The organism is Paenibacillus sp. J22R232, from assembly GCF_056269165.1.
The window spans coordinates 346029-402714 of sequence record NZ_JBWDNK010000004.1; the positions used below are offsets into that span (position 1 = coordinate 346029).

68 protein-coding genes (2 of these 68 only partly in view) are annotated in these 56686 nt (G+C 48.3%); 56 read left to right on the forward strand and 12 right to left on the reverse strand.

The window, feature by feature from the left end:
- Positions 1–30 carry the final stretch of a sensor histidine kinase gene (locus AC0YN3_RS15315; RefSeq protein WP_475775891.1) on the forward strand. It extends 1893 nt beyond the left edge of the window, so only the last 30 of its 1923 coding nucleotides appear in the window; the start codon falls outside the window, past its left edge; it ends in the stop codon at positions 28–30.
- Complete coding sequence (locus AC0YN3_RS15320) at positions 11–1627, forward strand: helix-turn-helix domain-containing protein (RefSeq protein WP_475775892.1); 1617 nt, start codon at positions 11–13, stop codon at positions 1625–1627. Before AC0YN3_RS15315 ends, AC0YN3_RS15320 begins: the two co-directional genes overlap by 20 nt.
- A gap of 7 nt (positions 1628–1634) precedes the next feature.
- Here AC0YN3_RS15320 and AC0YN3_RS15325 read toward each other — a convergent pair whose 3' ends face one another.
- Entirely contained in the window at positions 1635–2171 is a 537-nt protein-coding gene (locus AC0YN3_RS15325) for a hypothetical protein (RefSeq protein ID WP_475775893.1), read from the reverse strand.
- A 186-nt stretch (positions 2172–2357) separates the two neighbouring features.
- Between AC0YN3_RS15325 and AC0YN3_RS15330 the strand changes: the two genes are divergently transcribed.
- The 3 genes from AC0YN3_RS15330 (at position 2358) to AC0YN3_RS15340 (ending at position 4927) form a co-directional block, all read left to right on the forward strand.
- A complete protein-coding gene (locus AC0YN3_RS15330; RefSeq protein ID WP_475775894.1) occupies positions 2358–2840 on the forward strand; it encodes a CcdC family protein in 483 nt (160 codons plus the stop codon).
- A gap of 21 nt (positions 2841–2861) precedes the next feature.
- Positions 2862–4208 carry a DUF2252 domain-containing protein gene (locus tag AC0YN3_RS15335; protein WP_475775895.1) on the forward strand — a complete coding sequence of 449 codons (1347 nt, stop codon included), beginning with the start codon at positions 2862–2864 and terminating at the stop codon, positions 4206–4208.
- A 173-nt stretch (positions 4209–4381) separates the two neighbouring features.
- Entirely contained in the window at positions 4382–4927 is a 546-nt protein-coding gene (locus tag AC0YN3_RS15340) for a glutathione peroxidase (protein ID WP_475775896.1), read from the forward strand.
- Between the two features lie 1093 nt (positions 4928–6020).
- On the opposite strand, the gene AC0YN3_RS15345 is transcribed toward AC0YN3_RS15340, so the two are convergent.
- Both AC0YN3_RS15345 and AC0YN3_RS15350 read right to left on the reverse strand, forming a co-directional pair.
- A complete protein-coding gene (locus AC0YN3_RS15345; protein WP_475775897.1) occupies positions 6021–6602 on the reverse strand; it encodes a hypothetical protein in 582 nt (193 codons plus the stop codon).
- Position 6603: 1 nt separating this feature from the next.
- Positions 6604–7140: a hypothetical protein gene (locus AC0YN3_RS15350; protein WP_475775898.1), complete on the reverse strand. Its 537-nt coding sequence runs from the start codon at positions 7138–7140 to the stop codon at positions 6604–6606.
- Between the two features lie 374 nt (positions 7141–7514).
- On the opposite strand from AC0YN3_RS15350, the gene AC0YN3_RS15355 reads away from it, so the two are divergent.
- The 5 genes from AC0YN3_RS15355 to AC0YN3_RS15375 are packed head-to-tail and all read left to right on the forward strand — an operon-like array spanning position 7515 to position 15060.
- On the forward strand, positions 7515–7841 hold the full coding sequence (locus AC0YN3_RS15355; RefSeq protein ID WP_475775899.1) for a DUF6385 domain-containing protein: 327 nt from the start codon (positions 7515–7517) through the stop codon (positions 7839–7841).
- A 52-nt stretch (positions 7842–7893) separates the two neighbouring features.
- On the forward strand, positions 7894–9387 hold the full coding sequence (locus tag AC0YN3_RS15360; protein ID WP_475775900.1) for a DUF6385 domain-containing protein: 1494 nt from the start codon (positions 7894–7896) through the stop codon (positions 9385–9387).
- 45 nt (positions 9388–9432) lie between these two features.
- Entirely contained in the window at positions 9433–11583 is a 2151-nt protein-coding gene (locus AC0YN3_RS15365) for a glycosyltransferase (RefSeq protein WP_475775901.1), read from the forward strand.
- Positions 11540–13087, forward strand: coding sequence for a tetratricopeptide repeat-containing glycosyltransferase family 2 protein (locus AC0YN3_RS15370; protein ID WP_475775902.1), 1548 nt, complete (start codon positions 11540–11542; stop codon positions 13085–13087). The genes AC0YN3_RS15365 and AC0YN3_RS15370 overlap by 44 nt, the downstream gene beginning before the upstream one ends.
- Entirely contained in the window at positions 13084–15060 is a 1977-nt protein-coding gene (locus AC0YN3_RS15375) for a glycosyltransferase (RefSeq protein ID WP_475775903.1), read from the forward strand. The genes AC0YN3_RS15370 and AC0YN3_RS15375 overlap by 4 nt, the downstream gene beginning before the upstream one ends.
- A 76-nt stretch (positions 15061–15136) precedes the next feature.
- Here AC0YN3_RS15375 and AC0YN3_RS15380 read toward each other — a convergent pair whose 3' ends face one another.
- The 3 genes from AC0YN3_RS15380 to AC0YN3_RS15390 are packed head-to-tail and all read right to left on the reverse strand — an operon-like array spanning position 15137 to position 18538.
- The gene (locus AC0YN3_RS15380) at positions 15137–16564 is read right to left on the reverse strand and encodes a glycosyltransferase family 4 protein (protein WP_475775904.1); all 1428 of its coding nucleotides are present in this window, start codon (positions 16562–16564) and stop codon (positions 15137–15139) included.
- On the reverse strand, positions 16561–17343 hold the full coding sequence (locus AC0YN3_RS15385; protein ID WP_475775905.1) for a glycosyltransferase: 783 nt from the start codon (positions 17341–17343) through the stop codon (positions 16561–16563). Before AC0YN3_RS15385 ends, AC0YN3_RS15380 begins: the two co-directional genes overlap by 4 nt.
- Entirely contained in the window at positions 17324–18538 is a 1215-nt protein-coding gene (locus AC0YN3_RS15390; protein ID WP_475775906.1) for a hypothetical protein, read from the reverse strand. The genes AC0YN3_RS15385 and AC0YN3_RS15390 overlap by 20 nt, the downstream gene beginning before the upstream one ends.
- A gap of 215 nt (positions 18539–18753) precedes the next feature.
- Between AC0YN3_RS15390 and AC0YN3_RS15395 the strand changes: the two genes are divergently transcribed.
- The 11 genes from AC0YN3_RS15395 (at position 18754) to AC0YN3_RS15445 (ending at position 27189) form a co-directional block, all read left to right on the forward strand.
- Positions 18754–20427 (forward strand): glutamine--tRNA ligase/YqeY domain fusion protein, encoded by a 1674-nt coding sequence (locus tag AC0YN3_RS15395; RefSeq protein ID WP_475775907.1) that lies wholly within the window; start codon positions 18754–18756, stop codon positions 20425–20427.
- A gap of 275 nt (positions 20428–20702) precedes the next feature.
- Entirely contained in the window at positions 20703–21302 is a 600-nt protein-coding gene (mobA, locus tag AC0YN3_RS15400) for a molybdenum cofactor guanylyltransferase (RefSeq protein ID WP_475775908.1), read from the forward strand.
- A gap of 81 nt (positions 21303–21383) precedes the next feature.
- The gene (locus AC0YN3_RS15405) at positions 21384–21890 is read left to right on the forward strand and encodes an N-acetyltransferase family protein (protein ID WP_475775909.1); all 507 of its coding nucleotides are present in this window, start codon (positions 21384–21386) and stop codon (positions 21888–21890) included.
- Positions 21887–22600: a metallophosphoesterase gene (locus tag AC0YN3_RS15410; RefSeq protein ID WP_475775910.1), complete on the forward strand. Its 714-nt coding sequence runs from the start codon at positions 21887–21889 to the stop codon at positions 22598–22600. Before AC0YN3_RS15405 ends, AC0YN3_RS15410 begins: the two co-directional genes overlap by 4 nt.
- Before the next feature lie 2 nt (positions 22601–22602).
- Positions 22603–23052 (forward strand): VanZ family protein, encoded by a 450-nt coding sequence (locus AC0YN3_RS15415; protein ID WP_475775911.1) that lies wholly within the window; start codon positions 22603–22605, stop codon positions 23050–23052.
- Between the two features lie 58 nt (positions 23053–23110).
- Complete coding sequence (gene hisC, locus AC0YN3_RS15420; protein WP_475775912.1) at positions 23111–24172, forward strand: histidinol-phosphate transaminase; 1062 nt, start codon at positions 23111–23113, stop codon at positions 24170–24172.
- A complete protein-coding gene (locus AC0YN3_RS15425) occupies positions 24172–24612 on the forward strand; it encodes a hypothetical protein (protein WP_475775913.1) in 441 nt (146 codons plus the stop codon). Before hisC ends, AC0YN3_RS15425 begins: the two co-directional genes overlap by 1 nt.
- Before the next feature lie 452 nt (positions 24613–25064).
- Positions 25065–25670 (forward strand): TetR/AcrR family transcriptional regulator, encoded by a 606-nt coding sequence (locus tag AC0YN3_RS15430; RefSeq protein WP_475775914.1) that lies wholly within the window; start codon positions 25065–25067, stop codon positions 25668–25670.
- 6 nt (positions 25671–25676) lie between these two features.
- On the forward strand, positions 25677–26057 hold the full coding sequence (locus AC0YN3_RS15435; protein ID WP_475775915.1) for a DMT family transporter: 381 nt from the start codon (positions 25677–25679) through the stop codon (positions 26055–26057).
- 1 nt (position 26058) lies between these two features.
- On the forward strand, positions 26059–26382 hold the full coding sequence (locus AC0YN3_RS15440) for a DMT family transporter (protein WP_475775916.1): 324 nt from the start codon (positions 26059–26061) through the stop codon (positions 26380–26382).
- 126 nt (positions 26383–26508) lie between these two features.
- Positions 26509–27189: a serine/threonine protein kinase gene (locus tag AC0YN3_RS15445; protein ID WP_475775917.1), complete on the forward strand. Its 681-nt coding sequence runs from the start codon at positions 26509–26511 to the stop codon at positions 27187–27189.
- Positions 27190–27257: 68 nt separating this feature from the next.
- Here AC0YN3_RS15445 and AC0YN3_RS15450 read toward each other — a convergent pair whose 3' ends face one another.
- Positions 27258–27467 carry a hypothetical protein gene (locus AC0YN3_RS15450; RefSeq protein WP_475775918.1) on the reverse strand — a complete coding sequence of 70 codons (210 nt, stop codon included), beginning with the start codon at positions 27465–27467 and terminating at the stop codon, positions 27258–27260.
- A 289-nt stretch (positions 27468–27756) separates the two neighbouring features.
- On the opposite strand from AC0YN3_RS15450, the gene AC0YN3_RS15455 reads away from it, so the two are divergent.
- From AC0YN3_RS15455 to AC0YN3_RS15485, 7 genes are all read left to right on the forward strand, one after another.
- On the forward strand, positions 27757–28176 hold the full coding sequence (locus tag AC0YN3_RS15455; protein ID WP_183562755.1) for an RrF2 family transcriptional regulator: 420 nt from the start codon (positions 27757–27759) through the stop codon (positions 28174–28176).
- Positions 28177–28249: 73 nt separating this feature from the next.
- Positions 28250–28561 carry a thioredoxin gene (trxA, locus tag AC0YN3_RS15460; RefSeq protein WP_475775919.1) on the forward strand — a complete coding sequence of 104 codons (312 nt, stop codon included), beginning with the start codon at positions 28250–28252 and terminating at the stop codon, positions 28559–28561.
- A gap of 269 nt (positions 28562–28830) precedes the next feature.
- Positions 28831–29613 carry a glycosyltransferase family 2 protein gene (locus AC0YN3_RS15465; protein ID WP_475775920.1) on the forward strand — a complete coding sequence of 261 codons (783 nt, stop codon included), beginning with the start codon at positions 28831–28833 and terminating at the stop codon, positions 29611–29613.
- Positions 29614–29673: 60 nt separating this feature from the next.
- Entirely contained in the window at positions 29674–30018 is a 345-nt protein-coding gene (locus tag AC0YN3_RS15470) for a DUF2304 domain-containing protein (protein ID WP_183562751.1), read from the forward strand.
- The gene (locus AC0YN3_RS15475) at positions 30018–30362 is read left to right on the forward strand and encodes an EamA family transporter (RefSeq protein WP_475775921.1); all 345 of its coding nucleotides are present in this window, start codon (positions 30018–30020) and stop codon (positions 30360–30362) included. Before AC0YN3_RS15470 ends, AC0YN3_RS15475 begins: the two co-directional genes overlap by 1 nt.
- Positions 30363–30397: 35 nt before the next feature.
- Positions 30398–31657, forward strand: a complete 1260-nt coding sequence (locus AC0YN3_RS15480) for a phospholipid carrier-dependent glycosyltransferase (RefSeq protein WP_475776090.1) — start codon at positions 30398–30400, stop codon at positions 31655–31657.
- Between the two features lie 243 nt (positions 31658–31900).
- Entirely contained in the window at positions 31901–34282 is a 2382-nt protein-coding gene (locus AC0YN3_RS15485) for an S-layer homology domain-containing protein (protein WP_475775922.1), read from the forward strand.
- A 116-nt stretch (positions 34283–34398) separates the two neighbouring features.
- Here AC0YN3_RS15485 and AC0YN3_RS15490 read toward each other — a convergent pair whose 3' ends face one another.
- Complete coding sequence (locus tag AC0YN3_RS15490; RefSeq protein WP_171056268.1) at positions 34399–34542, reverse strand: hypothetical protein; 144 nt, start codon at positions 34540–34542, stop codon at positions 34399–34401.
- Between the two features lie 321 nt (positions 34543–34863).
- Between AC0YN3_RS15490 and AC0YN3_RS15495 the strand changes: the two genes are divergently transcribed.
- From AC0YN3_RS15495 to AC0YN3_RS15505, 3 genes are read left to right on the forward strand one after another with little or no spacing between them, the layout of a single operon-like run.
- Complete coding sequence (locus AC0YN3_RS15495; protein WP_475775923.1) at positions 34864–35595, forward strand: TIGR04255 family protein; 732 nt, start codon at positions 34864–34866, stop codon at positions 35593–35595.
- Positions 35595–36101 (forward strand): hypothetical protein, encoded by a 507-nt coding sequence (locus tag AC0YN3_RS15500; protein ID WP_475775924.1) that lies wholly within the window; start codon positions 35595–35597, stop codon positions 36099–36101. The genes AC0YN3_RS15495 and AC0YN3_RS15500 overlap by 1 nt, the downstream gene beginning before the upstream one ends.
- 2 nt (positions 36102–36103) lie before the next feature.
- The gene (locus tag AC0YN3_RS15505; RefSeq protein ID WP_475775925.1) at positions 36104–36493 is read left to right on the forward strand and encodes a hypothetical protein; all 390 of its coding nucleotides are present in this window, start codon (positions 36104–36106) and stop codon (positions 36491–36493) included.
- Positions 36494–36572: 79 nt separating this feature from the next.
- Here AC0YN3_RS15505 and AC0YN3_RS15510 read toward each other — a convergent pair whose 3' ends face one another.
- The 4 genes from AC0YN3_RS15510 to AC0YN3_RS15525 all read right to left on the reverse strand — a co-directional run bounded on the left by AC0YN3_RS15510 (position 36573) and on the right by AC0YN3_RS15525 (position 39539).
- Positions 36573–38036, reverse strand: a complete 1464-nt coding sequence (locus AC0YN3_RS15510) for a recombinase family protein (RefSeq protein ID WP_475775926.1) — start codon at positions 38034–38036, stop codon at positions 36573–36575.
- 14 nt (positions 38037–38050) lie between these two features.
- Positions 38051–38431 carry a hypothetical protein gene (locus AC0YN3_RS15515; RefSeq protein ID WP_475775927.1) on the reverse strand — a complete coding sequence of 127 codons (381 nt, stop codon included), beginning with the start codon at positions 38429–38431 and terminating at the stop codon, positions 38051–38053.
- Entirely contained in the window at positions 38428–39054 is a 627-nt protein-coding gene (locus AC0YN3_RS15520; protein ID WP_475775928.1) for an ImmA/IrrE family metallo-endopeptidase, read from the reverse strand. The genes AC0YN3_RS15515 and AC0YN3_RS15520 overlap by 4 nt, the downstream gene beginning before the upstream one ends.
- A gap of 77 nt (positions 39055–39131) precedes the next feature.
- A complete protein-coding gene (locus AC0YN3_RS15525) occupies positions 39132–39539 on the reverse strand; it encodes a helix-turn-helix domain-containing protein (protein WP_475775929.1) in 408 nt (135 codons plus the stop codon).
- A 167-nt stretch (positions 39540–39706) separates the two neighbouring features.
- On the opposite strand from AC0YN3_RS15525, the gene AC0YN3_RS15530 reads away from it, so the two are divergent.
- The 25 genes from AC0YN3_RS15530 to AC0YN3_RS15650 all read left to right on the forward strand — a co-directional run.
- Positions 39707–39943: a helix-turn-helix domain-containing protein gene (locus AC0YN3_RS15530; protein WP_475775930.1), complete on the forward strand. Its 237-nt coding sequence runs from the start codon at positions 39707–39709 to the stop codon at positions 39941–39943.
- A 65-nt stretch (positions 39944–40008) separates the two neighbouring features.
- Entirely contained in the window at positions 40009–40194 is a 186-nt protein-coding gene (locus tag AC0YN3_RS15535) for a hypothetical protein (protein WP_475775931.1), read from the forward strand.
- Between the two features lie 162 nt (positions 40195–40356).
- The gene (locus AC0YN3_RS15540; protein ID WP_475775932.1) at positions 40357–40608 is read left to right on the forward strand and encodes a helix-turn-helix domain-containing protein; all 252 of its coding nucleotides are present in this window, start codon (positions 40357–40359) and stop codon (positions 40606–40608) included.
- A gap of 214 nt (positions 40609–40822) precedes the next feature.
- Positions 40823–41182 carry a hypothetical protein gene (locus AC0YN3_RS15545; protein WP_475775933.1) on the forward strand — a complete coding sequence of 120 codons (360 nt, stop codon included), beginning with the start codon at positions 40823–40825 and terminating at the stop codon, positions 41180–41182.
- Positions 41166–41357, forward strand: coding sequence for a hypothetical protein (locus AC0YN3_RS15550; protein ID WP_475775934.1), 192 nt, complete (start codon positions 41166–41168; stop codon positions 41355–41357). Before AC0YN3_RS15545 ends, AC0YN3_RS15550 begins: the two co-directional genes overlap by 17 nt.
- Before the next feature lie 137 nt (positions 41358–41494).
- A complete protein-coding gene (locus AC0YN3_RS15555; protein ID WP_475775935.1) occupies positions 41495–41815 on the forward strand; it encodes a hypothetical protein in 321 nt (106 codons plus the stop codon).
- 15 nt (positions 41816–41830) lie between these two features.
- Positions 41831–42784 carry a DnaD domain-containing protein gene (locus tag AC0YN3_RS15560; protein ID WP_475775936.1) on the forward strand — a complete coding sequence of 318 codons (954 nt, stop codon included), beginning with the start codon at positions 41831–41833 and terminating at the stop codon, positions 42782–42784.
- A gap of 4 nt (positions 42785–42788) precedes the next feature.
- Positions 42789–43055, forward strand: coding sequence for a hypothetical protein (locus AC0YN3_RS15565; RefSeq protein ID WP_475775937.1), 267 nt, complete (start codon positions 42789–42791; stop codon positions 43053–43055).
- A gap of 22 nt (positions 43056–43077) precedes the next feature.
- Positions 43078–44169: a DNA polymerase III subunit beta gene (gene dnaN / locus AC0YN3_RS15570; RefSeq protein WP_475775938.1), complete on the forward strand. Its 1092-nt coding sequence runs from the start codon at positions 43078–43080 to the stop codon at positions 44167–44169.
- Positions 44170–44278: 109 nt separating this feature from the next.
- Positions 44279–45490 (forward strand): DNA cytosine methyltransferase, encoded by a 1212-nt coding sequence (locus AC0YN3_RS15575; RefSeq protein WP_475775939.1) that lies wholly within the window; start codon positions 44279–44281, stop codon positions 45488–45490.
- Between the two features lie 32 nt (positions 45491–45522).
- On the forward strand, positions 45523–45900 hold the full coding sequence (locus AC0YN3_RS15580; RefSeq protein ID WP_475775940.1) for a hypothetical protein: 378 nt from the start codon (positions 45523–45525) through the stop codon (positions 45898–45900).
- 41 nt (positions 45901–45941) lie between these two features.
- Positions 45942–46355, forward strand: coding sequence for a YopX family protein (locus AC0YN3_RS15585; protein ID WP_475775941.1), 414 nt, complete (start codon positions 45942–45944; stop codon positions 46353–46355).
- 28 nt (positions 46356–46383) lie between these two features.
- Complete coding sequence (locus AC0YN3_RS15590) at positions 46384–47007, forward strand: hypothetical protein (RefSeq protein ID WP_475775942.1); 624 nt, start codon at positions 46384–46386, stop codon at positions 47005–47007.
- A 26-nt stretch (positions 47008–47033) separates the two neighbouring features.
- Entirely contained in the window at positions 47034–47252 is a 219-nt protein-coding gene (locus tag AC0YN3_RS15595) for a hypothetical protein (RefSeq protein WP_475775943.1), read from the forward strand.
- Between the two features lie 88 nt (positions 47253–47340).
- Positions 47341–47736: a hypothetical protein gene (locus AC0YN3_RS15600; protein ID WP_475775944.1), complete on the forward strand. Its 396-nt coding sequence runs from the start codon at positions 47341–47343 to the stop codon at positions 47734–47736.
- A gap of 831 nt (positions 47737–48567) precedes the next feature.
- Positions 48568–48747, forward strand: coding sequence for a hypothetical protein (locus AC0YN3_RS15605; protein ID WP_475775945.1), 180 nt, complete (start codon positions 48568–48570; stop codon positions 48745–48747).
- A gap of 63 nt (positions 48748–48810) precedes the next feature.
- Positions 48811–49368 carry a tyrosine-type recombinase/integrase gene (locus AC0YN3_RS15610; protein ID WP_475775946.1) on the forward strand — a complete coding sequence of 186 codons (558 nt, stop codon included), beginning with the start codon at positions 48811–48813 and terminating at the stop codon, positions 49366–49368.
- Between the two features lie 291 nt (positions 49369–49659).
- Entirely contained in the window at positions 49660–50463 is an 804-nt protein-coding gene (gene terS, locus AC0YN3_RS15615) for a phage terminase small subunit (protein WP_475775947.1), read from the forward strand.
- Positions 50426–51850 carry a DEAD/DEAH box helicase family protein gene (locus AC0YN3_RS15620; RefSeq protein WP_475775948.1) on the forward strand — a complete coding sequence of 475 codons (1425 nt, stop codon included), beginning with the start codon at positions 50426–50428 and terminating at the stop codon, positions 51848–51850. The genes terS and AC0YN3_RS15620 overlap by 38 nt, the downstream gene beginning before the upstream one ends.
- A gap of 15 nt (positions 51851–51865) precedes the next feature.
- A complete protein-coding gene (locus AC0YN3_RS15625; RefSeq protein ID WP_475775949.1) occupies positions 51866–53203 on the forward strand; it encodes a phage portal protein in 1338 nt (445 codons plus the stop codon).
- Between the two features lie 46 nt (positions 53204–53249).
- Positions 53250–54293: a 3-oxoacyl-ACP reductase gene (locus AC0YN3_RS15630; protein WP_475775950.1), complete on the forward strand. Its 1044-nt coding sequence runs from the start codon at positions 53250–53252 to the stop codon at positions 54291–54293.
- Position 54294: 1 nt separating this feature from the next.
- Positions 54295–55296, forward strand: coding sequence for a hypothetical protein (locus AC0YN3_RS15635; protein WP_475775951.1), 1002 nt, complete (start codon positions 54295–54297; stop codon positions 55294–55296).
- Between the two features lie 66 nt (positions 55297–55362).
- On the forward strand, positions 55363–55776 hold the full coding sequence (locus AC0YN3_RS15640) for a hypothetical protein (protein ID WP_475775952.1): 414 nt from the start codon (positions 55363–55365) through the stop codon (positions 55774–55776).
- Positions 55773–56339 carry a hypothetical protein gene (locus tag AC0YN3_RS15645; RefSeq protein WP_475775953.1) on the forward strand — a complete coding sequence of 189 codons (567 nt, stop codon included), beginning with the start codon at positions 55773–55775 and terminating at the stop codon, positions 56337–56339. Before AC0YN3_RS15640 ends, AC0YN3_RS15645 begins: the two co-directional genes overlap by 4 nt.
- Before the next feature lie 10 nt (positions 56340–56349).
- On the forward strand, positions 56350–56686 hold the 5' portion of the coding sequence (locus AC0YN3_RS15650; RefSeq protein WP_475775954.1) for a hypothetical protein. The gene runs 227 nt beyond the window's last position; 337 of the gene's 564 nt are visible here — the first part of the coding sequence; its start codon is at positions 56350–56352; the stop codon falls past the right edge of the window.

Below are 56686 nucleotides of genomic sequence, written 5' to 3' on the forward strand. Positions count from 1 at the left end.
GGAATTATAGATGAAAGCATTGATCGTTGACGATGAAGCGCGGGTTCGTAAAGCGGTTAGGCTGCTCGTCGATTGGGAATTGCACGGTATCGACGAGATTGAGGAGGCTGGCGGCGGTTTCGAAGCTATTGAGCTGATGCGCAAGGGAAGACCTGCAATAGTAATAATGGACATGATGATGCCGGAAGGCAGCGGCGTTGATCTCATGGCGGCGGTTAACGAATTTGCCGGCACGGTCAAGTTCATCGTGGTAAGCGGACGCGGCGATTTTGATTTTGTCAGGGAAGCTGTGCGCCACGGGGGAATCGATTATTTGTTGAAGCCAATCGAGCCGGAGGCCATTAATGCGGCTGTTGCAAAGGCTGCACAGCAGTGGCTGCTTGAGGAGCAGGAGCGCAATGACCGGCAGAAGCAGAGCATGCGTCTTAATGAGTTTAAGCCGGTGTACGGAGAGAAGCTGCTGACGGGGCTTATCAATGAGCCGAGCACGGCAGCAACCGTTTTGCGGAGGCTGCATGAGGAAGGGCTAGTTCCTGAAGGGACGCTAACGGCACGGATGGCTTTGCTTCAGGTTGATGCAAGCGACAAGCAGCTGCATGAGCGGTTTGCTTGGGATAGTGACCTGCTGCATTATGCGATTATTAACATTTGCAATGAGTTTCTAGTGGCCAGGCAGAATGGCGTAGCGTTCCGTCATTGGGGAGCTGCGACTGAAATCGTTATCGTGGTATGGGGAAATGGCGAGAAGCTGCCCGGCATCCTTCAGGAGATTAATGAAGGCTTGTTCATGACGCTGCAGCGACGCATGCATATGGGACTGAGCAGCCCAGGGCATTTCCCCGATGCGATGCCGATGCAATACGAGGAAGCGTTATCTGCTTTGCATAGGCGCAATGCTTTGGATGCCAATGATTATACGCACGGCAGCGCGGAGGCAGCGGCCGTGAAGCGCATGGCGTTCTCGGATTGCGAAGAGGAGTGGAAGGTTGCAGCTTTGAGCGGAATCGAGGGGCAGCTGACTGCGGCATCGGGGCGATGGCTGGAGTCTGCGCGGTTATCCGGTTATTTGTCTCCCCAAATGCTGGAGGAATATAAGGCAGACGTGCTGCAGTTCTGCGTACGGCTTCTTCGCGATGCACCGGGACGGCAAGCGGTGGAGGAGAACGGCCTCCTCAGTGCGGAGGAGCTGTTGGAACACTCCCCTTATGCGCATGCATGCGCGCTGTCGATTCAGGCTTGGCGAGATTGGTCTTATGAGCTTCTTCTGCGCTTGTCGCAAGCCATCGTGCAGCGGCAAGCACAGGAGAAAGCGAAGATGAGCGACATTGCTGCTTTTATCGAGCAGCATTACCAAACCGAGCTGTCCCTGCAGGACATTGCGAAGCGGTTTTTTGTCAGCCGTGAATATGTATCGCGCAGGTTCAAACAGGAGTACGGCATTAACATCACTGATTACATAACAGGTATTCGTATCGATAAAGCAAAGCTGTTGATGGTTAATCCTAACTTGCGCGTAGCCAAGATTGCCGAAATGGTCGGTTTCCATGACGAGAAATATTTCAGCAAAGTATTTAAGAAGCAAGAGGGTGTCTCGCCTAAGGTTTATCGGGCGGGCCTGACGATTTAAATGCGGATTAATCGTTGAATTTGGAAACCCAATTGGCGATCGTTTCATACCAGCTCTGAATTTTAATTAGCAGCTTATCCGCTTTTTTGCCCTCTTTCACGAGATGGATCAGCCAGTCCCAATCGGTTACGAACTGCAGTATCGTTATAACGAGCATAATAGTCACGAAGGCGAATACGATTACGAATGCGCTTTGCAGCCTGAAGTAGAGAAGGAGCCTTTGCGCCAGTCTTGCAGCTGTCAGCTCATCACCGGGATTGGCTTGAAGCTTCTTGGCTTGACTTGCCATAACGAGCAGGACAACCGTGATCGCAAGCTCCAGAATGCCGGCGAGCGTACCCCATCCAAAATTGATTACTCCGATAAACGTTTGGAACAGCCCGAATAGCAGCGTGAAAAATGCGGTTGCCCGCATCCAGAAGGCAAGCTTACGCCACACCGTCTGCAGCTCCTGGGGTAGCTTGTTTGCGGTTTCTGGCGAGATGGGATACACCGCTGCTGCGGAGAGGTCACTGGGAACCTCTGTGTGTGTATGCGGATTCAAAGATATGCACTCCTTCATGGTTGATTTTCCATTATTTGAATGATACGTGTCGAAACGACGGACGGTTTCCGGCAAGCGGAAAACGACAAATGGATAATCGCTTCTCTATTTGCAGTGCTCCTGTTTTTGCAGTACGATAAAAGGAATAATAGGACAAGTTTCCAAGTTCAACAGGGGGAGGACGCAGTGTTGTTGTCTACGCACTTGATCCAAATCGGCTCGATCATTGTATCGGCGCTCGCTGGCCTCACATTAATCATACTTCGTATCCGTGCAGGAAAACAGCCTGTTTCGCTGCGAAAAATCGCAATACCGCCGCTTGGCATGGCAACGGGATTTATGATGTTCGCTTTCTCAGCGACTCATATTCCTTGGATATGGGGAATTGCTGCTTTTCTGACAGGCCTGCTCATATTTGCATTCCCATTAATCGTAACCACACGTCTGGAACGCGTGGAATCTGACATATATGTCAGGCGTTCAAAGGCATTTATATTTATTATGATGACATTATTCGTCATAAGGCTGTCTTTGCATGGGGTTGTGGAGGAGTATATGTCGATACCTCAAACGGGGGCAATCTTCTACTTGCTTGCGTTTGGCATGATTGTGCCTTGGCGTCTGGCCATGCTTAGCGATTATTTAAGGCTGCAGAAATTAGAATCGTAACCGCAAGAGGGGGATAACCGTATGGATCCGAAGCTGACCGAGCGAGTAAAGCTAACCCAGAACAAATTGAGAAGGCGGACATTATCCGCGATCTTCCAAGAATTTGACCAGAAGCTGATGAAGCTGACACGCGATAAGCGTGAGGAAAAGTATGCGAAAATGTCGGAAACGGCTTTTTCCTTTTTTAGGGGCAGCGCCTATTTGTTTTATTTCGACGTGTCGCGGGAATGGTTTCCTTATCACACGCCGGTAAATCGGCCTACTTGGATTCAAGGGGACCTGCATTTCGAGAATTTCGGGGCATTCCGCAATGAGCGCGGCGCGCTTGTCTATGATGTGAACGATTTCGACGAGGGTTACCTCGGTTCGTATCTCTATGACCTAATGCGGATGTCGGTTAGCATTGCGCTTGTCGGCAGGCTGAAAGGGCAGACTTATAGCAATCAGATAAGCGGGATTGAGGCATATCTACAGGCGTATTCCAAACAGATGCGGCGCTTCACGAAAGGAAAGGACGACCCCGGCATCTATGCCGTTGATTTGGAGCGGGCGGAGGGTCCCGTTAAGAAGCTGCTCAAAAAGCTGCAAAAGCGCAAGGATCAGCATTTCCTTGAAAAAGTGACCGCGTTGGTGCAGGAGCATCGCCAGTTTGCCGCAACGGATGAAATCGTGTCTCCTACTGAGGGGGAGCGGGCGGCTTTGCTTGGAGCATGGCCTGATTATTTGGCAACTGTCGCCGCGGATGACGCAGATGAATTGCGCCACTTCAAAGTGAAGGATATTGCTGTCAAACATGGTTCGGGAACAGCTTCGATTGGGCTTGACCGCTATTATGTATTAATCGAGGCCGGCGAGGGCTCGGACGGCGAAGATGATATCGTGCTTGAGGTGAAAGAGGTCCGTGTACCGGTACCTGCATACTTCATGCCTTATAGCGAATCGTTCTGGTCGATGTTCGAGCACCAAGGCAAACGGGTAACCATGACGCAGAAAGCGATGCATCACGAGGCGGATCCTTATCTTGGCTGGCTGTCGATCGGAGAACGGCATTTCTATGTCCGTGAGCGTTCGCCGTACAAAAAAAGATTAAAGCTGGAATCGCTAGAGACGGCGGGAGACATGCTGTCCGTGACGGATACGATGGGGAAATTAACGGCGAAAATGCATGCGAGAGCAGATACCGATGTGACACAAGGCATTTTGGCGTATCACAGCGAGGTCGAGATCGTTAAAGCGATGGGCAATGACGAGGATGCGTTCTGTACATCGATTGCCAATTGGGCTGTATCCTATGCCGATCAAGTGGAGCAGGATTATGCGTTGTTTACAGAGTGGCTAAGCGGAAGAAAGAAACCGTCGCAATCATAGATTAGTTGTTGAAAAGGGGACCGCAGATTAGCGAATAGAAACTCGCTAATCTGCGGTCCTTTCTGCATGGCATTCATTTGACTTGTCTATGCAGACATGGTATCCTAAATTTATATTTAGTTGTATACAATTTAATTTATTTAAACTCAATTAGCTGAAGGAGGAAACAAACAATGAGCATTTATTCGTATGACGTAGAAACAATAAAAGGTGAACAACAAAGCATGGAGCACTATAAAGGCAAGGTGCTGATTGTTGTCAATACGGCAAGCAAATGCGGCTTCACTCCTCAATATGCGGATCTGCAAAAGTTATATGTAGAATATAAGGATCAAGGTCTTGAAATACTTGGATTTCCAAGCAACCAGTTTGCCGAGCAGGAGCCAGGTACGAACTCCGATGTGCAAAGCTTCTGCCAGCTCAATTACGGTGTCACGTTCCCGCTCTTCGATAAGACGGATGTACGGGACGAAACGGCTCATCCATTATTCAGCTATTTAACCGAGGAAGCTCCTTTCGCAGGATTCAATACGAGCGAGCCGAGCGGCAAAATGCTGAATGCCTTTCTAGAGGAGAAGCTGCCTCATTATCTAGAGGGAAATTCTGTAAAATGGAATTTCACTAAATTTCTAATAGACAGGGAAGGCAATGTCATTAAACGGTTCGAATCGACCGATGAACCACTCGCGATGAAGGCCGAAATCGAAGCTCTGCTTTAATGCTCCCTCAGTTAAAAATGAAATACATGCGGCTTCCGGGCGAAAAAAAGCCCATAAAATGGCTTTTTAGGTCGTTTTGAGCAGAGAAATGGCGTTTCGGGCCAAATCCTCTGAACAACCGGCTCGTCATTTCGACAAAAGTTCGTTCCAAAGATGCCAGCTATGCTGAACATGCGAGCGGGTTCGGTTCTATGAACACGCGAAAAAGGCGATTGTCTTGGGACAATCGCCTTTTTGCTTGCCATTCCTTTAGTCATGCCTCTGAAGCTTCGTACCAATTGGAACGAGGTTCCCGCTGTACACCTCGCACGATTACCATAAACGAATCATGCGCTCTCTATGTACCTCGCAAGAATAGCGTTTATAAACCGTATTTCCTCTATATCCACCATAAGATAGTCGTTCACGAACACGCACATTGTTGGTGTCGCCGTAAGACAATCGTTCGCGACGCCGTACATTCTCATTGTCCACCATAGGGCTATCATTAACTAACCGTGCTTCCTCTGTATCCATCGTAAGGCTAATGTTAACGATCCATACTTCCTCTTATTCATCGTAAGATTAACCTAATGTACTGTACTCCCTTTGTTCCCTCGTATGGCTATCATGATCGAATCGCACTTCCTCTGTATCCATCATAAGGCTAATGCAAATGAGCCATGCTTCCCCCTATATCGATCGTAAGACTATCTTGCTGAACCGAGCTTTCTATGTCTCTCTTGTGGCTATTGTTTACTAGCTGTGCTCCCTCATTTTCAATTCATATCAATGTGATAAGACGGAAGGCGGAGAGGTTGTATTTTGACAGAAATATTAAAATCATAGTTCCGGATTTCTATGCGAAACGGATGGAGCGAAATTAAGGAGGCATATCGTAAATAAATATTGTAAATATGCAATTTATATTATATTTATATTTGTTTAATCTACTTGCAGTAAGGGTCTTTATTTATATTTACATAATTTCTTTAGTTGTAAATATATAAAAAAATGAGGAGAGAATTGATTTGCATATGTCTGGACTTTAAACGGTTTTTGAAATTTTATCATGTGTGAATAAAGTTATTTTTTCAGGTCTATTTAAATGGTTTTATGCTTCCCACCAGGTTAAATTCGCTCTCGTTCCAAGCACGCCAAGCAGGGTTAAGGAGCCTCTTACATTGACGACAAGCCATTGTCCCGGAGGAAGGATGATCCCGCCTGTATAAGTAAATCGGAAGGGCGAAGGGAAAGCCGGATAAATCATAAAAGTGTTCCCGCCAGTTGGCGCGCTTGTAGACGAGGTTGCTGCCGCGATGCTCGTTACGGGGCTGGTTAAATAAAGATTTGAGGCCGCAATCGAAGAAGGGCTTGTTAGAGTTCCTCCGCTTAACATAGTGACCTGTCCGCTAAAGCCCGATAACAGGCTGAGCGATACATCGATTGTGCCTCCGATGCTCGCGATGTGAATATTTGTTCCGCTGCCCGCGGGATTATTGAGCCTTATTGTCGTATTCACGGTACCGCCTAATATTCCCAAGCTTGCGCTGGTAGAGGCATCCGTTGAGAAATACCGTGCAGCGCGTGCGGCGCCCGTTGCGGGAGGCGCGGCAGCTCCAGGCTCCTGATAGCTATTCACGACTTGACCGTACAGCTCATTGCCGGAATTGTCCAAGGGATTATAGCTCGGCATATTAGACCTCCCACCAAGCGATGTTTGTCGCAGCGGTTATTGCGCCGGGTCCGAGCGATAACGTAATGGAACGGTTGGGCGGGACTATAATGCCGCCTGTGAAATCTAGATTGAACATGCCTGCAGCCATTGGTAGTGACATGAACTGGGTTGGGGTACCCGTAACGCTGCCCGAAGAGGTTCTAGCCGTAGCGATACTCGTTGTCGTGTTGCCGAATTGACAGTTGAAAGGAGTAGGGGTAGTTCCCCCTGTAACGGTCCCCCCGGCATACAAAATGAGAGTAGCCGCAGCGGTGGTCCCACCGGAAATTCTCGAAATGTAGAGCGAGCGGCCACTTAAGTTGGGATTTGTAATTTGAACCAACTGATTGGAGCCGCCAGCTATGGCGGCGTTTGCGGTAGTGACCATAAACAGCCGACCATTGCTTGACGCGTCTGCTTCTGGCGGGGCTATAGAGGCAGAGGAGCTGTAAGGGTTATTAATGAGCGTATAAAGCGGTTTATTTTCGGTGTTGAATACGGAATTGTTTGTCACCATGAATCACCTCGTTGTCTACTGACATGCTTGTATTTCTAGTAGTATATGGCGTTTCGTGGTTGATTGTATGGGGGAATACGGAGAAAACATGATTTGGGTGTATGAGTGGCGGAACAATCGCCGTTTCGAATTTCGTAGAGATGACATAGATTATCGAAGCATGGACACGAGGGGAAGAAATGCAGATGCCAAAATCGGCGAATCGGTGTGAAAGGACTGGTAGGAGAAGGGGCCGCAGCAAGGGGCGCAACAAGGGAACCTCAGCAAAGCCGGGAAAATCGAAGTGCAAAGCGACATGCAAATCTAAGTGTAAATCAAAATGCAAATCAAAATGCAAATCAAAATGCAGTCATCGAAAGCATAGGGAGAAATGCGTGCCCAGCAGTTTTTGTGAAACGGTGTATAAGGATTTGCAGACGAGTGATCAATTCAAGCCGCTCCCCATGCAAGATACCTCGAATAAGACGATGTATTCGTACGCCATTGTAAACCGTGGAGAAAATCCGGCTGTACTTAGGCTTGAAGTGGGCCCCAACGGCTTTGATTACGCGATTGATATGGAGGGGGTAGTTGAAAAGGGGGTCACGGAGATCGTCGTCCCTTCAAAATTTATGCGCTACTCCAGACTTACATTGAAATCGAAGCAGAAGGGGCAGCCGACAAAGCTGCAAGTTTATTTTCAAGCACAGCTGGCTAGGTGACCTGTTCTCCCTCGTGACCGTTCCTATTCCAACAAGAAAAAGGTGAAGAAAAATGCCAAACTTCTCATCGTTTAACCCCAATCCGGATAATCTGCGCACGCTCATATTCGGGAAGGACAGTACAGATACGGCGCAGGCCTTAGCGACGGACACCGCTGGCCATATCGTGAATATTATGTTAGACGGAACGATCAGCAATCTTATGGGTGTTACGATTACGGCGGGTACCCTCAGCACCATCAATAGCGTAATGGGAGCAACGATTACGGCAGGAACGATAACGAGCGTATTAGGCACGACAATTACAGCAGGGACAATCAACAGCGTGCTTGGAGCCACGATAACAGCGGGAACGTTGGACGCGGTTAATAGTGTGCTGGGAGCGACAATAACGGCAGGAACGATAACGAGCGTGTTAGGCACGACAATCACAGCAGGAACGATCAACAGCGTGCTTGGTGCCACGATAACAGCAGGAACGCTGGATGCGGTTAATAGCGTGCTTGGTGCCACGATAACAGCAGGAACGCTGGATGCGGTTAATAGCGTGCTGGGAGCGACAATAACGGCAGGAACGATCACAAGCGTACTAGGCACGACAATCACAGCAGGAACGATCACGAGTGTGTTAGGTGCCACGATAACAGCAGGAACGATTACGAGCGTGTTAGGCACGACAATCACAGCGGGGACGATCAACAGCGTACTTGGTGCAACGATAACGGCGGGAACGTTGGATACGGTCAATAGCGTGCTTGGAGCGACAATCACGGCAGGAACGATAACGAGCGTGCTAGGCACGACAATTACAGCAGGGACAATCAACAGCGTGCTTGGAGCCACGATCACAGCGGGAACGTTGGATGCGGTTAATAGCGTGCTTGGAGCGACAATAACGGCAGGAACGATAACGAGCGTGTTAGGCACGACTATCACGGCAGGGACAATAAACAGCGTACTTGGTGCAACGATAACAGCGGGAACGTTGGATGCGGTTAATAGCGTGCTTGGAGCGACAATAACGGCAGGAACGATTACGAGTGTATTGGGTACAACAATCACAGCAGGAACAATCACAAGCGTACTCGGAGCAACGATCACGGCAGGAACAATCACAAGCGTACTCGGAGCAACGATAACAGCAGGAACGATCAACAGCGTACTCGGAGCGACAATCACTGCAGGAACGCTAAGCAGTGTCACGTCGATATCGCAGAAGAGCTTCCAGGAGACGAGCAGCCTGAACATCGTTACGGCAGACGCCTTTACGGCATTGCCGACTGTAACGACGAGCGTTTTCGGGACGTATTCATTCTTCGTTTACAACAGAGGTCCTGGCGCGAACGCTGCCGATGCGCGAGTGGAAATCAGCGCGAATGGAACGAACTGGTATGCCGATGTGGATACGGTGACAGGCGTAGCTGTCGGTTCGGTGGATGTGCTTGTTCCGCAGCGGTTTTTGAAATATACAAGGCTTGCGTACCGTTCGAGCGCAACGGGATTGCCGACAACGATTGACGCTTATTTCAACGGACAAGGGACTTAACGCCTTAGATTTTGTCAAATGCTTAAACATGTGGGAGGGTATCGCATGCTGCTCGGGGTACATTTAATTGTACGTAACGAGGCTGATGTGCTGGAGCGCTGTTTAAAAAGCGTGAAGGCATTCGCGGATGAAATCATAGTGGCGGATACAGGATCATCGGATGAGTCGAAACAGATTGCGCTGCGCTTTGGTGCCCGGGTTCTGGAGATAGAATGGGAAGACGATTTCGCTGAAGCTCGAAATAAAGTTCTCTTGAATGCCCGAACCCTATGGGTGCTTGTTCTCGACGCCGATGAGTGGGTGGATTGCCCTGCACAAATTGGCATGCAGTTAAGGGAAGAGCTGAGGCACACGCCAGAAGCAGCTTTGCGGGTAAGGATGGAGCATATGCTGGAAACGGATGCCGCAGGAGCCAAGATCCGAAATGAGGCGCTGAGGATCTTCCGGGCTGACCGGGGCTTTGCATATACGGGAGAAATACATGAACAGCTCGTCCGGTTCGCCGGGAATAGAGCCAGGGCAAACCGGCAGACGGATGTGGATGGACCCCTTTCTCAAAGCGGCATCGTCATTCGGCATGACGGCTATATGCCAGCCGTATTGGTACGCAAGGAAAAGGTGATTAGAAATGAAAGGATCATTGCGCGGCAGCTGTCCAAGCGTCCCAATGATCCTTTTTGCCTGTACAATTACGGAGTAGCGTTATGTCAGCTTGGAAAGCTGGTTGAGGCCTGCCAAGCTTTTGGACGCTCGCTTGCCGCAGTGGAGCTGGAGGCTCCTTTCCGCCCTACGCTCGTGAGGGACTATGCAAAGGTGCTCTTGGCTCTTCGGCGAACCGAGCAAGCGGAAATCCTTCTCGAGGAGGAAACGCTGCGATACAGCGATTATGCGGATTTGTTCCTTCTGCGAGGCGACGCGCTTCGCGCAGGCTGCAGGCTGCAGGACGCCGCTCATGCCTATGAAGCGGCGATAGAGGCGGAGTCGATGGCGGGCAGCGGCTATCTAGCGGAAGCTGGAGCGGGAGGCGTGCTGGCGCATATCGCGCTGGCGGAAATTTGGCTTGAGCTCGAACTGCTGGATAAAGCACAGCTATTGTTCGAACGAGTGCTGCTGGAGAAGCCATCCATGGAGCGTGGATACAATGGCTTGGCGGCATGCCAGCATGCAGCGGGAAAATCCGATTCGGAAATTCACGAAACGCTATTATCGGCAGCGGGCGAGCTGCCAGAAGGACAGTTTCTCATTGCCCGATCAATGACGAGAGTCGGTGCTTTCGGCACGGCGCTGCCTTTATGGAGAAGGCTGGATTCGCCGATGAAAGCGGGGGAATGGCTGTCTGAGGATATATGTCTTTATGCAAGGGCATTAATCGGCGAAGGGCATCTGGCAGAAGCGGCAGAGAAAATGAATGATTTGCAAAAAAGGCATGCCATTGAAAATGAATCACGGTTAATTGAGACAGCGATTATGGATATTGTTTTGTGCAGCTGGAATGAAGGTCTAGCGCTCAAGCTAAAGGATGAGGGAATTCTTCTTCGCGAGTTGAAGGATGATGACCAGCTTGCCTTAATGAGCATAGAGGCTGCGGTGCTGAAGTTTTCAGTGCAGGAGGTGCCGCGAGCTTCATGGCGTGAGAGCAAGGCTGCCTGGAGCAGAAAACTAATGGAGCGGGCTGTGGCGCTAGGCATGCTTCATTTGGCGGCTCAAATGGTTCGAGCGGATGAGCGGTTGGATTTGTTTTTTGAGCAAACGCTTTATGATGAGGGCTACAAGGATGCGGCGGCAGAGAGGATGCTGCGCAGCTATGCAGCGACCGGTGAACTGGCGGGCGGGCAATGGCTTCGCCTCGGAGAGCTTCTCTATCTAAAAGGGCTATATAGTGAAGCGCTCGGGATGTTTGAGCAAGGCATAGCGGTGTCCGAGCTCGCGGAGCAGGAGACATTGGAAACCACAAGGCGGTTGAGGCTTGGAGCGGCTGCTGCAAGCTTGCGTCTTGCTCTGGAGGCACTGAATTTGGCCGGGCCACAAGGCAGCCGGTCGTGGGATGGAAGCTGGGCAGAGCCTGATGCTGTCAAGCTGCTTGCCGCTCTGCAGCGCATCGATGCCTTGGGCTGGCGCACGAAGTGGAATGGCATGCAAAGGAGGCGGGCGAATGGCCGAGCCGCGGAAGCTAATTTCCTTATGCATGATCGTTAAAGATGAAGAGCTCCATCTTCCTCGCTGTCTCGCAAGCGTGCAAGGCATCGTTGATGAAATTATTGTGGTTGATACAGGCTCAACGGACCAATCGGTCGCCATCGCGGAGCGTTACGGTGCGCGTGTTGTGATTGCGGAGTGGGAGCATGATTTTGCCAAAGCGCGAAATACGGGTCTAGCTTTGGCGCAGGGAGATTGGGTCTTATTTCTTGATGCTGACGAGGAGCTTGATGTCCACACCGGCAAACAGCTGTTGGCAGAGGCATGCCAGCCTGTCCAAGGGCTTTTTCTGCAAATATGGAATGTAACAGGAGCAAACGATGATGAACGAGGGGGAACGGTCCATCCTGTTCTTCGCATGTTCCGAAATGATGCCTCAGTCCGTTTCGAGGGGAGCATACATGAGCAGATCGCGGCATCGTTATTGCGGAGATGGCCGCAGGCCGTGTTTCAATTAACGGAAACGAAAATTATCCACTACGGCTACAGGCAGGATATCGTTACCCAGAAGAATAAGCTTCAGCGCAATATGGAGCTGCTTGAGCGCGCGGTGCAGAAAGAACCGGATAACCGTTTCCACCAATACAATATTGGCGTTGAATATTTGCGGGCGGGCCTGCCCGGCAAGGCGCTGGATGCCTTCCGCACTGCACGCCAGCAGCAAGGCTTTGAACAGCTTAGCTATGCGCATTTGGTCGTGAAATATGAGGTTCGGAGCCTGTTGTCTTTGAGCCAATGGGCGGAAGCGGCAGAGATTGCGAGGTTAGGCGCCGGACAATTCTCCGACTATCCGGATATCCATCACTATCATGCGTTGGCGCTCGCTCAATGCGGGCAGCTGCATGCAGCCGCTTCCTCTGCGGCAGCGGCGCTCGGAATTGGAGCTGCACCTCCTCAATACCATACGGAGGACGGCATTGGCACAAACCGCACGTCCTATATGCTAGGTCGACTTAAAGAGATGCAGCTGGATACGCCGGGAGTCGTTAAGGCTTACATTGCCGCGCTCCGTTTTCATCCCACCCTTACGCCTCCTTTATATAGGCTTTGCAGATATTTGCGAATAGCTGGCGAGGAAGCTCGCATCGCGTCGATTCTTGCGGCTCAGCTTGCCTGCCGCAGCGAAGAGGCGGTCATCAAGGTGGCTGCTATTATGTCCGCAAGCGGCTGTTTGCAAGCGGCCAAGGCTTGGGTCAGTTGGCATGCGGTTCAGTTTGGCAGTGAAGCCTCACTGGCTCTGGCACAATGGATCAAGCAGGCGGAGCATGGGGCAGTGAAAGCTGTTGATGATCAAGAGGCTGAACCTAGCAAGGGATACGCAAGCTTGCGTGAACGCGCAGACTACCATTTGGAGCAGCTGCAGCTCGTTCTAAGCCCTGACACAGGCATGAGGCAAAATGCTGTACCGTTTGTATCGTCCCTGGAGGAAACCTTCCCTGTTAAAGCACTCGCCGTGATCCGGTTGCTTCTCCCATGCGAGGAAGGCTGGGGGAGTCGCGGATGAAGGATGGAGAGAAATGGGAAGATGGCTTCAAGCATGGCGTTCTTGGAAGGAATCAGCTGCCTGTCTCGCTGTGCATGATCGTGCGGAACGAGGAGCGCTTTTTGCAGGCTTGTCTGGCTTCGGCCAAAAACTATGTATCGGAAATCATTGTGGTGGACACGGGATCATGCGACAACACGATAGAAATCGCTGAGCGCTTTGGAGCGGCGGTTGTCCGCATAGAGTGGAGCGATGACTTCGCGGCGGCACGCAACGAAGGGCTAAAGCTGGCTGCACAGCCATGGGTGTTGGTATTGGATGCCGACGAGCGTTTGGACGAATGCCCGCTTCAGGTATGGGAGAGCTTGCTTGCGGACCAAGCGATTGCGGGGTATTACGTGAGGCTGTGTAGTTGGATTGGGACAGCGGCCGCAAACGAGAAGCAGCTTGAGCCAGCCGAATCCTATATAAGCGATGCGGTATGCCGCTTGTTTCGCAATGATCCGCGCATTCGCTTTACGGGCGCGCTGCATGAAGAGGTAGCGACGAGCGTGTCGGAGCTTGGAGCGCAAAGGCTGGGTTACGCCCCGCTTACAGTATGGCATGAGGGCTATCGTCCTGAGGTGGTGGAGGCAAAAGGCAAGCGGGAGCGAAACGGCAGGATTCTCATGCAGGAAATTGAACGAAATCCGGAAGACGCCATGCTTCACTATGCGATGGGTACAGAATGCTTTACTTACGGCAATTGGAGCGGCGCGGCTGCTTGGCTGGCGCCGCTTGCCCAGTCGTTAAAGCCTGAACAGGGCTACGCATCCGATCTTTTATTGAAGCTGAGCCATGCGCTGCGCTTTTTGGGAAGGCCTGTCGAAGCGGAGGCGTGGGCAAGAAGCGGAATCGAGAACTTGGGATTCGCGGATTTCCCGGATTTGTACGAGGCGTTGGCATTGGCGCAGCTGGAGCAAGATAAAAACGCTGCCGCGCTTCGCGTACTGCAGCAAGCTTTGGAGCTTGGCTTGACGCCGGCCCAGTATTCGACGGCTCCTGGAGCGGGCAGTTACCGGACGCTATATACTTCAGGGCTTGCTAGCGAGCGGATATATGAATGGGAGGATGCATGGAACGATTATATGCGTTCGGTTACTCTGCAGCCTGCTTATATGCCCGCTTGGGAACGGTTGATACTGCTAAGCGCCATCGATGGGCGATATAAGCATCGATTCCTGATGGCGGTTGGCGCGATTCAAATGAAGGATGGATTAGGAAAACAATCGATTCGGCGAATATGCACGGCGCTCCTTGAACGGATGGCGGACGCGGGCGTTGTGCAGGCGGATGGCGAAGAAGCTGACGAGCGAGAAAGCTCGGCGGTCAGCGGGCTTGTGCTTGCAGCTTCTAATGAAGGAGCGGATAGCCATGCTTTATTCTGGCGGGGCTTGTTTTGCGTGCAGCAAGGCCGATTGGAGGATGGGCGCCTGCTGTGGGAGCGGCTGCCGGAGGATGACGAGCGGCGCGCCGTTTATTTGAAGGCGCTGGAGCTTCGCGGAGCGACGGCGCCCGAGGAATGGGCGCCTGCGACGGAGCAAGCCCTGCTGCGCGTCGGCGCTTGGCGAGCATGGAGCGCGTTCCGCGCTGCGAGCGACAGCGGTGCGGCTTTGCCGCCGCTGCTGTGGTGCGCGGTTATTCGCGCACCGCAGGCTTGCCGCGCAGCGCTGCGCAGCACGCTCGCGAGCGGCAGCTCTGCGCCCGCGAGGCTCGCCGCGGGCGTGCTTGCAGCCGCCGCAGCCGACTGGCGCGCGGCGGCGGGCAGCTTTGGCGCAGCCGCGACTGACGCGGCGGCTGCGCCATGGGTTGCGCGCGCAGCCGCGGCAGGGCTAGCGGCTGCATTCGCGGCGCGCGCCCGCGCCGCGCTGCCAGCGCAGGCATGCGGGGCGCTGCCGGCGCTGCAGATCGAAGCGGAGCTCAAGCTGAGAGCCGTATCCGCATTGTTTTCTTAGAATCGTCCGGCTGCCTATGATCGGTGCAGCGGGAGGCATCGGAGCAATTGCCCCGTGTATCCCACCCGCTGCGCCATTAGTCGAGCTGCTGTTTCTCCCGCTGCGCTTGAATAATTGCCGTCCACTGTGCATGCCATTTGCGCTGGTCAAAAGCAAGCGCGGTAAGCCGGGCGAGCTTCCCCATGGAGAGGCGCAGCGCTTCATCGTCCAGCAGTGTTTTTACGGCAGCCGCCAATGCTTCGGCCCGCGGCGGGACAAGCCGGCCGTTCAAGCCGTCGATGACGATATCGTTCAAGCCCCCGACGTTGCTGGACACGACGGGTATCCCGCAGCTCATCGCTTCCAAGCAGGCAAGGGAGGTCCCCTCCGAGAAAATAGTCGGAATGACCGCGATATCCGCATTCCGGTAAGCTGTGCGTACTTCGTCAAAGGAATAGATGCGCTGCTCAATTCGGCCGCGGTGCGGGTGGGAGTCCAGCCAAAGGCGAAAGGCAATCGCGACCGGTGTTTTCTCGACCAGCTCTCCGGCGAATTCGACGGTAACGCCGGGGTATTCCTGTAGGAGCGACGTGGCTACCAGCATCATTGGCACGATGCCCCGCTCAAAGCTAAGCCTGCGCGGAAACAAAACGCGAAGCTGCTTGGAGCTTGCTCCATTACTCTCCGTACCAACGTTGCTCGCCAAACCCCGATTGCTCTCCGCCCCTACCTTGCTCGCCAAACCCCGATTGCTCTCCGCCCCTACCTTGCTCGCCAAACCCCGATTGCTCTCCGCCCCTACCTTGCTCGCCAAACCCCGATTGCTCTCCGCCCCTACGTTGCTCACCAAACCCCGATTATTCTCCGCCCCTATACGACTTCCTGCACCTCCAAAACTCTCGCTACCCTCATCGCTTCCAGTCTCGCTAGCAAGACTGCCACCTCCCCCAGCAGGGCCTGCGTGCTCCATTGGCGTAAACCACTCCGTGTCTACGGCGTTCGGAAGCAAGCATATGCGAGTTGGATCGGGATAACAGCATACGGAACGGCAATACGTCAGAAACTGCGAATCTACCGAAACGACAAGGTCCAGCTGGAGCACGGCACCGTGAATGATAGCGGCTACCTCCTGCTTCGTGTCGCGCGGCATGTCATGCCGATCCCAGCTAATGCCATGGCATATGCCGATGCTGCCCGGACGGTATCGAATCGGGTGCCAAATGCAGCTGCCATATATGAGGATGCCTTCCGAGGCTTCCGCCATTTCCTCAAAAGCAGCGGCGATTTTATCCGTTTCATATGTCCAGCCGCGTACTTGAACGCCTTCGAAGACGGTTTTGAACGCACCGAAATAAGAGAGCTGATAGACGACAGGCTGCAGTCCCATCTTCATAATGACGCGGCATAGCGAATGGATGTACCGCTCGAGCCCCCCGCCGAACGGTCTCGTTATATTTTGCGTATAGCCGTCCAGATAGCTGTGGGTCAGGATGGTGACGGTGTCCAGCTTCGGATCATTCGTCATTCAATCACCTCTTCATGCCAGCGCACAAGGCGGGGCTTGGGATCGAGTATCGATTCATAATGCGCGAGGCTGCCCCACTTGCCGAAAGGATCTAGCTGCTTGTAACGCTCGTATTTGGCTCGTCGGTCGGCATCGCTGCCAGCCCAGCCGAGATGCTTGATTCGAAATTCCGTGCATACTCCAGGAAGAGCGGCGGCAGTGACCGGCAAACGTGGGACATGATGCTCCCACTGCGGGTAATAATAATGAAAGCCTGGCAAGTAGCGGATCAAGGTCATCGTATGCCGCTTGTGCAGCGTCCACCATTCATCCTCGCGGTAATGGGTAAGCGAGCCCCAGAAATCATACATGCGGTAACCTACCCAGTCGTACTGGTCTTGGTCAATGAGTTCTCGAATGGACAAGGCGGCGCGCTGCTCATAGATTTCGTCGGCATCCACGGAAAGAATCCAGTCGGGGGAGGTGGCGACTGCTTCATCCCAAAGCCGTTTTCTGAGCTGCCATTCCGTGCGGAACAGGGAACTCTCCAGGCGGACAAGCTTCACCACCTTGCTGAAGGAGCTGCACAGCTCGCAAGTGCCGTCGGTGCTGGCGTCATCGACAATGACAATTTCATCGACAAACCGAGACAGCTCGGCAAGAACCGCTTCCAAGTAGCGCCCTTGCTCATTCCTGACCTGCATGATCGCAGTCAGTTTATTGCCGCTTTTTTTGCGTCGCCAAATGCGTCCGTCGTCCATTGCGATGTCCTCCTCCAGCTTAACGATGGCTGCTTTCAAGACTGGATCCCCTGAACAGCTCCTGAACGGCTGCATCCAGTGCGGCAATCTCGGCGATATTGCCCAGAGCTTCGATCCGGTGTTCCGCAGCCTCTAAAAAGCGATGAATCGCCTCATGCCTTTGTCCCGCAAGCAGAGCCGATGTTCCGCGAAGCAGCAAATACTGCTGTTCGTCATCGCCTTGCCTCAGCTGCTCCCTCGCCGTTTTTCCGAGGGCCTCCTTGAGGCGTCCCGTTTGGATGCAGCATTCGATCGACAGCCGCTGCGCCATCGGATCGGCCTTGAGCAGCTCGAGCCTCTCCATGGACTGCTTGAAATCATCATTCAACCGGTAGAGGAGCGCGCCTGCGAGCCCGTCTTTCCCCTCCTTCAGCCATTCATCCAGAAAATCGACCGTGCGCTTCTCCTCTTCGGTAACAGCAGAGAAGCTGTAGGTTTGCACGGCCTGTCTGGTGAGTCCCTGCTTCACCTCAATGGCGGACAAAAACCGGTAGTAGGTGGACAGCGCATCCGCTTTTCCTTCCAATACGGCAAGCTCGAATGCCGCTAGAGCCGACTCTCTTGCCCGTTCCAAATCATAGACAAGGTACCGATAAACGGCATGGAAAAAATAAAAGGAGAGCTTGTCGCCGCGAGCGCTCTTCGCATCGCCGGTCAGCCGCTTGCTGTGCCATTCCGCAAGGCAGCGCTGCTGCAAACGAACGAGCGGCTTCGGGGAGAAGCCGCTAAGTATCCAGCCAAAGGCTTGCCTTGCCAGTAAATCGGTCACCTCGTCGCGCCCGTCGAGCAAGAATACATGCTCCATGCAAAACGCCTGCTCCAGATAATATGGCTCCGCATCCGTAATGATCAAGTCGGCATGGGCACAAAGCCATTTCCGGCATTTTGTCCAAAGTGGCGGCTCGCCCTGCTGCGGGGAGTCCGGCATGGCAATCAGCTGCTTGGGACCGGCAGCCATCGCCGTTTGTATCCAGCAGGGATGCAGAACAACGGCTGCCGCTTCCTCCCAGCCAAACGTGTCGACTTGGTCGAGCGATAGCGTTTGGATTGCTACGGCTGCCTGCGAGGAGACCGGCTCCGCGGATACGATATAAACGGAATGCTGTTTGCCAAGCTCCTCGAACAATCTTTGAAAGAGGGCGGGGAGATTGTTCCAGCCCCCGTCCGGGAATATCACAAAGGAAGAAACGGCCACTGTCTTTTCACCTTCCATCCGCTCGTGTCATGTTCGTGTATTCGCTTTGTATGAAGCCTATGCGAACGGTGCATGTACGCATGCGCATATATTTTGGCTCACAGCGGGGTGCTTCCGTTTCTATTAACGGGCGTGATCTTGGATAGTATTATAATTTTGCGGGAATTTGTGTATTATAAGAGGATAAATATTTTTCGTGGAAAGGTTGGTCGCAGATGGAGAATGCTGTAGAGAATAAGTCATCATCCTCGAATTTCATAAAAAACATTGTAGTCGAAGATTTGAAGAGCGGCCATGTGCAGGAAGTTGTGACGCGTTTCCCGCCTGAGCCTAACGGCTATTTGCATATTGGACATGCCAAGTCGATCTGCCTGAATTTTGAGCTCGCGGATGAATTCAAGGGCAGGACCAATTTGCGCTTTGACGATACGAATCCTCTTAAAGAGGATACCGAGTACGTAGAATCCATTCAAGAGGATGTCCGCTGGCTGGGCTTCGAATGGGATGACCTTCGATTTGCATCGGATTATTTCGAAGAGCTCTATGACCGTGCGGTGCTGTTGATTAAGAAAGGGAAAGCGTACGTCTGTGACTTGACGGCAGAGCAAACCCGCGAGTACCGCGGCACGCTTACTGAGCCGGGCAAAGAGAGCCCGTACCGCAGCCGTTCCGTAGAGGAGAATCTCGATTTGTTCGCGCGTATGCGCGCTGGCGAGTTCAAAGACGGCGAGCGAGTGCTGCGTGCCAAGATCGACATGGCTTCGCCGAACATTACGCTGCGCGATCCCGTGCTGTACCGGATTGCGCATACGCATCACCACCGGACAGGGGATGCATGGTGCATCTATCCGATGTATGACTACGCTCACCCGCTGAGCGATGCGATCGAAGGCATTACGCATTCCATCTGCACGCTGGAATTCGAGGACCATCGCCCATTGTATGATTGGACGGTCGCCGAGTGCGAGATGGCAGCGGTACCTCGCCAATATGAGTTCGCGCGTCTTAACGTTACCAATACGGTAATGAGCAAGCGGAAGCTGAAACAATTGGTAGACGAAGCGGTCGTAGACGGCTGGGACGATCCGCGCATGCCGACGATCAGCGGTTTGCGCCGCAAGGGCTACACGCCCGAAGCCATGCGCGCATTCTGCCGGGAGATCGGCGTATCCAAGAGCAATAGTCTCGTAGACGAGCGCAACCTGGAGCATTTCATTAGAGAAGACTTGAAACTGAAGGCGCTTCGCACGATGGCGGTTCTTCGTCCGTTGAAGGTCGTGATTACGAACTATCCGGAAGGACAATCCGAGCTGCTGGACGCGGAGAACAATGCAGAGAACGAGGAAATGGGCATTCGCCAAATCCCGTTCTCGCGCGAGCTGTACATTGAGCAAGACGATTTCATGGAGAATCCTCCAAACAAATATTTCCGTCTATTCCCTGGCAACGAGGTCCGTCTTAAGCATGCTTACTTCATCACCTGCCAAGAGGTCATCAAAGACGAGGCGGGCCAAGTTATTGAGCTGCGCTGCACCTACGATCCGAAGACGAAGAGCGGCTCGGGCTTTAATGAGCGCAAGGTGAAGGGCACGATTCACTGGGTAGAAGCGACACAAGCGGTAGCAGCGGATTTCCGCTTGTTCGAGCCGCTCATTACAAGCGAGGCAGAAGAGGAAGGCAAGCCTTTCCTTGAATGCATCAATCCGAACTCGCTTGAGGTGCTGCAAGGCTTCGTGGAGCCGAACATGAAAGAAGCCGCAGGCGGCGATAAGTTCCAATTTTTCCGTCATGGCTACTTCAATGTAGACCCTAAGGATACGACGGCAGAGAAGCTTGCTTTCAACCGAATCGTTTCGCTGAAAAGCTCGTTTGATCCGTCCAAAGCCTAAGGGCAACCAACCAAGGTGAAACGGCTATCGCCGTCCTTTGGCGGCGAGGCTCGTTTCATTCCGAGAAATATAGGAAGGTATAGCCTAAGGATATACCTTTTCTATATTGAACAAAGCCCGCCGAGCGCAGTCACTCGGCGGGCTTTGTTCATATATAAGAATTGATATGGTTTCTCATATCAATGTGCTTATAGATCTCCTCGAAACGACTGCTTTTGCCACAGAGGACGGCTACAGCCGTCTTCGTTTGTCTATTAAGGGGAATGAGGGGTCTCATGGGAGATCGGAACTTACAAGCTCTGCTGCTTGCGGGCGGGCAAAGCACGAGAATGGGAACGGACAAAGCACTGCTGGACATAGGAGGCAAGCCGCTCGTTTACCGGCTTGCGAAGCAGCTCGCCCTTCTAGCGGATCATGTGACTGTCTCGGTTGGACCACCGGAGCGGGAGGCGATTTACCGCGCTAATCTAGGTGAACTGGCTGATTCGGTAACCTATGTTCATGATATCTATCCGGCATGCGGCCCTTTATCCGGTCTTCATGCCGGTTTATCGGCTATTGGCAGCGGGTATGTATTTGTGATGGCCTGCGACATGCCGCAGGTGTCGGAGGAGTTGCTCGGGGTGTTAAAGGCAAATATGGCGCAGGAAGCTGATGTGATTCATGTCACGGGCCAGCCTTTCCATGCGCTTTATCATGCCGAAACGGCCGTAGCTATCGAGAAGGCGCTGGAAAAGAGAGATTTGCGGCTAATGGGCTTGCTGAACGGTCTTCGTACCATTGCGGTTGATCCGCAAGAGCCTGCCCAAATGGCAACGTTTATTAATTTGAACACGCCGGCTGAATACATTAAATATATAGCTGACAATTCATGATGTGATATAATTTGTCAAAGTTAACAGCATTCGAATGCAAGGGACATCGTGACTAACATAGAAAGGTAAGAGGTGGCGAGCATGACCAGACAGCTACAGTACGAAATTATGGATGCGCAGCTAAGCGATCTGGAGCGTATCGTTGATATTTATAATGCTACGATTGCAAGCAGGATGGTCACGGCAGATTTGGAGCCGGCCACGGTGGCGAGCAAGCGGTCTTGGTTTGATGACCACTCGGCTGATTTCCGCCCGCTGTGGGTTTTGCGAATAGAGGGCGAAATCGCTGCATGGTTCAGCTTTCAATCCTTCTATGGCCGGCCAGCTTATCTTGCCACAGCCGAGATTAGCATTTATATCGCAGAGCCGTTCCGGAAGCTGGGTCTAGGATCTATTCTTATCCAGAAGGCGATAGACGAATGTCCGCGCTTAGGGCTGCACACCTTGCTTGGCTTCGTCTTCGGACATAACGAACCGAGTTTGGCATTGCTCCGGAAGTTCGGTTTTGAAACATGGGGACATCTCCCCAAAGTCGCCGTGCTTGACGGCATAGAGAGAGATCTTGTGATCTCGGGGAGGCGCGTATGAAGCGAACCCTAGTCATAAGCGATATTCATGGCTGCTATTCGCCGTTCAACGACTTGCTTGAGCGTATGAATTATTGCCCGGGAGAGGATCAGCTCATGCTGCTTGGCGATTTTGTTGACCGCGGCCCCCGCAGCCGTGAAGTCGTTGAGCAGGTTGTAGGGCTCGTCAAGAATGACGGCGCGATCGCCGTACAGGGCAATCATGACGAGCGCTTTGTGGATGTGATGCTGGAGCGGAGCGAGCAGGCACTCATTAAATTTGCGGGGCATGGCGGCAGGCAGACTGCCGAGAGCTATGCCGGCGCGAAGCAGGGTGCAATCGGAGACATTATTGATCAGGCAAAGGCTGCCGTTCAAGAGCGCTATATGCATCATATGACCTTTCTGGATCAACTGCCTTATTATCATGAGGATGAGCACTTCATCTACGTACACGCCGGGCTTAACCCGAACTACTTGAATTGGAAAGAGCAGCCTTCCAGAGATTTCCTCTACATCAAGCAGCCTTTCCTAAGCAGGCCGACTAACGTGGCCAAGACCGTCGTCTTCGGCCATACCAAAGCGATTGATATCCATGGCAATCCGAATATATGGTTCGGGCCGGGGAAGATAGGCGTTGATGGAGGCTGTGCATCCGGCCATCAGCTTAACGGACTCGCGATAACGGGCGCCGATGAATTCCGAACCTATGCCGTTCCATGGAGACTGTAGGAATGCGCTTATACCCGAAAGCTTATTACAAAAGCTTATTGCTGAATCTATTTCTAACCGCGCTTGCGTTCGGCTACGTGCTTATCATGTGTTGGCTATTATTTTATCGCAATCGTTATTTTGGAGAAGGCTACAGCTATAATTTAGTTCCTTTCTATACGATTAAAAAATATATCATTTATCATGATCATTTTAATTTCGATACGTGGTTCAAAAATTTATTCGGAAATATTATTCTTTTTATCCCGATTGGCGTGTTTTTGCCCTTATTGAATAGAAGGTACAGCCGCGGATTCGCTCTCGCCGCAGCTTCGGTTGTTATCATTACCGCCGTGGAGCTATTGCAGATGCTAACGCGCGTAGGCAGCTTCGATATCGACGATATCATTCTCAACACGTTCGGCGCGCTGCTTGGCTTGTTGATCACGAGGCTGCTCGTACATAAACACTAAGTACTGATACGTAAAACGCAAGTTAACTCGGAAGCTAAAACGAAAGGAAGATCGACCATTGAGTAAATTCTGGAGTCCGCTAACGGCTTCGCTTGTGCCTTATGTGCCAGGTGAGCAGCCGAAGGACAAAACCTATATAAAGCTGAACACAAATGAGAATCCCTACCCGCCCTCTCCAAAGGTTATTGCGGCCATTAAGGATGCGGCCAATGCGGATCTTCGCTTATATCCGGATCCTACGTGCGAGAGCCTTGTAGATGCCGCTGCCGGCTATTACGGATTGCCTGCCGGGCAAGTGTTTGCCGGAAATGGCTCAGATGAAATTTTGGCGTTTGCATTTGCGGCATTTTTCGACCCAGCGAAGAAGCTTCTGTTCCCGGATATCACCTATAGCTTCTATAAAGTATATGCCAAGCTGTATGGACTCTCCGCGGAGCTTATCCCGCTGGACGAGCAGTTTCAGGTCCGTGTCGAAGACTTCCGGGCAGATAACGGCGGGATTGTCATCCCTAATCCCAATGCGCCAACCGCGGAGCTGCTACCGCTTGATGATATTCGCAAGCTGCTTGCAGACCATCCCGATCAGGTTGTTATTATCGATGAAGCCTACATCGATTTCGGAGGGCAGTCGGCTATCGAGCTGATTGGCGACTATCCGAATTTGCTTGTCGTGCAGACGCTTTCCAAATCACGTTCTTTGGCAGGACTGCGCGTTGGTTTTGCTTTTGGCAGCGAAGAGCTGATTGAGGGCTTGAACCGCATTAAAAATTCGTTCAATTCCTATACGATCGATCGGCTTGCGCTCGCGGGTGCGGTTGCTGCTCTCGAGGATGACGATTATTTCAGGGAAACGACAGCAAAGGTCATTGCCACCCGGGAACGCGTAACGAAGCAATTGCTTGCGATGGATTTCAAAGTGACCGACTCCAAAGCGAATTTCGTATTCATTTCGCACAGCAGGCTGGAAGCGCAAGCGGTTTTTCAGCAGCTGAGGGATAAAGGGGTATTGGTTCGCTACTTCAATCAGCCGCGGATTGACGGTTATTTGCGGGTAAGCATCGGAACAGACGAAGAAATGGATGCCTTCATCCAGGCGCTGCAAGAAATAGTGGGCAAGTAATGGAAGAGGCAGTGAAGGAGCAAGCGTTGTTCAAGCGCTCGATGCGGACCGTACTGCTGTTAAGCTTGATTTACGCGGTGGCGGGTAATGTGTTGTTATATGCGGCCTATTTCAATAGCGGCATCGTCCATAACAGCTATATCATATGCGCGCTCATGGTTGTTGCTTTTTCCATTCCCATTGTGAAGTGGTTTCGCAACCGCCATTGGTATTTTCCGATTTTTATATTCTTATTCTGGATTCCATTCAGCGTGCTGCTCGCATATGTGCTAAGCCAGATTCTTCCTTTATCGCGGACTGAGACCGACTTTGGACTGCTGCTCGTTTATTTCCTTATTCTGAACGTAATGGTCATGCTGCTTAGCATAGCGCTCGGCATGCTTATCAACGCGGGATGGCTGCTTCGGGAAAGGTATAACCGTGCCAAAAAACGAAACTGAATGCAAAGCCGTACAGGCTCTCCAAGCAAAATGGGGCCTGCGCGGCTTTTTTTGATTTATAAGCATTTAAATGTTTTCACATATAAACGCGCTTATATATCTACGTGAAGCGATTGCTTTTGCCATAACGGACGGCAACAGCCGTTTACTGTTGACGGATAGGAAAGGATAAGGGTTTGCTCATCCTTTCTCTATACGTTTCGCCGAAACGGTGGCGTCTATTGCAAGGACGCCATTATGCGTTTCTTCTTAAAATATAGGAAAGTATATGATTTCGCCAACTTTCTCTATATTTCTACGCGAAACGTAAGCATAGCCGCCATAGGACGGCGACAGCCGTTTACTCTTGTGCGGATTGAAGCCTTGACTTTTGGGGCCAACCGTTTTACAATCGCTAGACTAACTAACGTTCGTTAGGCAAAATAAAACGATACGTTGCGGAGGGATTGCCTATGAGTACGGAGCCTACGACCTCAGAGAAAATCAAGCAAGCTGCGCTAACGATGTTTACCGAGTCCGGCTACGAAGGTGCGGCGCTTTCAGAAATTGCCAAAGCGGTGGGCATCAAAACCCCGTCTATATATGCGCATTATAAATCGAAGGAACAATTGTTTGTTCAGTTGATTCAAGAGGTGATCGCTGAAGAACGGAAGCAGTATATGGAGCTCCTCGCCGAAATGGAGCAGGAGCCGGTTAAACAGCAGGTGTATCGGTTATTCGCTTTTTTTACCGATCTGAAGCATATGTCGACGGGCCAGGCATTCTTGAAGCGTACGATTCTCGTCCCGCCGCGGCATTTGCGGGATCAGCTGAGACAGGATTTCTTGCGTTACGAGAACGAGCTGACCGTGGGCATCGTTAAGGTGCTGCATCAAGGCGCTCAAGAGGGTTTGTTTAAAGGCGCGGAAGAAGAACGGCTTATCGCTGCGTTTTATGTGTGTGTCGACGGTTTGCTTGTCGAGAACCAATTGTATGAAGAAGAGCTTTTCGAAAAAAGAAAAAAATTAGTGTGGCAATCATTGTGGCAGCTATGGACGATGACAGCGAGAGAGGATTGAGTAACCATGCAGTGGGTATTTCTATTGTTGGCTGGTGTTCTTGAGGTAGGCTGGACATTCGGTCTAAAATATTCGGAGGGCTTCACGCAGCTCGTTCCGAGCATCATTACGATTATCGTGCTGGCTGCCAGCTTCATGCTGTTTGCCCGCGCGATGAGAACGATTGAAATTGGCGTAGCGTACGCAATGTTTACGGGAATCGGTACGGTTGGTACGGTCATAGCAGGCATATTCATTCTGGATGAACCGGCTGATTTCTGGCGTTTGTTTTTTATTGCCGTGCTCGTGGGCGGTATTGTCGGCTTAAAGCTCGTATCGAAGGAGAAGCCGGCACAAGCTGCACAGGCAGGCGAAATCAGCGTAGAGCACGAAAAGGTGGGTTCATAACATGGCATGGATCTTTTTGATCATATCGGGGTTAGGCGAGGTAGGCGGCGTTACGTTCATGAAGCTGTCGGACGGCTTTAAGCGCTGGAAGGGCACGGTTGGCGCGATAGGGGCAGGCTTCGTTAGCTTTTTCTTCTTATCCAAAGCGCTTCAGACGATTCCCATCAGCACCGCATACGGCATATGGACGGGAATCGGCTCAATCGGCAGCGTCATATTGGGCATGTTTGTTTTCGGTGAATCGAGAGATTGGCGTAAAGTGCTGTTTTTATCGATGATTATTTCAGGCGTCATTGGTTTGAAGGTAGTTGGCGGCGGCCATTAAGCCCCGCGAAAGGGCGAAGACCGTGGCAGAGGGCTAATAAGCTTTCTGCCGCGGTCTTTATTTTTATGCCTGCTGGTCTTACAATGAAGGAAACGGTGTTCGCAGGCAAAGAAAGAAGGAGTTTTCATGTTGGACGAGAAGCAGCTGGGACCATTTATCCGGCTAGTGGAGCAAAGCTTATTGTCGAATCTGGTGCTTGGCAGCGTTGACCCTGCCGATCCCATTCGCGTGGAGGAAACGCCGCAGGGCTGGCAGCTCTTGGGGGCAGGCAATTACGCTGGCGTATTCACGCACCGCGACTACTCCGATATAGCGGTGAAGGTATATGCGCCCGGGCGCGAAGGCTGGGAGAGCGAATGCGAGGTTTATTCCAGGATCGGCAGTCATCCGGCCTATTCCCAGTGTTACCACGCTGGCGAGCATAAAGGGCATTATTACTTGATTCTAAAACGATTGAAGGGCAAGACGCTCTATCAGTGCATTATTGACGGGGTAATTATTCCCCAGAAGGTGATCGCGGATATTGACGAGGCGCTTGATTACGCAAGATCGCGCGGCCTGCACCCGCATGATGTGCATGGCAAAAACGTCATGATGCAGGACGGCCATGGCATCGTGCTCGATATTTCAGACTTTTTGAAGGAAGAGCCGTGCACGATGTGGGATGATTTGAAAAAAGCGTATAACAAAATTTATATGCCTTTCCTATCCAAAAAGCTGATTCCTGTCCCGGAATGGGTACTCAATGGCGTTCGTAAAGGCTATCGCTTCGTGAGAAGCTCCTCGGTTATCGGACGCTCGTCCTAATTGACAGGCCAAGCAGCGGCATTCGCTTAGAATGCCGCTGCTTGCGTTAGCTTTGCTGCGCGCCCGCATTAATGCTCCTCGTCAAACGCATCGAGCAGAACCTTTGCAAGATCGGCGTCCTTTTTAAGCACATGAATCCGTCTCAAGGAATTGCCTTCAATGGTAATTTTGGATTTCAATCCATTTGCCTTGAAGTGGGCCTCCAGCCGGTCAATAAGCTCCGCTCTGGCACCGCCTTCCGTACGAACGGGTATCCATCGATTCCAAAATAATGCCATTATGTGTCACCTCCTTAAAGTTTTACAATGTAAAACTAGTTTAGGAAGCATGTGCCTACCCGGCTTGCTGCGACCAAACCGAAAGAGGTAGCACTATTCATATTTATTCGGAGAGAGCGCTCAAACATGACTGCGCTCCAAAAAAATGTTGCGTTTCCGATCCAGAAATTGAGCGGGATAGCGGAATGATTCCCTCCGCATGCTAAGAAAGCGAATTGGCGTCCTGTCTATTGACAACTTTAACTGTAACTGATAAAATTACAGTACAAAGCAGGGAGGCCCTTAAACAGTGAACAGCGAATTTACGATTGCCGTACACAGTCTCGTTTACTTGGCTTATTTACCGGATAGGATGGCTAGCAGCGATATGATTGCCGACAATGTTGGCACGCACTCTGCTCGCGTCAGGAAGGTAATGGGTGGTTTGCGACGCAGCGGATATGTGGATACACGCGAAGGATCGGGAGGCGGCTATAGGCTGACGATTGATCCGAATGTGGTAACATTGGCTGATATTTATCGAGTAATGGCACAAGGCTCGCTTATTCCGAGCTGGTGCTCGGGCAATCCAGAGATGGATTGCGTCGTGGGATCGAATATGAATCAGGTAATGTTCGGTATATTTTGCACGGCGGAGAAGCAGCTGGAGAGCCATTTCAGCGCGATAACGATTCAGGACGTGTTGAAACAAATTCACGCTTGCGAATAGCGAATCGCGTTTCAACAAGCGGTGAGACGGGTATTCCCTTTATCATACACATTGTTTAGAGAGGATGATTGAAATGGCAGTAGCATTGACGAAAGAAAACTTTAACGAGAGCATTCAAAACGGCGTTTCCCTTGTGGATTTCTGGGCACCTTGGTGCGGACCTTGCAAAACGCAGCTTCCAATCGTAGAGGAGCTCTCCACTGAGCTTGAAGGTCAAGCCGTAATCGCAAAAATCAACGTGGATGAGCAGCCTGAGCTCGCTTCCCAATTCGGCGTAATGAGCATACCGACTTTGATTCTTTTCAAAGATGGCCAACCCGTTGACAAAATGGTCGGCGTTCAAAGCAAAGATGCTTTGAAAGCGAAAATTTCCGGTCAGCTATAAGCAACTTTTTCCAATTGAATATCGTCTAAATATCGTCTGGTATCAGCCAATGGCTGCTCATCAGGCGATATTTTTTTCATGGATAGCATTTGTCTACCAAACATAAATTACTATTTTTGTTAACTAAAGGCCGATAAAAAGGCTTGAAATGCACATATTTTACACAAATTCACAATCGTATCGGTTGCTTTCTAATAGAGTTGTTAGTAGAATTGAACTAATTGTGCGCATTAGCGTACTCAAACTTTGATTTATGGAGTGGTGATGAAGTGAACGCAGTCATGACGAAAAAGGACAGCAAGATTACCGGAGAGTCTCTGCGGCAAGGGTTGACGTCTTCAAAAATATTGATCATTATTCCGGCTTATAATGAGGAACACAGCATAAGCCATGTGATTCAAGATGTGAAGATGCATTGCCCGTCTGCGCACATATTAGTCATCAATGACGGCTCGAAGGACCGTACCCGTGAAGTAGCGGAGGCAAACGGCGCGGCTGTCATCACACTTCCAACGAATTTGGGTATAGGCGGCGCCATGCAGACCGGATATCGTTATGCACATCGTTACGGCTTCGATGTTGCGGTTCAAGTAGACGGAGACGGACAGCATAAAGCGGAGCAGCTGCATCTTATTTTGGACCCGGTGCTTAATGGGAAAGCTGATTTGGCGATCGGCTCCAGGTTTATCGAGCAAACGGGCTTCCTTTCCTCGGCATCGCGGAGAGCAGGCATCAAGATCTTGTCCACCATCGTCAGCGCGATGACGCATAAACGCGTGCTGGATGTGACATCGGGCTTCAGGGCAGCCAACAAACGGGCAATCGCGGTATTCCAAAGCGATTACGCAACGGACTATCCGGAAGTGGACTCCATTGTGCTGATTCACCGCAGCGGTCTGCGCACCAGCGAGGTTGCTGTCGTGATGGACGCGCGCACGGGAGGCACTTCATCAATAAATGCCGTTCGTTCGGTGTATTATATGGTAAAGGTTACGCTGTCGCTGTTCATTCGCAGCTTGAAGGCAACAAAGCCGGTAGAAGTTCAATCATAAAGATCCTAGAAGCTGCGAAGCTTCAATACAAGGTCGTGATAGCTTGAAGGAGGATACACCATGCAAGCCTTGTGGATTATCACAAGCGTTGTTTTTTTGTTTGTACTTATCATGTTGATTAACCGTCGGCTTCTGCGCGAGCAGTATTCGATGCTGTGGCTGTTGTTCGGCGTAGTTATGCTTATTTTATCAGTCCGCGTACAGATCATTGACGCATTGGCGGATGCGGTAGGAATCGATTACGCGCCGGCGCTGCTCTTTTTAGTTGGCATTTTGTTTTGCATCGCGCTCATTCTGCATCTTACGGTCATCGTATCGAAGCTGTCCGAGAAGGTCATTCGCCTTACGCAGGAGCTTGGCATTCTGCACCATGAATTGCATGAACGCAAAAGGTCGGATTCCTAATGGCATATATCGTATTGTTTTTAAACATTTTGCTGCTTGTTTCGGGACAGCTCCTATGGAAAACAGGAATGAACAAGCTGGACACGGCCAAAGGGGATTCGTGGGTATCGCTACTGTGGTCGCCGCATATATGGTCAGGGCTCGTATTATACGGTATCGCTACCGTAATGTGGCTTTACGTGCTGAAGAAGCTGCCGCTTAGTTTGGCTTATCCGCTGCAAAGCTTGGCTTATGTTATTGCTTTGATTGCAGCTGTATTTATATTTCATGAAACAGTGCCGCTGCAGCGTTGGATCGGCGTTGCCATCATTTTGGCAGGGGTAATCGTACTTGCTTGGAAATAAGCTGTTCGGGGCATAGAGGAGGATTTACGGATTTGGTGGAATGGGTTAGGAAAAACAAAGCGTGGACGATTGCGATCGTTCTTATTTTTCTGCTTGCAGGCTGGTTGAGAGCGGATTTTCTTACTTCGGTAAAGCATACCGTATCTCATGATACCAAGTATTATGACGAGATGGTGCATCGGCTGATCGACAAGGGGATATATGGCTACAAGGAAGAGGTTTCGAATGCAAGGGTAACGCCTGGTTATCCGTTGTTCATGGCGGGTACTTATCTGCTTGCCGACGCCTTGAATGCCGAGCCTTATCCGTTAATTAGATGGATTCAGCTTCTCGTGAGCGTAGCCACATTAGCGCTGATCTATCTCATTGCCATGCTGGCTACGCGCAATAAATGGGTAGCGATGCTGTCTATTATTATCGGAGCGGTGTATCATCCCTTCATTTGGGCGACAGGCGCCGTGCTGACCGAGACGCTTGCTTTATTTTTCTTAATGGCCTATCTAGCCATGCAGCTCTATGCTTTCCGTACGGAGCGAAAGCGTGACGCGGCGCTTGCGGGTGTCCTGCTCGGATTGACCGTGCTTGTGCGTGCCGAATTCCTTCCGCTATTCGTACCGCTTTATGGCGTATTCCTGCTTCAGCAATGGTTCAGACGCCGTTCTGGACTGATGGAAGCGACAAGATCGAAATGGGAAGTTGCCAAAAAAGTGGTTCTGCTCGGAGTCATTACGGGTCTTTGTGTGACGGCAACGATGCTTCCATGGTGGATACGCAACGCAGTAACCTTGCATGAATTCGTGCTTACGGCTTCGCAATCGAATCCGTTTAAAGCAGGTACATATCCGAATAAGGATTATTTGGACAAAATCATCGATCCAACGGGCCTGACTCAGGATGAGGTGGCTTGGGCGAGGATTAAAGCGGGATTCACGCAGCAAACCTGGAAGTACGTGAAATGGTACACGGTAGGCAAGCTTGAATATACGTACAACCGGATGTTTTTCGGTTCCGGCCATGAGCCGGGGTTCACGGTGTACCCGAAAGGCCATAACTTCCATCAGCTGATTGTATACAGCAGCCTTATTCCGCTTCTGTTCCTGCTATGGCGCTGGAGGCATCCCGCGGCCATGCTGGCGGTAGTCATTGTCATTATGTCTTTGATCAGGCTGCTGTTTGTGCCAGAATACCGATACAACTTCACGGTTATGCCGTTGTTTATCATTTTATCGAGCTGGCTTGCCGTCTACCTCCTGCAGCGGATCAAAAATGCGTTCAGGCGAGGGAAAGCAGCTTAGCTGTGCAAGTCACGTTATTGGAGAAGACTGCTGACGGACATGAGTTCGCCGGCAGTCTTTTTTTAACGTATAAGACTTTATATGATTCACGCGATAAAGTATTCTTCTAATTTTACGAGAAACGGATACCATCCTCTTGCAGAGGATGGCTAAGCCGTTTCTTCTTTACATTTTTTGCAACTTTCGGCATGTCTAATGCGTCTAATTTATGAATAAATTGGAAGACCATTGGAGGGTGAAGCAGTGAGGAACGATAAACGGAAGAAGCTCGCGGTGTTGCTGTCCGCAGCTATGCTCATGAGCGTATTGCCTGCTTCGGCGTTCGCCGATAGCAATCGTGCATCTGCGGATTGGAGCAAGCTGGCAGAAACAGCCCCTGCGTCGGGAGGAGTTACGATGGTTGAAGGCAGTACGGGTTCGGTTGATGTGGCTATAACCAAGAGCAAGGCCGAGGCGCTTGCGAGACAGTATGTAAGCATTCCGAAGGAATATGTGCTTCAAGGCGCTAACCTTTCCATGGAGCTGCTGGCTAGCGGCAAGCGCAATACCTGGGGATTGGATTTCGTGAAAAAAGCAAACGGCAAGCATTTGGGAAGCGTTTACGTAAGAATCCATGCGGATAGCGGCCAATTGCTTGAGTTCAGCTCATACAGCGACAATGCCTCTTCCAAGCCGTCCTATCCGCTTAAGGTTGAGCGGGATGATGCGCAGCAGATCGCACTCCGTTTTATTCAAACCATAGCAGCTGACTACAAAGACAGCATTCGATATAACCCGGAATACGGCCTGCAGCTGCTGCCTCCGCTGACAGGAGAGGTGCTGCATACGCTCCGATACGACCGGATGGTTAATGGGATTCCTTATGTAGACAACTACATCGAGCTTGAGGTGGACAGCGAGGGACATGTTAGGCGGTACTCGCTGCAATGGGATAATACCATTGTGTTCCCGAAGATCGATGCGATGCTGACGGCTGAACAAGCGGACGCAAAGCTTCGCGCCGCAGCTGCTCCGCAGCTTGCCTACATCGTCCCATACAATGCGCAGGGCAAAAAGACGCCGAAGCTGAGCTATGAGCTGCTGCCAATTGCCATCGATGCAGCCACTGGCGAGCTTAAAGGCAATGGTAATTTGAATACGTATAGAGCAGGCGTGGTTTCTGTTACCCCGCTTACGGAGAAACCTGCGGGCGAAGAGCCAAAGTCAGGAACCATAACCGAGAAGCAGGCGGCAGAAGCTGTGAAAGCGGCGTTCAAGCTGCCTGCCGAAGCAGAGCTGAACGGCTCTAACTATAATGAGCAAACGAATGAAGGCACGGGCAGAGCGGAAGCCTTCTGGAACTTAAATTGGACGTTCAAGAAGGACGGCAAAGAGACGGGCTCCGCCTCGGCATCTGTTGATGGACATACGGGGTCGATCCGGAGCTTCAATACCTATGCATACATTGACCAGGGGCAGGCTAATACTCCCCAGGTTCCGCTGGAGCAGGCTTCTGCGCTCGCGATTGAAACGGTTAAGAAGCAATTGCCGTGGCTAACCGACGAATTGTATTTTATCAAGCCGGATCCCAAGCAGTATGAAGACATGAAGCGTAATGGAAACGGACGTTTTTACTTTAACTTTGTGCACAAGATCCATGGTGCAGTCATCGAGTATGACAGCATCAACGTGACGATTGACTCCAGTACCGGCGAAGTGGTGAACTACGACGCTTATCTAACCGGCTACGAATATCCTGCGAAGGCACCTGCTGTCATTGAAAAGGATAAAGCTATTGCGGCATGGCTCGATTATTATCGGACGCAGCTGACGTATCGCCTCGTGCAGCAGTTTTCTTGGAACGGGCAGCCGCTTCCGATCGAGAAATATAAGCTGATGCTTGCTGCAGGAGAGATTAAGGGCGATGAAGTCAAGGCGGTTACCGAAGCCGAGCTCGTGTATCAGCTTGTCCCCCGTCTAATTGACGAAGCGCTGTTTCTTGATGCGGAGACCGGGGGCTGGCGCAACCGTGAAACCGGCGAGTCCACCCAGCTTGAGAAGCCGAAGGCGAAGGATATTGAGGGCCACTGGGCGCAGCGCCAGCTGGAGCTGATGGTTGCCTATAAAGCACTCGATGTCAAAAATGGCGAGGTTCGCCCGAATGAAGCGGTAACTCGCGGCGAATTGATCAAAATGCTGGTGCTTGCCAGAAGCAGCGGGATCTCCCCGGTAATGGCATCAGCAGATCGCTTGTCAGGCAAAGCTTCCTTTAATGACGTCGCGGCAGACTCCAGCTATTTCGTTTATGTTGAATCGGCACTCGAGCAAAATTTAATTGACGTTGGCGACGGTTCTTTTAATCCAAGCGGCAAGGTTTCACGCGATGAGATGGCTGAGCTGATCGTCCGCGCGCTTGGTTACAACGCGCTTGCGAATTACGATCATATTTTTAAAGCCTCGTTTAAGGATTCCGCTCAAATCGAGAATAAAGGGCAGGCGGCAATTGTTGTCGGCCTTCAAATCATGAGCCTGGCTGACGGCAAGTTTCTGCCGAAGAAGCAGGTTACGCGAGGGGAAGCCTCGGTCGCCTTCTTCCGGTATTTGCAGTCGCGCGCGGAATTGAAGGAAGCGCCGATCAGAATGTAAGCAAGCAGAAAACCGAAAGGCCCGAAGATGTAAGCGAGTAGGCAAGCGAAAGGCCCGAAGCCCGTCGATAGCAGAATCGCGGGTTTCGGGCTTATTTGTGGTTGGAAGAGTAATGGTTAATCGGTTTTCTTTTTATCCGCCGTAAAGTTGGACGTGGATTTGGTATCTTCTATCGTATCGTTGACGAAGGCCATATCTTGATTCTTGGCTTTCATATTCGTCGTGCCGGTATAATTCCCCTTGTGCTTCTTGTTTTCCATGTGATCACCTCCCAGATTCTCAGTCGCTTGGATAGGCTTGCGTGCACTGCCGCTTACGTAGTATTGCCGCCGCGGCGCTAATCATTCCAGCGGGTTACACTTTCAATGTAGGTGCTGCTGGGGTATAATAGCTGGAGTTGTTTACTTTCGGGAAAATAGGGGTGTCTTATCGCATGGCATTGAAAGCTGGAATCGTAGGTCTACCTACTATCCTGCAAGAGATGCAGAACATTTTCAAAATGTTTCCTTTTTTATTGATACTTTCTAGAGTTGTGGGATATACTTGACATATATAAGTTTGGGAAGAGGGGAAAAGAAACAATGTCCCGGAATAGATATAATAACCCACCATTATTGGAGGCAATTTGTGAGTTCCAATTTGATCCCGGTCTTGAATGGGATGATGCAATTCCTGGTTTAATTTATGAGGAACTGAAAGCTGAATATCCTAAGCGAAAACAAACCAAAGCATACGCTCTCGGTGTGGAAGTAGAAACTACAGGAGTTCAACAAAACGTTATTGTTACAGATAGAATCCAGTTTATCAATGATGATCAGAATTTGATTGTCCAAATTAGTCCTGACTTTTTATCGATAAATCACGTGAAGCCATACACTTCATGGGAAAACTATTTCCAAGTTATCGATTCTGTACTAACTGCATATAAAAGGATAGCAGAACCAAGCAAAGTGAAACAATCATCCTTGAGGTACATTAATCTCATTCCGATACCCGATGCTGAAGTAACAGAAGAAGTTGAACTTTCAGATTATCTTAATTTCTATCCATTTATAGGTGATCAAATGCCACAAACATACGATTCCTTTGCAATGGGAGTTCAAATTCCTTTTGAGGGAAAAGAAGATAAACTAAAGCTTCAATTGTCTAGTCATGAAGATAATGTAGTTTTTGATTTCCAGTACACTATCTTCAATCAAGAGTTTGATGATCTCTTTGTAGTACTTGCCCAAGCGCATGATAGTATTGAAGATGCATTCGAAGCAAGTGTCAAAGAAGCGCTCAGATCAACCTTTGAGGTGGTGGAGTCATAATGACTGTTCTCGATAATTTATACAATTCTCCGCTAAGTCTAACACCATTCCTTTCATGGGAACGCATTAAAGTCGTAACAAGTAATGCTTCTAGAAAAGTATTATCGGTTACATCATCTGCACTAAGTTTGAAAGAAATTGAAGCTGTTAGACCAAGTGTTTTTTTTGAACAAGACGCAATGATTGACATGTTACATTACATTTTCGATATTAATGAAAATGATTCAGTTATAAAGTTTGTGAAATCTAATACATATTTAATGCCTTTGCTATTTGAAGCTTCTATAAAAATCAGAAAAATCTTTGGTAATAATAAATTGCAGTTGAGAATAATTAGGGATGCAGATACCTTAAAGCCTAATAAATTATTCTTATACATTTGTGTTGATCAAAATTCTAATATTGATAATGCATTGAATTTACTCGATCGATTGGATGAAGAATGGTGGATTCAAAAATCCGTTGATGCGAATTTTAAAATGAACATTGACTTGGAATTCGTGTGATTATGTTTGATTGGGATAAGTTCCGTGAGCTAGCTGTCGCTTTGTCGCAAAATCAAAATGAGGAATATAAACGTTCTGCAATAAGTCGAGCTTACTATGGCGCTTTTATCGTTTGTCGAAATAATGTAAACGAGTTTTATAAGCAGAGAGAACTTCCCCAACCCAAGTCTAAAGAAAGTGTTCATAAGGTTACATGGGAATGGTATTTTTCTGCTTATGGGAAAAATAATCAGATAGCTCAAAAAATTAGCATCATGGGTGATCGACTCAAGACATCTAGAACGAAAGCCGATTATGATAATATTGTGAATGGTTTAGATGCTTTAACAAAGAAAGCAATAAGAGATGCTGACGAGATTTGTGGGCTAATTACACAGCTTAATAAAAAGTAATGCAGGTAACTAAGCAATCATAAAATCAAATAAATGAAGAAAAGAGTAACGAATTTATAATCGTTACTCTTTTCTTCGTTTAAGAAGGTAACCAAGTAATTTCAACCGCTTCACCATCGTATATTACGATTTTTTGAACTAATTGTCTTATTGCTTGTTTACTTTTAAGTCGGTCCTCACTCGATACCTCTCCGAGAAGTCTTTGCGCATTATGGCGAACTCTCTCTTGCACCTTATCGGCTTCACCCTCTTCTAATTCATCTAATACTACCTGAAGCTTTGATCGCTCTTCGTCTATGCGAGCTCTAGCGAGCTTTAAATCGTGTTTTGAGATCAGATCTTCCTCATATGCCTCTATCTGCTTTTGCATGCGCTTATCGAGCTTTTTGAGGCGTGAGAGCACTACTTCACGCTCAAGCGTAGAATGATTTTCTTTTTTTGCGACTACTATTTTTAGTGTTTTTGGGGAAGTTAATAATGCGAGCTCATTAATTGCTTGTATAATGCCGTTTTCAATTTCATCTCTAACTACATAATGATGAAAACAGTTTGCCTTTTTTAAATACCCATCACACAAGTACCTATAACGAACAGTTTCTTTATTCTTTTGTTTCGAGAAGCTCTTAGAAATCTTGCCATTCATTTTGGCCTTGCAATGTCCACATACAACTAATCCTGATAGTAAGTACCGGTCATCACTGAGATACCTTCCCACAGTTTTACGGGCTGCAAACATTTCCTGTAGTTGAAAAAAAGTTTCATCATCTAAGATTGCTTCATGATGTTCAAATATTCTTATCCATTCTTCTTCAGGACGAGTAATGACCTTGGTTCCCTTTTTATATGTTTTGTTATATACGAATCGACCAATTAATGTTTCTCGCTGGAACAGCTCTCTCACAATTTTATCATGCCACTCGTTACCTTGTTTCGTATACAAACCCATGGCATTCATCTTTTTTGCAACTGTTCGAGAACCTTCGCCAGCCAGTAACCAATCTGCCATCATCTGTGTATGAATTGATTCTTCGATATTTGGTAACATCACACCATCAATCACATCATATCCGTAACAAGGGCGTGTAATGATTTTTTCACCCTTTTTTGCGATTGAAAACATAGTATTCTTAACATTCTCGCTAGTCCGTTCACGTTCAAATTCAGCAAAGGAACCCAACAGCTGCAAAGTCAATCTGCCAGAAGGAGTAGACGTATCAAAGCTCTCGCTGGCTGATACGAATTGGCAATCAAATTTGTCGAGATAGTCAATTGTATTCAGTACATCGAGCAACTTACGACTTAGTCGGTCAAGCTTTGTAGTGATTAAGCGGTTATATTTCTTATTCTTTATATCGCCAAGCATTCTTGTAAGTGCGGGCCGCCGCATATTTTTAGCGCTTATACCATCGTCCTCAAAAAATACAGGCTCAGGCCAACCCATTGCCACAGAGTAGGCCTTAAGGCGTTCTCGTTGTTCAGGCAAGCTATTTCCACGATCTACTTGCTCATCAGTACTCACTCGTATATAAGCAGCTATGTTCAATAGTTATTCTCCTCTCAGTCCCAATGCAAAACAGATCTAACTTCACATTGCAGTGTGTCTTCGATATCAGATAATCGAAGTATAAGGCGTTCAATTTGTTTTATATTAAATAGCTCTTCATCCGGAAATACGGCGCGTATGTACATTTCAAGTGTTGGCAGGTGGATTCCAAAGAGCAGAGGCAAATCAGGGCGCAACACATAAGCGTGTGCAGGTACAGCTAGAGCAATAATGTCATTATCTAATTCAAAAGTTGTCATTCGTTCAAACGGAGTTTCTATATTTATGAGTAATGTTTTCGACCAATCTAAATCAGATGAATAATAGATCATTGAGACAGGAAATAGATTACCTTCATAACCATCTTCCTCATAAACTACTGATATTCCGCTCATCTCAAACCTCTCTCTCTTTTCAACTCGAGCTGCTGGTTTAGTTGATTTAAAATCCGATTAGTTTCATCAGTGTATTCGTATCGGGCAGCTGTTGGCGACATTCTAGCTTTGAAATTCCTATCACTGCGCTCCTGGGCGATTCTGCCCATTATTTGTTTCACTCGTTTTTCAACGAAGCTTATAGGCAGTATGAATGCGTCAGATAAAGCCTTAATATAATTTGACCAATCCTGCGTCGGTTTAAAATCTTCCAACATGTAAGCTGGCATAGCTGAAAATAATTGGAACTGGCCTGCTTGGGCTTCTTGGAGCCTTTGAAATAGTTGTGGCATTAATTGGTCTTGTATACCAACGTGTCTCAAAGGATGGCACAGCTCGTGGAAAAACATCGTCCTCCGCATCTTCTCCGTCATGAATTTATTAAAAAACATAAAAGAATAACCCTCTTCCTCCCATTGTGCAAAAGATGGACCATCGTAAAGTTTAACTTCAATTCCAAATATTTCAGCAACATTCTCTATAGTTAAATCCCCTGAAGTGAGGATGCCATGAGCTCTATATTTGTCGCTTATCCAAACTTCTAAATCGGATGGTTTATATAATTTTAAATTGAATATGTACAACAGAACCCCTCCAAATGCAAACGTATGTTCTATTTTATGTGTAAAAATAATAGCCCTATTCAAAATGGGCTATTTTTTTATTTATCATTCTTTTTTTCTTGCGTCTTTCTATAAGCCTTTATGGCGGCTTCGGCAGCTGCTCTAGCAATGTCTAACTCTTCCTCGGTATATTTCTCAGCTCCACCAAAGAATGCTCGACCTACATTAGTCTCGTAATCAGTGCCTTGGTTTTTAATTCCTTCATTTTGTTTATCTTTGTTAGCTACAGATGAGTGATCAGAGTCGGACTCGTCACTTCTCCCCAAAAGGTAATCAGTCGAAACATTTAAAACAACCGCTAAATCGATAAGCATGTCATTAGATGGCGTGCTATATCCAGTTTCATAATTCGATATAGTCGTTTTCTTTGTCTGGACTTTAATTGCGAGTTCCTCTTGAGTGAGTTTTTTACTCCTCCTGACTTCACGCAGTCGCTGAGCAAACATATACAACGCCTCTTCTCTAGGACTTAGAAAGTTCAAAATAATTGTACTATACAGGCGCTATATATAAAACAAAGTCCAAAATAATCATACTTTTTTATTGACATCCAAGTAATTTGGACTTATCATGGATTTATCGGTACAAGATATTTGGACAAGGCGGTGAGAGATTGAAGAACGCAAAGTTAGTAGAAGCCCGTAAAATAAAAAAATTCACACAAGAAAAGCTAGCTCAGTTAATGAAATGTAAGAAATCCTCTATTAGTAATTGGGAGAATGGGCATTCAGTTCCTAAATTAGCTGACGCATTAAAGCTTTCAGAAATATTGGGTAAGGAACCGGCAATCTTATTTTCAGGTCTAATAGTCCAAGAATCTCATACAGACGCCTCGGAAATGGGTGCGTAGGTGCAGCGTGAATAGTAGCATTTTTGAATTCACGGCAGACATTTCTGATGAAAGGATGATCCTCCATGAACACTCTAAGAAAAAAAGAAAGACCACCACTAAAAATTGTTGCTCATTATATGTATGATCCATCAAGTGTTGATGAGCGAGTGCCTTGCAACCCAAAAGAACATCCACATTTGGTTAAACGAGCTGCAGAGCTGATTGCATTCATTGAGACTGGGCAAGTGTACAGAGTTGTAGAAGAGTGACATCTAAAAAATAGCCGGCACGAAATTGTGCCGGATAGGATGAGGGGAACGTTGGCAATGCAGATAATTGGTATATCTGCATTATAAGGCTATCAATCAGTAATGAGATTCCAATTGGGAATATATTCCCAATTGGAATTGACGGAAGGGGGTGTGATTTACATGACTGCCGGTACTTTATTAAAGCACTGTAGGGAAAAGGCTGGTATCAGCCAAGTGAAGTTAGCAAGGTTACTAAATAGAACACAATCAAGCATAAGCAAGCTTGAGAAAGATCAGAATCCGGTGGATGTAGCAACATTTAGAGATTGGACGAAGATAACGAACCAGGTGGAAGCAGGCATCGCATTTTTATACGGAGTAGATCCAGCGTCTATTTTACAAACTGTATTACAGATTTCTGGAGCAGCTTAATTAGGAGGGACAATCTATATGACACTTGAGACATTAGCGCGGCTTTGGTTTGACAAGAGTCCGTTGCAACATGGGGTAATCGTTAAAAATTTGGTTCGCAGTTCAAGAAATGAAAAATGATCACTCCGGATTAGGCCCCGAAGCGATCATGCACTCAAAATAATAAGTTACCGCCATTATAGCACATATTCGGTGGTTGGCAAGGAAGGTACATATGAATCTATCGCTGCAATTTAATCCAGCACCAAAGCCGGGCAAACAAGTCCGTAGTAAGCCGACACAGCGGCAGCTTGGCGAAATTAATAGTAAGGCAGACAAAGCGCTGAGAGATCGCTCTGGAGGCATTTGTGAAGTCCGAAAGTACTGCCTTGGTGCAAAGGCTACTGAACGTGCACACACCATTGGACGGCGGATTATTGCACATAAAACAACAGTCAATGACCTATTTCACGTTTGTTTGAATTGCCACATTTGGTTAGATCAGCAGCCGGAAGGTATTCACTTCAAGAAGATGGTTCGAGAATACGGAACGACAGTGTTTTTGAGGAGGTATGGGCATGCTGAAGCGCCTTGAAGCCGTTCTCGGTCGTCACTTAGAACCGGAAGAGAAGAAGCATATCGAGTGGTTAGAAGGCTTGGATTACGATACATGGATCGCAGCTGAGGGTTTGTTCATTGCTATGTTTCGCGCTGGGCAACTTGATGTAATGCGAGCAGTCGAAGGATTATTTGTTGAGAAGAAACGATAAAGGCAATTTGCCTCTATCGTCGGGTGTCCTGAGCGTCAGCATGGGACCTCCGACGATGCAGAGCAAGTAGGCGTCATTGCTCTTTGACAACTTCATAAATCTATTAATCAATGAATCCAGAGAAAGCGAGGTGTAAGGTGCAGGTAGATTTACTTTCAGACCCATTTCCTGAGCAAAAGTTTGATAGCCATCGTTGGCAGAAGCTCTTTGCTCTCATTGTCACACACGTTAAAGATCGTGAGTTGGCTTGTACGCTGCTTAAACGTATGTGGAGCATTCGTTCCATCGGGACGGTATTACGCCGCGATATGCACGGCTTAAAACTAGTACCGCTGCTTGATCCTGAGGGAGCTTGGCCGGATATGGCGTTTTGGGATGATATCAAGCAAGAGTATTTATTGCCGTATGCAGCCGAGATTAAACACCTCATCGGACTAGTGGCGGAGCAAACGGAATAGAAAGGAGGGTGTGCTTTGGCTTGGATAGAAAGTCACCAGGAATTAGCGAGGCATCCGAAAACGAAACGTTTATCTCGGAAATTAGGTGTAACGGTTCCAACGGTTGTTGGCCACTTACATATGTTATGGTGGTGGGCTGTTGATTACGCGCAGGATGGTAATATTTCTGATTACGATCCCGAAGACATAGCGGAAGCGATAGACTGGCCGACAGATAAAGCGGACAATCTCCTGCAAGCCCTTGTTGACGCGGGCTTTGTAGACAAAGTGGAACGTTGTGTAACCATTCATGATTGGTTTGACTATGCCGGACGGCTAGTGGACAACCGTGAGAAGAACAAGGAAAGGAAGCGGAAGTCACGCGAGAATATAAAGAAAGGTAAAGAGAGTCACGCCAATGTCACAAGTGACGTAAGCGTGACTCTTGGTGACGGGTCAAACGGTCACGGGGCTACAGTACCTGACCTTACCTTACCTAACCAGACCCAACAGAACCATACCAACACCATACAAAAACAGGGAGAGAAACCGCCTGCTGGTAGTATTGATCCTAATTATAATCCCTTTCGTCTTTTTGAAACAGAAGGATTTGGGACAATCAGTTCTGTAACCGCTGATAAAATCAATTATTTCATAGACGACTACGGTGAACGCTGGGTATGTGAAGCTATGAAAACAGCGGTCGTTGCTGGAAAACGAAACTTGACCTATGTGAATGGGATTCTAAAACGCTTTAAGGCTGAAGGTGTTGACGAGCCCTGGAATGCTGAGCGAAAGCCCAGTTCTATTCAATCACCATCTCGTTCAGGCAAACCGAAGATTAACATCGTTGCAGAAGATCAAGGTAAAACGGATATGGCGGAAGACGAACTTCGAGAATTACACGATTTAGCAAGGAAAATGGATGGTAAGCAGCCTTTGACGGATGCTGAATTCCAAGACATTCTTCGTGATAGAGGAAAGGAATGATTCGATGACAAGACCCAAGGCCGAGCGGAAAGTTATCGTTTGTGACGAATTTGATTTTGCTTGGCACAAAGAACAAACGAAAGTCATTGTCCAACTACACAGAGAAGGCAAGACGATTCAGCGGATCGCCAACCGTTTCAGGCGCCCGAAAGAAGAAATCCTCATTGCCCTCATTGGTTTATTAGAGCAATCCGAACTAGCAGCAATGCTAGGGAGCCACTGGGATGCAAGGCAAGGCGACAAACCAAAAGCATTTGAATGCATAGATTAAGCAGCTCAGAAAGGAGACGACAATGAAATTTGTGATACACCGGAATGTTTTGCTGGCCCCTTTGTCTCAAGCTGCTGAAGCTGCAGACGGAAAAAGTCAATTGTCACTCATTAACGGGGTGTACATTGAAGCTTCCGAGAATGGATTGCGGCTTGTTGGAACGGATACAAAATTAACAATTGAGAGTGTTGTTCCAACCTCCGATGTGGAGATTTTGCAACCTGGTCATATTGTGTTAGTAGCGAAATCAGTAGTCGAAATCATTAAGAAAATGCCCGATGCCATGATGCGCTTCGAGGTAATTGGCTCAAAAGTCCGATTCATATCAGGTAAATCTAAGCTCGAAATGTCGGGTACGGACGTACTAGACAGCCCTTACCCAGTTATCCCCGAAGGTAATGCAATTACGTTGGACTGGGAAACGTTTAAAAAGATGCTGTCACAATGCTCCTATGCCATTTCAAAAAGTGAAATGGAGCCTATCTTGATGGGGATCAGAACGGAGACGCGAAACGGTAGGTTGCTGCTTACAGGATGCGACCGCACACGACTAGCAATCATTTCCGAACCGGTTGATTTTGAAATTCCACAATCCGTAATAATATCCGGTTTCCATCTTCGGAAAATCAGAAATTTGTTTAGCAACGGCAGCGTCAAACTCATAATCACCAACAATAAAGCAATCTTCCATACGGACAAGATTGCAGCGTATATCCAGATCCTTGACGGGAAGTATCCTCCTGTTGATCGTCTAATCGAACCGGATGATGCAACCAAAATTATGATTCCTACGCAGGCATTAATCGATTCCATCGAGCGAGCCCGGATAACATCGGATTCAGACAAGATATTCGTGCGCATAACGAATCAAGAAATAAACATCTCAAGCCATAACGATTCTGGCGGAGCTGCCGACGAATCAATTCCTCTTGAGCAATTCAAAGGCGAGGAAATGACGATTGCAATTAATTCTGAGCACATTCTTGAAGCCTTAAAAGCTATAGGGGATGAGGAAACCACGATTCGTATCATTGGTGTCAAAAAGCCTTTAATCATATCTAATGGCGATGAGGAGTTTGGAGTACACGTCATCACCCAGTTATTAAGTAGGTAGGAGGGGTTAGTATGCAGGAAATGGTTTTTGAACAAATTATTCTCGAAATTGTTGATGGTTATCTTGTCGTTCCTAAGCCTGAGAAAGAACATGTCGAAGCTGGTGCACAATGATGGTGCCGTTGCGTAAGGCGAGTTTATTCAGCGGGATCGGAGGGATCGATCTAGCGGCGCACTGGGCTGGCATGGAGACAATTGTTTTCTGCGAGAAAGAAGCTTTCCCGCAGAAGGTGCTCAATGCAAGGTTTCCGGGTATTCCAGTCATTGAAGACGTTCACGATTTCACAAAAGAAAGGTTGATGACAGATGGCATCATCTCAGAAAGACATTCAATTGACATTATTTCCGCCGGATATCCTTGCCAGCCTTTCTCCCATGCCGGGAAGCGAAAAGGCAAGAAAGATGACCGCCACCTCTGGCCAGAGGTTAAGCGAGTACTGGAAGAGATCCGACCCCGTTGGTTTATTGGTGAAAATGTGTCTGGACACATCAGTATGGGGCTCGACGATGTTCTTGCTGACTTGGAAGGAATCGGCTACACCGCATGGCCGATTGTTTTTCCGGCTTCGGCGGTTAAAGCGCAAAACAACAGGGAGCGAGTCTTTATTGTGGGCTACTCCTCAATCAAGGGATTGGAAAGGAAGCAGCGGCAGGAGTCTAAAGGGGTTGGAAATGGATCTCCCGACTATGGCTCGAATGTGGCCGACACCGACTGCAACGGAAACAGCAGCTTTAAAACGAATGGAATTAACGGAGAATGGCAGACGGAAAGCGAAAAACGGCAGTTCACACAGCATAGACCTAGCAACGTCAGTCAAAATGTGGCCGACGCCGAGAGCGAACGATGCGGAAAAACGTGGAGAGATAAACGCGGAAGATTTACGAAACGGCCTTTCGGGAGCGGTGAAGATGTGGCCGACACCGAATTCGTCGGACAACAGGAACAGAGGGAATCTATCAAATCCTGTAATTCAAAAAAGGATAAAGAAAGGAAAGCAAATGGAGTTATCGATGGTGGTATCAGACACAACAGGGCAGCTGAACCCATATTGGGTAGAGTGCCTAATGAATTTTCCAATTGGATGGACGGATGTGGACTAAATCCGTTAAACGCCTTAATCGAAATTGTAAATCAGTATCCCCAGCCTGCACCCATGGGGTTGGAGCAACACGATTGGGAGCCCCCAAGAGTCACAGAGAAAGTTCCAAACAGGGCTGATCGATTAAAGGCGATAGGCAATGCCGTAAACCCATTGCAAATATATCCAATTCTTTACGCCATAACAGTTATAGATGAGTGGCTAGCTACTCATACAACATAATGAATACGGAAGAACATGAGGAGGAATTTTCAATGACAGTAACGGTGAATGAAACGGTTAAATTATCAGCATTGCCAGCAGATACATTGGTCAGTTACGAGGATGCCCGGTACGTGCTGACAGCAGCTGAGTTGATTGAGAAGGTTACAGAGGGCGAATATGGCGAATGGCTAACCTGGTATGTTGCTACTGAGCAGGAGTGGAAGCCAGACGCTAAGTACATGCTGGAGCGCTACATTGAAGATGAATATAACAACGGGATGTATGAGGACTGGGATGAAAGAGCAAATGATTGCTTGAAGAAGGAGCATTACGATCGGATTCAGGCAGTGCTCGACGAAGCATTCCAAGGCGATCACGCCACGAAATATTGGGTGCTGGATGGACCTACCGTCGAAATTGATTGCTAACGGACAGCTTTGAATATTCAAGAACATGAGGAGGGAAAAGTTTGAGAGAGATTAAATTTCGCGGTAAACACGTCGATAGCGGCGAGTGGATATACGGTAATTTGATAGGCAACGATCGCATTGTAGGCAGCATCATTGATTGGGATGATAACTACTTTTGCACAGATTTCTGGTATGTGGTTGATCCTGAGACTGTAGGTCAATACACCGGCCTTAAGGATATAAACGGTGTTGAGATTTACGAGGGAGATAATGTAAAAGTAAAGATTCAAGGCGGATATAGTCAACACTTCTCGGATATCGAGCGCATTAAAGTGGTTGAGTACAATGAACAAAAAGCCTGCTGGAAACCATTTGATGTGTGTCATATGTGGAAGGATGAGGATGGCACACCTAAGGCGATTGAAGTTATCGGCAACATGCACGAACATCCTGAATTAATTAATATCGGCTGAATATTGAAGATCATGGGAGGGTTTTGGAATGAAACTTTATGCTGTGGACTACCCTGCAAGCATGTGGGGCGATCATCCGGCGTATTCGGAACTAAAGATGGCAAAATCGGCAGGAGCAGCTAAATATGATGGATGGCTGCAAGCGAGTGACTGCTGGGATATTTCATTCATTGATTTCTGCAAACAAGTGAGGGCTCGTAAGGTTAGCGATCCTACACCTAGTAAGAATCAAGAACCATTCTGGCATCCAGAACGAATTGAACTTGTGAACCAGTTGATTCATGAAATTGGCAGCCGCGGCCGTCAATTCTTGTATTCGAAAAGGCATGACAGGTACGCAGCATTCCATTGGGCAAACGGACAGCTTTGGTATACAGACGATTACAGCGGCATTCCAATGTTCATGGAAGCAGGAAAGGAAGGTAAGACGAGAGATCAGCACCACGCTTTCTCTCACGGAGGGACGCTATGGGAGCTGGTGCAGGACTTTAGGGATTATATTTTCGGAGATGATGACTCGAACCACAATAACGGGTACGGCGGTTTGTACAGCCCACATTGGGGATATCCACGGGAAGACATGGATGCTATCAGGGAAGTTGCTTCAAATCTTGGATATTTAAAACAGCCAACAATCAAGAGCGTAGGTTGAATATTGAGGAACTTGGAGGGAAATACATGACTTTTTCTAGTAGGCGTCCACAGAAAGGGCAACTCGTAGAATTATCAGATTATATTGGCCGCATGAGTGAATCAAAGAATGGGCCTTACAAAGGAAAGATTACAGAAATTAAGTCTAAAATGGTTAATTGTCGTCCAGCTAACGTATATCGTGTTTTACTAGACAATGGAACTGAAGTTGAAGCCAAGTATAGCATGATAAGTAAAACAATATAAAAAAGCCTCCGGCCTGTGTTGGGGAACGCGCGCCGGAGGACTTCTACAAGAACTCATCTTCCATTATAACATAAAGGGGATGAGGGGAATGTTGGCAATGGCAATGGACTGGTATGGTGAACAGATAGAGTTATTCCCGAAAGCAACTAAATCCGAGTTAAAGATTGCGAAGGCTGCCTTATCACGGTATCGCCGTATGAAATCGGTTGTCGAGGATTTCGAATTAAGAGGAATCGATTCGCTTGCTGAAAAGCAATTGGGTGTATACAATGCCTATAAAGCAAGCGTAGGTATCATCGATCGGGCAGTCAACCTAATTCAAGATGACGATGTTAAGCGGATGATAGACGTAAGATACATTAAAGGACAGCCGCATCATGTGACTGTAGCGCGCTTCGAAATATGGCATCGTTCCACTGTTGACCGCAAAATCAAAAAAGGTATTGAGTCGATAGCAAATACGCTCAAGCTTTGGGAAACATGAAAATATTGCGCGTAAATGGCGTCAAAACAGCGTCAAAAATAAGAGTGCTTACAGGGTACAGTTAGATTCATAGAGCAGAACATTGCTCGGGTGAATCCTACTGTACCCTTATCACTTGTAGGACTCGGTCACGCGGTGGGTAAGCGAAGATTTCCAACCTTAGGCGCTAGTCGCCAAGCGTGTGATGATGAGGTGGGGTTAAATGCCCTTAACAAGGTTGACTTGTCCCTTGTTCAGTTTGCCGGACCATTCCGACAATCTGACCAATCGATAATTTTAAGGAGTCGCAAATGCGGCTCCTTTTTCTATGCATAGGAGGCGATCCGGTTGAGGTTTACAAGACGATTACCCACAGTAAACGACAGCAAACAACAACCGGCTAAATGCCGCAGCTGTCCATGGGGCAGATTCGAGAGTTCAAAACAATTCTGCAGTAGAGTGAGGTGTGTGAAGAATGTACCAATGGATAGAGAAGTTTGCAAGAAGGCTCAAGCCATACATGGACGTCCTACCTCCTCGTAATCGGCAGGAACGCAGACACGGTAGACAATGGTGACAAGCGCATATAGCGCATCACATATAATACTCTCATCAGTATGTAGTTGATGACTACTCATGAGAGGAGCAGCCCTGCACTGTCAGGTAGCACCTGAAACTATGATGAGGAGGCACCTTCATCTTGGTAACACACTTTGCAGGGCAAACAAAAAGAGCCGCAGGGATGCTCTCCCATACGACTCTTTCGACCGATGCTTTCGGATTTGTTCCTATCATAGCATATATTGTCTGATATTGGAAGATGATGTATGATTATGGTGGGAGGTGATAGAAATGCCAAAAGATATACACGACCACACATCAGAAATTGTACAAGCAATCTTTAATGCAAGAGCTACAGTAATAGCACAAACAACCAACAAAACAGCTAACTATGAAAAGTATTTAAGTGATGAAGCTGTTGCTAAAACAATTCAAGAAGTATTTGATGCACTATATAATGCAAATAAATAATTTTATTAAGCACCCAAAAGGTGCTTTTTCTTTTGTTTATATTACAAATAATGAGGTGGTGGTATGAATGTCGTCCAGCCGATCCGCGATCAAGGAGTCATAGACGGCGTTAAGCGTTATTTATGGCTTAGAAGCATGCGTGATTACCTATATTTTTGTATGGGAATATACAGTGGTTTACGAGTATCCGATTTACTATTACTTCGTGCGGGAATGGTTAGAGGCACGCATGTTCAAATGACCGAAAAAAAGAATGCACATGATAAATTATTCATCATCCACCCATCAATCCGAAATGACTTGCATCATTTCATCAAGGATATGGCAGATGATGATTTTTTATTTCAGAGCCGCCAAGTAAAAAAGAAAGTCAGGCTCAGGAAACAACCTATTCATCGCAGCACGGCGTATCGAATGCTTAACAAAGCAGCTAGAGAATTTAGACTTAAGGACATCGGCTGCCATACCCTTAGAAAAACGTGGGGATATCAGTTGTATATCAAGGACCCGACGAAATTAGCGTTACTAATGAAGATGTATGGACATAGCGATCCGATGATCACTTTAGACTATATTGGTATGACGCAAGACATGATGGATGAGGCAATTTCGAGTTTATAGGTTTTTGAGTGCATCACAACTAGACCAGTTTTGCACTCATTTTCAGAAAGCGAGAAAAACCATTGACAGCACTAGAAAAACCATGTTTTAGCGAGTGCAACACAAGTATGATTATGATTCACTCTAGAACCAGTTATTAGGAGAAAAGAGGTGTTAATCATGTAGCGAGAGAGGCACGTCCTCACACAGTTCAGAACGCCTCCTCGGGCTCGCTGAGGCTGAAATAGGAATTCCAACTCAATTCAATATGCAACGCCTGTATAAACCGTTGGAGGTGGGTTAAATAAGCCAATGGCTAGAGAACAAAGTCCCGATCAAATCAGGGCATTCAAACTTTGGTGTGAGAGCGAACGAACGTTAAAGCCTGCTGCAATTGCTGCTGAGCTTGGCGTGAACGCTTCACTCGTTAGAAAGTGGAAAAGTTATTACAAATGGGAAGAACAGGACGACCCGAAGCCTAAACGCCGAGGAGCACCGAGCGGTAATAAAAACGCTAAGAATAATAAAGGTGGTCCTGGTGGCCCGTTTGGTAATAGCAAGGCTGTAACGCATGGCCTCTTTCGCAAGTTTCTGCCGGATGACGAAGAAACGAAGGAAATCTATGATATGACCGCTGAAATATCGCCGCTTGATATGCTTTGGGAGGGCATCCGCTTCCAGTTTACGAAGATTGTCAGCTCGTTAAAGGTGCAGCATGTGACTGGTAAGGATGAAATGATCAAAGAGCTCAAGAAGCAAAAGTTCGAAGTTCACAGCAAAGGGCGCGGCAAAGCGAAGGAACTTATTCCCGTTGTCATTGAGGAAGAGTTCGAGTTCCAATTCGCATGGGATCGCTCGGCAACTGCAATGACTTCACAATCTACTGCATGGGCGACTTTGGTCAAAATGATCAAGCAGTATGAAGACATGCTTCGTACAATGCCAGTTGAGGACGTACAAGAAGAGCACAGAGCTCGCGTCCAGAAGCTGAAGCTCGAAGTTGAGAAGCTGGCGAATAAAGACGATGGAGATAATGACTCCGATTTAATTAATGATTGGGTTGAGGCGGTGACTGGAGATGAAGGCACAGGACAAGATAAGGATGCAGGCGTTTAAGAAGCGCGTCCCGCAATATCGTCTTGATCCGATCCTTTATTGCAAAGAGATGCTAAGCTTCACGCCTGATGTATGGCAGGCTGCTGTATTAATGGATATAGCAGCAAATCGACTTGTATCTGTTCGTTCAGGGCAAGGGGTAGGAAAGACAGGACTTGAAGCTGTTGTAGCGCTATGGTTCTTAACGTGCTTCCCATTCCCGAAGGTCATTTGCACAGCACCAACACGCCAGCAGCTGCATGATGTGCTTTGGGCTGAGATAAGTAAGTGGCAGACCAAAAGCCCAATACTTAAGATCATCCTGAAATGGACGAAAACGAAGATCTACATGCGGAACTATGAGGAACGCTGGTTTGCTACAGCACGAACAGCAACGAAGCCGGAGAACATGCAAGGCTTTCACGAAGATTACATGCTGTTCATCGTAGACGAGGCGTCAGGCGTCGATGACCGCATTATGGCTGCCATATTCGGTACACTCTCAGGAGAGTACAATAAGCTTTTTATGTGCGGGAACCCAACTAAAACGAGTGGGTTCTTTTTTGATTCGCATAACAAGGATCGGGTAGATTACCGTACTCATAAAGTATCGTGCCTAGAAAGCCCTCGGACAAGTAAAGAAAACATCGCAATGCTCAAACGTAAGTACGGTGAGGGCAGTGACGTTTGGCGTGTTAGGGTTGAAGGTGAGTTTCCGCGAGGTGAGTCAGATACTTTCATCGCACTGGAAGCTGCCGAATTTGGCAAGAATGATGTACGCATGCAGCCTACAGGCAATAAGCTCTTCATTGGAGCGGACATTGCTCGTTTTGGAGATGATGAGAGCGGTATTTATGGCAGGCTAGGAGGTAAGGCGGTCCTAGAGCGTCATCATCATAAGCAGGACACAATGCAAACGACAGGCTGGATATTAAGGCTGATTGATGATGCGAAAGTGGAATATCCGCACATTAATGAGGTGGAGATTCGTATTGATGATAGTGGTATCGGTGGAGCGGTAACGGATCGGCTTCGAGAGATTAACGATGAGCGCAATCTAGGTTTTATCATCGTACCAGTGAACAACGGAGCGTCCGCTTCGGATGAACACTATGGAAATCTCGGTTCTCAAATGTGGGGCTGCATCAAGTCATTGCTGGAAGAAAACATGAGCAATTTCATTTTAGGTGTACCAGGCGTGCTTGAGCTGCCGAATGACGAAAAGCTCATTGCTCAGCTCTCCACGAGGAAATGGCACATGAACAGTAACGGCAAGATTTACCTAGAACGTAAAGCGGACATGAAAAAGCGTGGGCTTCAGTCTCCGGACAGAGCTGACGCTTTTGTTTTGGCCTTTGCAGATATCCAAACGGATGCAGGGTATTCATTCGGAACAGTAGATTACTAGAGGAGGTGAGATAATTTGGGTGTTAGACAATGGATGCTGTCATGGCTGGAAGCAGGCCGTACAAAGAATGAACCCGATCGCCAAACGGACGTGTATCCCTATCATTATGCTGGCAAGGGAAACAAGCAGTCGACGCCTAAGAGAACACCAGCTAACCTGCGTACGCTGAGTGAGTCGCCGATACCACGCCGCGCAATCAACGTCATCAAGTCAGGCATTACGAAGCTGAACTGGTCCGTATCAGCTATCGAAGAGAAGGATACAGAGAAGTACGCGGCTCTATGCAAGATCATTGAAGATACGCTGCTCAGGCCGAATCCAGCGGATAGCTTTCGCTCATGGTTAGAGCAAACGGTTGAAGATATGCTCGTTTGCAGCGCAGGCGCCACAGAAATATTGAAGGCGGGCAACACGCTACGACCGTTCCGCATGTATCCGGTGGACGCGTTCAGCGTGGAGCTGTATCCCGAATGGGACGGCAAGCCTGATTCCTATCGTTACGCCCAGCGTGCTAACGGCAAATATGTGCACCTAACTTCAGGAGAGATGATGTACGTCCGTATGAATCCGCGAACGAATACACCATTCGGATTAGCGCCGCTTGAAACGGTATGGGAATCAGTCAACAACTTCATCGATACGCATCGAGCAGCTGGACGGCAGACAAAGAATCCTTTTCTAAGGAAGATTTTAAACCTTGGGAGGAGCACGGATACAACGGCGGTATCTAAGTTCCGTACTTACTGGAGAGATGAAGTGGCCGGTCAGGGGCAGATTCCAATTGTCGGCGGCTTTGAAGGTACATCAACCATGGACCTTGGAGCAACGGACGATAAGGCGTTATACATCGAATGGCAGCGGTTTTTGATTGAGATAATAGCCATTGCTTTTGATATATCGCCTAAGAAGCTAGGACAGACGAAGGACGTCAACCGCAGCACAGCGGACAGCGAGGACGAAGATACTGAATCAACGGTGCAGTCAATTGCGGAGAACATCGTCGAGCATATCAATAATCAAATCATCGACGGTATATTCAAGATGGGCGGGAAGATTGAATTCAAATTTCATTACGCCACAAGCTTGAAGGATCAGAAGCTAAAGGCAGACATTGATGCAATCTATATTGATCGCAGAGTGCTCACAGCCGATGAGGTGCGAGACGGCCTAGCACGTAAGGCCTTGCCTAACCAGCATGGCGAGGTGTTATTACAGCCAAGCAACACAGCTATAATCGATATTAACAAAACGAGGGATGAAATCGATGAGGAAGCGGCAGCGAAGACAAAGACAAATCCAAAAGACCCTCCTGAGCTTGATGGCGATAACCGCAATAATGATGACGCCGCTTAAAGAGTAGGCGTTTTTATTTTGCCCTTGGAGGAGGTGAGTATAGAAAATGTTAGCTACATTGAAGCTCAGCAATGCAAGCATGCGTGTTCAAGATTTCAAAATGTCGGATGCCGGGACCCACCCAAACAAAGCGCCTTTTAAATGTGCATTGTTTAAGGTGGACGAACCATCAGACGGACCGCCAGGCGGTGCAGGCGGCAAGAAGATCCGCATTTCGTCACAGGTATGCGATAAGCACCTACAGACATTTATAGGTATGGCGCTCAATATCGATTACACAAATGGCATGGCCGACCACGATCCGAGGTTTAAAGTAGCAGTCATTGAAAAGGCATACCGTTCATTAGACGGATACGCATGGATTGACGGTTACATCTACGCAAAGGACTTTCCAGATGTTGTAGCGACGATCCGCTACTATAACGCACTTGCTGCTGAACATAACTGGAGTGAATATCAATTTGGTGCTTCGCTCGAAATGGAAGCATCCGTACAGGACGCTGAAGAAGGTGTTCTTGAAGTTATCGAGTTTTGCGGAACCGGCGCGGCGATCTTGTTTGCTGAAGCCGCTGCATATAAAACAACAAGCTTTGCGGCAAGGAACAACTCAAAGGAGGATGAATCAAAAATGAAACCAGAAGAACTTAAAGCGGCTATGCAAGAAGCCCTTGCGGGCGTTACCGCAAGCATAACAACATTATCAGCCAGTGTCCAAACCGTAGTAGCTGACGTAGGGGCGCTTAAAACGGATGTGGAAACCGTCAAATCTGCAAATGTATCTGCTTCCACAAAAACCAATGAGGACACACAAGCTGCTGTTTTGAAAGCGGCTCAGGACAAATTGATTGCTTTGGAGCAAGAAATGGCTTTTTTAAAGGCTGGTCACGTCAAGCCAGACGAGCCCGAACGCAAAACAATTTCTGCATCACAGCTTCTTTCCAAATATGGGGGCGGGAATTTTGCAGCTGGTGAAGAGCCGGACATTCATACGTTTTGTGCTGCAGTAGACAAGCTGAATCTATCATCTGCCGATTCTATCAAATTAAAAATGCAAGCTAGAGCAGAGCTCGGCACAAAGGAGAGTGTATAAGATGAGTAATGCAGTAGGTCAAGCGCATTCCATTGATGTATCAGCAGCGACACAGTTTCAAGGTCCTGGCGCTATCATTGTTGATGATTTTCAAAAGGAAATAACAGACGCACTTCGTAGAAACTCCGTTCTCGACGCACGTTTGAACTACGTCCCAGCAACGGGCGATATTTCAACGTACTACGAGCAAAATACAATAAACGGTGGAGCTTCTGTTGATCCTCGTAACCCAAGCGCTACACCTTCTAGCAACCCGCGTACAGCGCGCGGTGCTAAAGTTAAAGCAACGACTAACCAAGTCAACTTTGGTCATTACGATCTTATTATGGGGCAACAGCAAGCAAATTTTCCTGAGTTAAAGGCTAAAGACCTCAATGATATGTTAAACGGCATTGGTCTTCATCACGGCAGAATGCTATGGAGGGGAACGGATACGAATTTGGCAGCTCCCACAACGTTGCAATATGTGGGGCTATCCAAGCAAATCACGAATACGTTTATCGTCTCACTTGCTGCTTCCATTGTGTCAGCGATTTGCGCAAAAGTGGCTGCGATGGTTTCTAGTGAAACCTATGAACTAATGCCTACCGCAGTTTATATTCATCCTTTGGCGCATCATTACCTTGTGGAAGAAGAAAAACTCGCTGCATTTAATTCAACACATATTAGCAATCTCACGAAGACAACCATCGCCGGTCTTACCGTTCCAGCCGTACAAACAGCAGCTGGTGTTCTTCCGTTGATCCCTGAACCATTCATGCCATCGGCTGTAAACGCAACTCGTCCAGAAAACACAGATTACGGCGTAGCCATCGTTACAGAGCCAATGCTTGAATATCACTATGTAGGAGAGAAAGGAATGTATCTCTTCCAGCTTGGGACAACTGGAAACCTGCAAGAGCAGTATGTGGGTATCAAGTACGGCGCACCGGTTGCTAAAGGGCCAAGTTATGCACATGCATACGGAACGATTGAGCGTCCAACCATTGCTCCAATTGGTTAATTAAAGATTCGAACACTGAGGCGGTCATATGACCGCCTATTTCGTTTTAAGAGAGGAGGCGTACAAATGTCTACGAGCAAACTAAAGAAGCTGACAGCGGCAATTGAGGGCGCGAGAGCGTTGGTTGAAATTGTAGTAATTGGGAATGAACCCACAAACTACCCACAAGATGCTGTTGACAACTTCAATGCGGCCATTGAAGAAGCGGAAAAGGTAACTACCGAAGAGTCACCGGAAGGAAAATCTGTTGATGATGCGCAAATCATGCTTCAGATAGCAGAAGAAACCTTCCGATCTACGGAACTTCCGCTGCCAGAAGAAAAGAAAACGAAAACAGTGCAACTAATCGGGACAGATAGCCAGCGTACCGGGTCGCACTCTTTGCATCATGGGAAAATCATTATTAATTTTAAGGATGGCGCGGCAGAACTATCACTTGAATTAGCCGATAAGCTCATCGAGGACGGTTATGCCGAATGAGTCAGTATCTCACAACGGAGGATACGAACTATGTATCAGATGGTATTGAGCTAACAATCCCGTTGATTATCCGCGCGTCCGCACTTATTGATGGTTATTGCAAACGGGAAATCGGGGTTAAGGCTTATACCGAGCGAATTCCGCTCACATATGAGCAGCGAGGACACTTAACCTACAATCCGATCATAAATGTATTGACTGCAAGCGGGCGTGTTATGACGGGACTGATGGGAAACTTTTTTGGTGCGCCAGGCTTCGAGCCGATCGATGATTTGAGCGTCATTGATGTAGATAAACGTCTAGGCACCATTTGGTGTGGACTATCTCCCTTTGGAACGGCTTATGCTGAGCTAGAAATAGGATACACAAGCGGCTGGGAGGAAATCCCCGAAGCAGTTAAGGTAGCATGTGGGCTGCTCATCAATCAATTGGTTAGCAACTCGAATTCTAATGTGAAGACGAAGAAAGATTTCGATTTTAGCATAGAGTATTTCGGGAATAACATGGTGACGCCGGAGATTGCGGATTTATTGTCCGAATATACGCTCCGAACGTTCAGGTAGGTGGTCCAGCATGTTCAACGACTTCGCTCACCGGTACACACCTTGTACAATCAACGGTGCTGCCGAAAAGGTAGTCCTATCTCGTGAAACAAAGGCGACAACAGTGATGGGCAAAGAATACGTCTATAACGGTCTCTTTGCTCCATCATCAGCGGTGGAGCTCGGTGACCTTGTTCAGACGGATGTCAGTTTTATGGTTCTAACGATGAGGCGAATGATTGAGCAGGACAAATACTGTTCGCTGCTTAAAACGAATGCAACGATCGACATCCAGCGATATGGTCGCGAGTTTGATGGCAACCACAACCCAATCGGCAAGCCGTTGTTTAGCACCGTTCAAACTACGG

Bases quoted from the DNA above. Each gene is read 5' to 3' on its own strand.
- AC0YN3_RS15320 (WP_475775892.1), top strand. From the start codon at position 11: ATGAAAGCATTGATCGTTGACGATGAAGCGCGGGTTCGTAAAGCGGTT.
- AC0YN3_RS15335 (WP_475775895.1), top strand. From the start codon at position 2,862: ATGGATCCGAAGCTGACCGAGCGAGTAAAGCTAACCCAGAACAAATTG.
- AC0YN3_RS15340 (WP_475775896.1), top strand. From the start codon at position 4,382: ATGAGCATTTATTCGTATGACGTAGAAACAATAAAAGGTGAACAACAA.
- AC0YN3_RS15345 (WP_475775897.1), bottom strand. From the start codon at position 6,602: ATGCCGAGCTATAATCCCTTGGACAATTCCGGCAATGAGCTGTACGGT.
- AC0YN3_RS15350 (WP_475775898.1), bottom strand. From the start codon at position 7,140: ATGGTGACAAACAATTCCGTATTCAACACCGAAAATAAACCGCTTTAT.
- AC0YN3_RS15360 (WP_475775900.1), top strand. From the start codon at position 7,894: ATGCCAAACTTCTCATCGTTTAACCCCAATCCGGATAATCTGCGCACG.
- AC0YN3_RS15365 (WP_475775901.1), top strand. From the start codon at position 9,433: ATGCTGCTCGGGGTACATTTAATTGTACGTAACGAGGCTGATGTGCTG.
- AC0YN3_RS15370 (WP_475775902.1), top strand. From the start codon at position 11,540: ATGGCCGAGCCGCGGAAGCTAATTTCCTTATGCATGATCGTTAAAGAT.
- AC0YN3_RS15375 (WP_475775903.1), top strand. From the start codon at position 13,084: ATGAAGGATGGAGAGAAATGGGAAGATGGCTTCAAGCATGGCGTTCTT.
- AC0YN3_RS15380 (WP_475775904.1), bottom strand. From the start codon at position 16,564: ATGACGAATGATCCGAAGCTGGACACCGTCACCATCCTGACCCACAGC.
- AC0YN3_RS15395 (WP_475775907.1), top strand. From the start codon at position 18,754: ATGGAGAATGCTGTAGAGAATAAGTCATCATCCTCGAATTTCATAAAA.
- mobA (WP_475775908.1), top strand. From the start codon at position 20,703: ATGGGAGATCGGAACTTACAAGCTCTGCTGCTTGCGGGCGGGCAAAGC.
- AC0YN3_RS15405 (WP_475775909.1), top strand. From the start codon at position 21,384: ATGACCAGACAGCTACAGTACGAAATTATGGATGCGCAGCTAAGCGAT.
- AC0YN3_RS15410 (WP_475775910.1), top strand. From the start codon at position 21,887: ATGAAGCGAACCCTAGTCATAAGCGATATTCATGGCTGCTATTCGCCG.
- AC0YN3_RS15415 (WP_475775911.1), top strand. From the start codon at position 22,603: ATGCGCTTATACCCGAAAGCTTATTACAAAAGCTTATTGCTGAATCTA.
- AC0YN3_RS15425 (WP_475775913.1), top strand. From the start codon at position 24,172: ATGGAAGAGGCAGTGAAGGAGCAAGCGTTGTTCAAGCGCTCGATGCGG.
- AC0YN3_RS15430 (WP_475775914.1), top strand. From the start codon at position 25,065: ATGAGTACGGAGCCTACGACCTCAGAGAAAATCAAGCAAGCTGCGCTA.
- AC0YN3_RS15435 (WP_475775915.1), top strand. From the start codon at position 25,677: ATGCAGTGGGTATTTCTATTGTTGGCTGGTGTTCTTGAGGTAGGCTGG.
- AC0YN3_RS15440 (WP_475775916.1), top strand. From the start codon at position 26,059: ATGGCATGGATCTTTTTGATCATATCGGGGTTAGGCGAGGTAGGCGGC.
- AC0YN3_RS15445 (WP_475775917.1), top strand. From the start codon at position 26,509: ATGTTGGACGAGAAGCAGCTGGGACCATTTATCCGGCTAGTGGAGCAA.
- AC0YN3_RS15450 (WP_475775918.1), bottom strand. From the start codon at position 27,467: ATGGCATTATTTTGGAATCGATGGATACCCGTTCGTACGGAAGGCGGT.
- trxA (WP_475775919.1), top strand. From the start codon at position 28,250: ATGGCAGTAGCATTGACGAAAGAAAACTTTAACGAGAGCATTCAAAAC.
- AC0YN3_RS15470 (WP_183562751.1), top strand. From the start codon at position 29,674: ATGCAAGCCTTGTGGATTATCACAAGCGTTGTTTTTTTGTTTGTACTT.
- AC0YN3_RS15475 (WP_475775921.1), top strand. From the start codon at position 30,018: ATGGCATATATCGTATTGTTTTTAAACATTTTGCTGCTTGTTTCGGGA.
- AC0YN3_RS15490 (WP_171056268.1), bottom strand. From the start codon at position 34,542: ATGGAAAACAAGAAGCACAAGGGGAATTATACCGGCACGACGAATATG.
- AC0YN3_RS15495 (WP_475775923.1), top strand. From the start codon at position 34,864: ATGTCCCGGAATAGATATAATAACCCACCATTATTGGAGGCAATTTGT.
- AC0YN3_RS15500 (WP_475775924.1), top strand. From the start codon at position 35,595: ATGACTGTTCTCGATAATTTATACAATTCTCCGCTAAGTCTAACACCA.
- AC0YN3_RS15505 (WP_475775925.1), top strand. From the start codon at position 36,104: ATGTTTGATTGGGATAAGTTCCGTGAGCTAGCTGTCGCTTTGTCGCAA.
- AC0YN3_RS15515 (WP_475775927.1), bottom strand. From the start codon at position 38,431: ATGAGCGGAATATCAGTAGTTTATGAGGAAGATGGTTATGAAGGTAAT.
- AC0YN3_RS15525 (WP_475775929.1), bottom strand. From the start codon at position 39,539: ATGTTTGCTCAGCGACTGCGTGAAGTCAGGAGGAGTAAAAAACTCACT.
- AC0YN3_RS15535 (WP_475775931.1), top strand. From the start codon at position 40,009: ATGAACACTCTAAGAAAAAAAGAAAGACCACCACTAAAAATTGTTGCT.
- AC0YN3_RS15540 (WP_475775932.1), top strand. From the start codon at position 40,357: ATGACTGCCGGTACTTTATTAAAGCACTGTAGGGAAAAGGCTGGTATC.
- AC0YN3_RS15545 (WP_475775933.1), top strand. From the start codon at position 40,823: ATGAATCTATCGCTGCAATTTAATCCAGCACCAAAGCCGGGCAAACAA.
- AC0YN3_RS15550 (WP_475775934.1), top strand. From the start codon at position 41,166: ATGCTGAAGCGCCTTGAAGCCGTTCTCGGTCGTCACTTAGAACCGGAA.
- AC0YN3_RS15565 (WP_475775937.1), top strand. From the start codon at position 42,789: ATGACAAGACCCAAGGCCGAGCGGAAAGTTATCGTTTGTGACGAATTT.
- dnaN (WP_475775938.1), top strand. From the start codon at position 43,078: ATGAAATTTGTGATACACCGGAATGTTTTGCTGGCCCCTTTGTCTCAA.
- AC0YN3_RS15575 (WP_475775939.1), top strand. From the start codon at position 44,279: ATGATGGTGCCGTTGCGTAAGGCGAGTTTATTCAGCGGGATCGGAGGG.
- AC0YN3_RS15580 (WP_475775940.1), top strand. From the start codon at position 45,523: ATGACAGTAACGGTGAATGAAACGGTTAAATTATCAGCATTGCCAGCA.
- AC0YN3_RS15590 (WP_475775942.1), top strand. From the start codon at position 46,384: ATGAAACTTTATGCTGTGGACTACCCTGCAAGCATGTGGGGCGATCAT.
- AC0YN3_RS15595 (WP_475775943.1), top strand. From the start codon at position 47,034: ATGACTTTTTCTAGTAGGCGTCCACAGAAAGGGCAACTCGTAGAATTA.
- AC0YN3_RS15600 (WP_475775944.1), top strand. From the start codon at position 47,341: ATGTTGGCAATGGCAATGGACTGGTATGGTGAACAGATAGAGTTATTC.
- AC0YN3_RS15605 (WP_475775945.1), top strand. From the start codon at position 48,568: ATGCCAAAAGATATACACGACCACACATCAGAAATTGTACAAGCAATC.
- AC0YN3_RS15610 (WP_475775946.1), top strand. From the start codon at position 48,811: ATGAATGTCGTCCAGCCGATCCGCGATCAAGGAGTCATAGACGGCGTT.
- terS (WP_475775947.1), top strand. From the start codon at position 49,660: ATGGCTAGAGAACAAAGTCCCGATCAAATCAGGGCATTCAAACTTTGG.
- AC0YN3_RS15620 (WP_475775948.1), top strand. From the start codon at position 50,426: ATGAAGGCACAGGACAAGATAAGGATGCAGGCGTTTAAGAAGCGCGTC.
- AC0YN3_RS15630 (WP_475775950.1), top strand. From the start codon at position 53,250: ATGTTAGCTACATTGAAGCTCAGCAATGCAAGCATGCGTGTTCAAGAT.
- AC0YN3_RS15635 (WP_475775951.1), top strand. From the start codon at position 54,295: ATGAGTAATGCAGTAGGTCAAGCGCATTCCATTGATGTATCAGCAGCG.
- AC0YN3_RS15640 (WP_475775952.1), top strand. From the start codon at position 55,363: ATGTCTACGAGCAAACTAAAGAAGCTGACAGCGGCAATTGAGGGCGCG.
- AC0YN3_RS15645 (WP_475775953.1), top strand. From the start codon at position 55,773: ATGAGTCAGTATCTCACAACGGAGGATACGAACTATGTATCAGATGGT.